This window comes from Chengkuizengella marina, from assembly GCF_009910845.1.
Classification (GTDB): Bacteria; Bacillota; Bacilli; order Paenibacillales; family KCTC-33759; genus Chengkuizengella; species Chengkuizengella marina.
The window spans coordinates 1-46909 of record NZ_SIJB01000040.1 but is presented as its reverse complement, the minus strand read 5'-3'; the positions used below and the strand labels follow the sequence as shown (position 1 = coordinate 46909).

Annotated in this window: 21 protein-coding genes; 12 read left to right on the top strand and 9 right to left on the bottom strand. The window is 34.2% G+C overall.

Annotated elements, in window-relative coordinates:
- The 8 genes from ERL59_RS17730 to ERL59_RS17695 form a co-directional block, all read left to right on the top strand.
- On the top strand, positions 1–1645 hold a 1645-nt coding region (locus ERL59_RS17730; protein WP_235929942.1), incomplete at its 5' end, for a condensation domain-containing protein.
- A gap of 70 nt (positions 1646–1715) precedes the next feature.
- Complete coding sequence (locus tag ERL59_RS17725) at positions 1716–5609, top strand: non-ribosomal peptide synthetase (RefSeq protein WP_160647579.1); 3894 nt, start codon at positions 1716–1718, stop codon at positions 5607–5609.
- A gap of 25 nt (positions 5610–5634) precedes the next feature.
- The gene (locus ERL59_RS17720) at positions 5635–10557 is read left to right on the top strand and encodes a non-ribosomal peptide synthetase (protein ID WP_160647578.1); all 4923 of its coding nucleotides are present in this window, start codon (positions 5635–5637) and stop codon (positions 10555–10557) included.
- 16 nt (positions 10558–10573) lie between these two features.
- Positions 10574–15181 carry a non-ribosomal peptide synthetase gene (locus tag ERL59_RS17715; RefSeq protein WP_160647577.1) on the top strand — a complete coding sequence of 1536 codons (4608 nt, stop codon included), beginning with the start codon at positions 10574–10576 and terminating at the stop codon, positions 15179–15181.
- Between the two features lie 15 nt (positions 15182–15196).
- The gene (locus ERL59_RS17710) at positions 15197–23659 is read left to right on the top strand and encodes a non-ribosomal peptide synthetase (protein ID WP_160647576.1); all 8463 of its coding nucleotides are present in this window, start codon (positions 15197–15199) and stop codon (positions 23657–23659) included.
- Positions 23660–23686: 27 nt separating this feature from the next.
- A complete protein-coding gene (locus tag ERL59_RS17705; RefSeq protein ID WP_160647575.1) occupies positions 23687–27616 on the top strand; it encodes an amino acid adenylation domain-containing protein in 3930 nt (1309 codons plus the stop codon).
- A 29-nt stretch (positions 27617–27645) separates the two neighbouring features.
- A complete protein-coding gene (locus ERL59_RS17700) occupies positions 27646–28914 on the top strand; it encodes a nuclear transport factor 2 family protein (RefSeq protein ID WP_160647574.1) in 1269 nt (422 codons plus the stop codon).
- A gap of 103 nt (positions 28915–29017) precedes the next feature.
- Positions 29018–29878 (top strand): dimethylarginine dimethylaminohydrolase family protein, encoded by an 861-nt coding sequence (locus ERL59_RS17695; protein ID WP_160647573.1) that lies wholly within the window; start codon positions 29018–29020, stop codon positions 29876–29878.
- A 297-nt stretch (positions 29879–30175) separates the two neighbouring features.
- Here the strand turns inward: ERL59_RS17695 and ERL59_RS17690 are convergent, their stop codons facing one another.
- The 9 genes from ERL59_RS17690 to ERL59_RS17650 all read right to left on the bottom strand — a co-directional run bounded on the left by ERL59_RS17690 (position 30176) and on the right by ERL59_RS17650 (position 39575).
- A complete protein-coding gene (locus ERL59_RS17690; protein WP_160647572.1) occupies positions 30176–32086 on the bottom strand; it encodes a glycosyl hydrolase family 18 protein in 1911 nt (636 codons plus the stop codon).
- A 118-nt stretch (positions 32087–32204) separates the two neighbouring features.
- On the bottom strand, positions 32205–33413 hold the full coding sequence (locus tag ERL59_RS17685) for an MFS transporter (protein WP_160647571.1): 1209 nt from the start codon (positions 33411–33413) through the stop codon (positions 32205–32207).
- 70 nt (positions 33414–33483) lie between these two features.
- Positions 33484–34731 carry an ATP-grasp domain-containing protein gene (locus ERL59_RS17680; RefSeq protein WP_160647570.1) on the bottom strand — a complete coding sequence of 416 codons (1248 nt, stop codon included), beginning with the start codon at positions 34729–34731 and terminating at the stop codon, positions 33484–33486.
- A gap of 50 nt (positions 34732–34781) precedes the next feature.
- Positions 34782–35966 carry an aminotransferase-like domain-containing protein gene (locus ERL59_RS17675; RefSeq protein WP_160647569.1) on the bottom strand — a complete coding sequence of 395 codons (1185 nt, stop codon included), beginning with the start codon at positions 35964–35966 and terminating at the stop codon, positions 34782–34784.
- Between the two features lie 30 nt (positions 35967–35996).
- Positions 35997–37526, bottom strand: a complete 1530-nt coding sequence (locus ERL59_RS17670; protein ID WP_160647568.1) for a pyridoxal phosphate-dependent decarboxylase family protein — start codon at positions 37524–37526, stop codon at positions 35997–35999.
- On the bottom strand, positions 37523–38326 hold the full coding sequence (locus ERL59_RS17665; protein WP_160647567.1) for an SDR family NAD(P)-dependent oxidoreductase: 804 nt from the start codon (positions 38324–38326) through the stop codon (positions 37523–37525). Before ERL59_RS17665 ends, ERL59_RS17670 begins: the two co-directional genes overlap by 4 nt.
- A gap of 21 nt (positions 38327–38347) precedes the next feature.
- On the bottom strand, positions 38348–38695 hold the full coding sequence (locus ERL59_RS17660) for a hypothetical protein (RefSeq protein ID WP_235929941.1): 348 nt from the start codon (positions 38693–38695) through the stop codon (positions 38348–38350).
- Between the two features lie 13 nt (positions 38696–38708).
- Positions 38709–39251 (bottom strand): hypothetical protein, encoded by a 543-nt coding sequence (locus ERL59_RS17655; RefSeq protein ID WP_160647566.1) that lies wholly within the window; start codon positions 39249–39251, stop codon positions 38709–38711.
- Between the two features lie 3 nt (positions 39252–39254).
- Positions 39255–39575: a hypothetical protein gene (locus ERL59_RS17650; protein WP_160647565.1), complete on the bottom strand. Its 321-nt coding sequence runs from the start codon at positions 39573–39575 to the stop codon at positions 39255–39257.
- A gap of 544 nt (positions 39576–40119) precedes the next feature.
- On the opposite strand from ERL59_RS17650, the gene mmgD reads away from it, so the two are divergent.
- The 4 genes from mmgD to ERL59_RS17630 form a co-directional block, all read left to right on the top strand.
- Positions 40120–41235, top strand: a complete 1116-nt coding sequence (mmgD, locus tag ERL59_RS17645) for a citrate synthase (protein ID WP_160647564.1) — start codon at positions 40120–40122, stop codon at positions 41233–41235.
- 96 nt (positions 41236–41331) lie between these two features.
- Positions 41332–42786, top strand: a complete 1455-nt coding sequence (locus ERL59_RS17640; protein ID WP_201763623.1) for a bifunctional 2-methylcitrate dehydratase/aconitate hydratase — start codon at positions 41332–41334, stop codon at positions 42784–42786.
- 132 nt (positions 42787–42918) lie between these two features.
- Entirely contained in the window at positions 42919–43353 is a 435-nt protein-coding gene (locus ERL59_RS17635) for a DUF6526 family protein (RefSeq protein ID WP_160647563.1), read from the top strand.
- A gap of 733 nt (positions 43354–44086) precedes the next feature.
- Positions 44087–46909, top strand: a 2823-nt coding sequence (locus ERL59_RS17630; RefSeq protein ID WP_160647562.1) for a glycoside hydrolase family 9 protein, incomplete at its 3' end; no start/stop codon positions are given.

Here is a 46909-nt window from a genome sequence, read left to right as displayed (position 1 = left end):
AAAGACGTTACCTAAACCAGACTTAGAGATAGATACAGATGTTGAGAATGAGCTGCCTAGGAATGAAATAGAGAAAAGACTTGCTGGAATTTGGTCTGAAGTACTAAAGGTTGAACAAATAGGCATTAATGATAATTTCTTTTATATAGGAGGTCATTCTCTTAAGGTTTCGACACTTTCATATAGAATACATAAAGAATTTAATACTGCTATGCCTATTTGGAAAATTTTTCAATTAAGTACATTGAAACAACAAGCAGAATACATTCAAGGAGCAAGTAAGAATATGTATTCAGATATTGAGAAAGCACCTAAAAGAGATTATTATCAAGCATCACCAACTCAAAAAAGACTATTCATTCTTAATCAGTTTGAAGAATCAGGCACAGAGTATAATATGCCTGTAATTATAAAATTAGATGGAGATTTAGACACTGGTAAGATAGAAGATATATTTAGGAAACTAATTAAAAGACATGAAGTAATCAGAACATCCTTTGAAATAATAGATGGACAAATTATACAAAAGATACATGAAGAAATAGATTTCACTATTGAATACATTAAAGGTGATAATAAGAATGAACAAAATATAATCGATAAGTTCATTAGACCTTTTGATTTGTCTAAGCCCCCCCTTTTGAGAGTAGCAATATTGGATTCAACTGAAGATAACAATATTTTAATGGTTGACATGCATCATATTATTTCTGATGATAGCTCAATGAAACTCTTGGTAGCTGAATTTATTCAGCTGTACAATGACGAAATACTTGAACCATTGCGTATCCAGTATAAGGATTATGCTGCTTGGCAAAATCAAATGATGTACTCGGAGAAGATGCATGCTGAGCGTGATTATTGGCTAGAGGTTCTTAATGGAGAGATCCAAGTAATAGACTTGCCTATAGACATGAAACGTCAATTGGTAAAGAGTTATACAGGAGAAACACTTTCATTTATGGTTAATCCAGAAATAGCTATTAGACTTGAAGAAATTGCTAGTAGAGAAGGAGCTACTGTATATATGTTATTCTTTGCTGCATTCACAGTGTTGCTCTCCAAATATTCAGGTCAAAATGATATTATCATTGGAACACCATTATCGGGCAGAACACATGATAATTTGGAAGGGATTATGGGTATGTTTGTCAATACTCTGCCTTTAAGAAGTTATCCGAATGATAAAAAGACATTTGTAGAGTATCTTCACGAGGTAAAAGTTGGTACAGTTAGTATGATTGAAAATCAAAATTATCCTTTAGATATTTTATTAGATGATTTAAAAATTAAGCGAGAAGCAGGGAGAAATCCATTATTTGACGTACTCTTTACTTGGCAGGAAGAACAGATTAACCAGTGGAAGATAGAAGGAGCGACTTATAGAGTCGAACCTTACTATAATAAGGTCGCTAAATTTGATCTAACCTTAAAAGGGTATAAAAGTGAGTCAGGTATTAAATGTGATTTTGAGTATAATACCCAACTTTTTAAAGTTGAAACTATTGAATTAATGTGTGAGAGGTTTTCAACATTGTTGGAAAGTATCTCTGCAAAGAGTACAGCACAGATTTATGATTTAGATTGGTTAACGAAATTTGAAAAGCAACTTGCTGTTGTTGAGGATATTAATTTTAATTTTTAAAGTGTGAAGTTGACAGAAAATATTTATCCGGGTGTAATGATATATGAGTAGTTTGTAAGGAGAGGTTGAGATGAACGAACACACTAAAGTAAAAATTATTGAGGAATATTGGCTAAATCGTCTTAATGGACGATTACCTAAAATAAATTTACCTATTTTTCAACAAACTAAATCTAGGAGTGAGAACCTACGGGGAAATGTTAAAATTGAACTGCCAGTTGAGATAAGGAATGTACTAAAAAAGGTTAGCAATGGGTCAGATATAGCTTTATTAATTTTGGTTCTTACTGGCTTGCAAGTTGGACTTCATCGATATACAGGATTAGAAGATTTGGTTATTGGGACTGTTCCACCGAAGAAAGCTTCTGAATCAAGTTCGGTCATTTTTTATCGTAATTTGTTAAGTAAGACTGAGAGCTTTAAGGAATTGGTATCAAATACAAAACAAATCTTGTTGGAAGGATTTGCGTATAGTCAGTACAACTTTGCTGAATTGTTTGCAAAATTACAGGAAAGAAATGCCCCTGAACCTTGCGAAATTTTAAATGTGGCTTTGATTTATAATCGTATACAGAGTCGTGTTCCTGAGCTGGAACAATTTGAGCTGTTGTTTATATTAAATGAAATTGATGAAATACTGCATCTTACAGTAGAGTATAACGCATTGAAATATGAAGAAGAATTGATTAATCTTTTTTGTAATAATTTATTGAAAATATTGAGTAGCATTCCTGATAATTTAGAAAAGTATATTGGACAAATTGATATTTTGAGTGAGGAAGAAAGAAAGGGAATTTTTCATTTAAATAAAACAGAAGGGACTTATCCGTTGAAAACCTTGCATGAGTTATTTGAAGATCAGGTTGAGAAAACGCCTGACCATATAGCATTGGTTTATCGCAAGCGGGAAATGACTTACCGGGAAATAGATGAACGATCTAGTAGGTTAGCAACCATACTAAATGAAAAGGGAGCACGTCCTGGAAAGATTGTAGGACTTTTGTCGAACATATGTCATGAGTTCGTAATAGGTATCTTAGCTGTTTTAAAAACTGGGGGAGCTTATATGCCGTTGAATCCAGAAGACCCTTCTGATCGCATTAATTATATGTTGACTAATAGTGGGGCAGAAATGATCTTATATGAGACAGCATTGAGGGATAAGGTTAATACAAATTCTCTTCTAGTAGAGCTTAAGGATTATCCTAATGCTTTGGAAGTAGAAGAAAATTTTGCAACTCTGGAGAATCTAGCTTATGTAATCTACACTTCAGGTTCGACTGGTCAACCCAAGGGTGTGATGATAGAGCATCGTAATGTTATTAATCAACTGATTGGATTGAAAAAAAGGTACATGTTATTAGATGATTCAAAACATATTTTACTTGCAGCGCCAACTTTTGACCCATCGATCCAGCAGATTTTTTGGCCACTATTAATGGGGGGGCAACTTCATTTGGTAGACAATACTGTGAAAAATAATCCACGGGAGCTATTGAAGTATATTGTGGCAGAAAAAATTGATGTGGTAAATACAGTACCTTCTTTGATGAATCTTATGCTAAACTATGCCGATGCTTATCCGGAAACCCAATTTAAAATGATTATTATTGCAGGTGAGGTCTTCTCTATTGAGCTTTATAAACGGATAAGAGAAAGTTTTAACGTAGACATGCTAATTAATATCTATGGACCTACAGAGGCAACGATAAATACAACGATTTATGAGTGTAATGAAGCTGAGATGAGGTCGAGTATTCCAATTGGTCTTCCTTTGATGAATTACAGTGTCTGGATTCTTGATGAAGAAGCAAATTTGCTCCCCTTAGGTGTACCGGGAGAAATATATATATCGGGCACTGGACTAGCTCGTGGTTATATTACTAATCCAGAGCTCACTAAAGAAAAATTTATTCATTGTCCTTTTAGAACAAGTGAGAGAATGTATCGTACTGGAGATATAGCACGTTATTTACCTGATGGAAATATTGAATTTGTAGGAAGAGTTGATCACCAGGTGAAAATTAACGGGATTCGAATTGAATTAGGTGAAATTTCAACAAATATAGTTTTACATCCTGCAGTGCAAGAGGCAGTTGTTTTAGATTGTAACGGTTCTTATTTGTGTGCTTTTATTATTTGTGATGAGGAAGTAGAAGGACTGAGGCTTAAAGAATTTTTAAGTCAGAGATTGCCTCTTCCTATGGTTCCTTCTACTTATATTAAAATTGATTCCATACCTTTAACTGCCAACGGTAAAATAGATAGAAAGGTTCTATTACAATTACAAGAAGTATCACGATTAAAAACACCTTATTTTGCTCCAGAGGATGAGATAGAGCGAGAGTTGATAATTATCTGGCAACAGATTTTAGAATTAGACCGTGTCGGTATACTGGATAATTTTTATGAGTTAGGTGGTAATTCTTTAAAGACAATTACAATGATTGCTGAGATTCATAAAAAATTTGAGGTTAAATTGGAAGTAGCTGAGATATTTGCTGCTTCAACAATTCGTGAGATTAAGAAGCTAGTTAGTTCTAAAAATAGGACTGAATTTCAAGGTATTCAACCTATTGATAGTCTGGAATATTATGAGATAACTCCTTCACAAAAGCGAATGTGGATTATGGATGAACTTAAAAGTCAAGGTGAAACTTATAATATTTTTGCAGCATATCATTTAGCTGGCCAATTGCAACTCCCCTTTTTTAAAAGATCGCTAAAGACTTTGCTGGTAAGACATGAGAGTTTTAGAACTACTTTTTTAAAGGTGGATGGGGAAGTTAAACAGAAAATTCATCAATCGATAGATGTTCCACTGGATTATTTAGATTTCCGAAATTATTCTGATGCAGAAACACGTGCTAGAGAAGTGGCTGAAAAAGAATCAGTAACAGTTTTTGATTTAGAAACTGGTCCTTTAATTCGCATTAAGCTTATTAGACTTGACGAAGAAAGACATGTCTTTTTACTTACCTTGCACCATATTATTGCAGATACATGGTCAATGAGGATTATTTTTAAAGAATTATTATCACTTTACGAAGCGTTTTCTACTGGAATAAAGAATCCTTTTACTGATTTGCGTTTGCAATATAAAGATTATGCAAATTGGCTCAATAATTATCATACAGGAGATCATTTACTTAAAAATGAATCTTACTGGTTAAAGAAACTTGGGGGAGATTTACCTGTAATTGATTTACCATCCGATCGCTCACGAAAAGAGATTAGAGGCACAAAAGCAAAGATGATATTCTTTACCTTGCAAGAGGAAATGGTGGAAAAGATTGATGAAATATCTCAAAAAAATAACCTGACATTATTTATGACATTATTCACGAGTTACGCTATTTGGCTCTATAAATATACGGATGAACGAGATATTATAGTGAATTGTCTTACTGCTGGAAGGAATCACAAAGATCTTGAGAGTATAGTTGGATTCTTTGTGAACACCTTACCTATAAGAGTGAAGGTTAATCATGAAGATACATTTATAGAATTACTTATTAAAGTGAAGAAGGATACGTTAGGTTCCTATGAACATCAGTTATATAATTTTGATCAGATTGTTGATAAATTAAAGGTCAAGAGGAATTTAAACCGCTCGCCGATTTCCGATATTGATTTTAGCGTAGGAGAAGAGATATATAGAAATGAAATGGATCAATTAACTGAGTTGCAGATTGACAATTTTCATGTGTACAGAAAGCAAGATCAAATTATTAATGTGGATATATCTTTTGAATTTATTCGTACAGAAAAAGAAATTAAAGCTTCTATTAAATATAATACTGACCTTTTTGATAAACCCCGTGTTGAACTAATGAAGAAACGGTATCTGAATCTTTTGGAAAATCTTCTCAATAAACCGGAAGTGAAAGTCGGTGAATTAGATTTTTTGATTGCTGAAGAGCATGAGTTAGAAAGAACAGTGAGTATTGATTTCGATCTTTAATTTACAGCGAGGAGGTATATCTAAATTGGAATGTACACAAATTGAAGAACAATTGATTGAACTAATAGAAGAAGTATTGAATATAGATGAGGTTGAAAAAGAAGATGATTTTTTTGATTTAGGAGGTGATTCCTATGACGCAACAATACTTCTTTCTGCAATACTTGAAAAGTTTGAAGTCGAAATAGAATTAAGTCACCTTTTTAATTATTCTGTTATTGAAGAACTGGCCTCCTTTATTTTAAAACATGCAGATAAGGTTAGTGGGGAGGCATATATACCAATTAAGCCGTTACAAGTTAGAAAAGCTTATGACTTATCCTCAGTGCAAAAAAGAATGTATGCATTAAACCAATTTGAACTAGATGTAGCCGGATATAATGTAAGTAGGGTGAAGCTGATTGAAGGTGAAATTGATTTACAGAGGTTTCAACATGCTCTGGAAGAATTGGTGAATCGTCACGAAATCCTAAGAACCTCCTTTGTCTTAGATGGTAATGAACCCAAGCAGAAAATTCATGACAATGTAGTAATTGAATTAGAATATCAGGAAGTGTCTGAAGAGGAAATCGTTCAATTTGCAGATCAGTTTATAAGACCATTTGATGTTTCCAAAATATCACTTTTAAGAGTTGCCTTATTGAAATGTACTGATGAAAGACATATTTTCATTATTGACATGCACCACATAATTTCTGATAAAACTTCCATAGATATTTTTATCCGGGATTTGATTTATCTATATTCTGGATTAGACTTACCAGAATTAATGGTGCAATATAAGGACTATGCATCTTGGCAAAATAAGCTTTATTCTTCTAATATCCATAAACAGCAGGAAGAATTCTGGATGGAAACCCTAAAAGCTCCATTAGCTGATCTAAAACTTCCTCTCGATCATTCTCGTCCAGTCTTACTTAACTTTCAAGGGGATCGGTTGGATTTCTCAATAGAAAAGGACATGACTAACAGGCTACGTCAAATTGCAAAAGAGGAAAATGCTACACTTTTTATGGTTCTCCTTTCTGCTTACATTTTGCTTTGGTATAAATACACAGGGCAAGAAGATATTGTTATCGGTTCACCTGCTTCAGGGAGATTGCATCCTGATGTACAGGAAATGATCGGAATCTTTATTAATACATTGCCTATTCGTACTTATCCTCAAGGAAAAAAGTCTTATAGAAACTTTTTAAATGAATGTAGAAAAATAAGTCTTAGTGCTTTTGCTAATCAACAGTATCCTTTTGAAAAGATAGTGGAAAAACTAGCTATTCAGCGTGAAATGGGTCGAAATCCTATATTTGACTTGTGTTTCAATATGATTGGAGAAGAGGACTATCAATTTTCGAACTGCTCATTGAGGATAAGACCATATAAATATTTAAGAAAACGTGCAACATTCGATCTAACTCTTGTGGCATGTGAAACAAAGGATACAGTGGAGTTTGAATTTGAATATCGTACAATGCTATTTCAAAAGAATTCAGTTAAAACTTTTGTCGAGGACTATTTGGGGATTTTAAGTCAAATCTGTCTAAAACCAGACAAGATTTTAAGTGATTTTAATATTGTAAATTCTTTAAATAGCAATAACAGTAAATATTTTAAACTTAAACATGAATGTCTAAGTACAGTTAATCTACAGAAAAGTTTGATAAACTATAAAGCTACTAAACTAGATACGTCTAAATCAGGTGTGATGCCATTTAGTAAGCCAGTTCAATATTTTTTTGAAGAACAAGCGGCAAAACATCCAGAGAGAGTGGCAGTAGTGGCTTATGGAAAAGATATTAAATATGGAGAACTAAATAAAAGGGCTAATCAACTGGCTAAACTTTTGAGGAAAAGAGGAGTCAGACCAGATCAAGTAGTTGGACTAATGATGGACCGTTCAATAGAAATGATTACTGGAATGCTTGCAATTCTAAAAGCGGGTGGTGCTTATCTCCCGATAGATCAAAATTCCCCTAAAAATCGTTTCTATGAAATGTTATATGATAGTAATGTTTATATTTTACTGACTAAAGAAAAAATACTAAAACAAAGGCCGTGGATTGTAGATATTGTTCAGACGATGAGTGAGCAGAGGAACTTAGAGGTTGTTAGGATAGATAAACTGATTGATGAACTTGTGGCTGAATCCAGTGTAAATATAGAATCGATCAGTAAAGCTGATCATCTCGCTTATGTAATCTATACTTCAGGTTCAACAGGAAATCCAAAAGGGGTAATGATTGAACATAGAAACTTAATAAATTTAATGAATGGACTTAAAGAAAAAGTGTACAGCCATCATTCAGCATATTTAAAAATTAGCCTTGTAGCCTCCTATGTTTTTGATGCTTCAGTACAACAAATATTTGCTGCACTGACACTTGGACACACTTTATACATTGTACCAGATGATGTTAAATTAGATCCGATAAAATTAGGGGGATTTTACCGTGAACATGATATTGAAATCTCTGATGGCACTCCAGCACATTTAAAGATTTTACTCAGTGCAGAATTGGAGAATGGGGTTAAGATACCAGTCAAACATTTTCTGATAGGTGGAGAGGCACTGCCTGCAAAGTTGGCAGAAAATTTTTTGAGGAAAGTGGTTGAGAATGGGGCGTTGATCACTAATGTATATGGTCCTGCTGAATGTTGTGTGGATGTTACCGCTTATACATTTGATGTAAATTTTAATAAGGTAAATGATTTAACTATTGTTCCTATTGGAGAACCGTTATTTAATATTCAAATCTATATCCTTGGCGAATCTGGTCAGATTTTACCAGTTGGAGTAACGGGTGAATTATATATCGGGGGAAAAGGTGTAGGTCGAGGATATATAAACGGAAAAAATTTAACTGATGAGAGGTTTGTATCTAATCCCTTTAAATTGGATGAGCGGATGTACCGAACAGGGGACTTGGCAAAATGGCTTCCAAATGGAAATATTGAGTTTCAAGGACGAATAGACCACCAGGTGAAAATCCGAGGGTATCGTATAGAACTGGGTGAAGTAGAAAATCAAATTTTACAACATCCTGCAGTGAGAGAAGTAGTGGTGATAGATTTTCTTGATGCGTCTAGTAATAAGAGTCTTGTAGCATATCTCGTCAGTGATCGAGAAATGCCATTGATGGAGTTTAGAGATTTCCTTGGTGTGGCATTACCTGAATATATGATTCCATCATATATTGTTTATATGGCATCTATTCCTTTAACGGTTAATGGAAAAGTTGACCGTCAAAGTTTACCAGACCCACAACAAAATATTAGGAGAATAATTGAATATTCTGCCCCGCGTAATGAAGTGGAAAAAATACTCGTTAAGACCTGGCAAGAAGTTTTGGGTGTTGAACAATTAGGTATCCATGATAATTTCTTTAACCTTGGTGGGGACTCTATTAAGGCAATTATAATTGCAGCTCATTTGCAAAAATATCAGATGAAAGTGAGTATGACCACATTTTTTCAAAATCCAACGATTGCTGAGATAAGCAGTTATGTGAAAGTGAACCGACGTAAGATTGACCAAAACATTGTTGATGGAGCTGTACCACTAACGCCCATTCAACATTGGTTCTTTGAACAGGATTTTGCCATGATGAATCACTGGAATCAAGCAGTATTGCTATTCTCACATGATGAGTTGGTTCCAGAATACATAGAAGAAGTATTTACTAGGATTCTTGAGCATCATGATGCCTTAAGGATGGTCTATTCCACAGAAAAAAAGCAAATACTACAGTGGAACCGTGGAGTTCAGAGTGAACTTTTCCAATTACATGTCTTTGATCTAAAGGAGGAGTTTAACGAAAAAGATGCTATGTCCTTGAAAGAGAAAGAACTCCATAGAAAAATTGACTTAGTGAATGGCCCTCTAGTGCAATTGGGGATTTATAAACTTAATGAAGGTCATTATTTGCAAATTATTATTCACCATCTAGTGGTAGACGGGATATCATGGAGAATTTTACTGGAAGATATTAAGAATGGTTATGTATCTCTTATGAATGGAGAAGAAATTATTTTTCCAGAAAAGACTGATTCTTTTCAAAAGTGGGTAAGTTGCTTAGATGAATATTCAAAGAGTAGAGAATTATTATTAGAGTTAGATTATTGGAAGAGGATTGAAGATAAAATACTGCCAGAAATACCGAAGGATGATCCAGAGCCCAAAATGTTTGAAACAAAGGAGACATCTTTAGACAATACATTTAATATGCTATCAATAGAATTTACATATGAATGTACGGATAATTTATTAAAAAAAGCCAATAAGGCTTATAATACCGAGATTAATGATTTGTTATTAGTGGCGTTGATATTGACAGTACATCAATGGGGTGGAATAGATAGGTTCGCACTTGATCTAGAAGGTCACGGACGTGAAGAAGTTATACAAGACATTGACATCTCTCGTACTGTTAGTTGGTTTACTTCTATGTATCCTATAGTACTAGAATATGCAAATGTAGAACTTCCTGAACAGATTAAGTTAACTAAAGAAAGATTAAGGGAGATTCCAAATAAGGGAATTGGATATGGTATTCTCAAATACTTAACTCCTACTAAATTAAAGATGAGTAATAAGTTTAAATTGGAACCTGAGTTCAGTTTTAATTATTTGGGTCAGTTTTCTACTGAAACAGATGCACAATTTCATTTAGTGCGAATGCCGTATCTTTCTAAAACAGATTTTAAAAATAGTCACGCTTTACATTTCTTTAGTTTTGTCGCAAATGGAAAGTTGCAGATGATATTGAATTATAACATTATTCAGTTTAAAGAGAGCACTGCTCAAAAAATATTAGAGTTTTATCAAGATAATCTATTGCAAGTCATTAATCATTGTCTTGGTAGAGAAGAGTCAGAACTGACCCCTTCAGATTTGACTTATTCAGATTTGTCCATGGAAGAATTGGACGAGTTATCTGACCTAATCAACTAACAAGGAGGACGGAGTAATGCAAAAGAATAAAATCAAAGATGTTTATCCATTGACACCTATAGAGGAAGGGATTTTATTTCACTCTATTCTTTCTGATGAGTCGAGGAACTATTTTGGTCAAATTATACTTGAGTTAAATGGTCGGTTAGAACACGAGAAAATAGAGAGAAGTTTCAACCTGCTTTTCGAGCGGTATGATGTTTTGAGGGCCATCTATGTATACGATAAAGTGAAGCATCCACTTAAAGTCATTCCAACAGAGCGCTATTCCAAGGTTGAATTTTTTGATTTGACCGATCTAGATGGAGAGACACAGGAAGCAAAAATAGAGAAGTACAGACTAAAGGACAACTCTCGTGGTTTTGATCTAGCAAAAGACCCATTGATACGCCTTGCTGTTTTTCAATTAACAAAGGAGCAAGCAAAAGGGATTTTCACCATGCATCACATCTTAGTTGATGGATGGAGTACAGGGATTTTGCTCAATGAATTACAGCAGATTTATCACAGTCTATTAAATGATCTACCTTTGAAATTAAATCAAGTTTCTCCTTATAGTAATTACATCAAGTGGTTAGATAAAAGAAATAAAAAAGAAGCAAGCAATTACTGGAAGAAGTATTTGGACGGTTATGAAAGTTTAGCCCAAGTCCCACCGTCTTATGAAGGTAACTCTGAAGATTATAAACATGGGGAATATTGGTTTCACTTAGGTAAGGAAATAAGCACTACACTAAAATCACTTGCAAACCAAATGCAAGTTACTTTGAATAGTCTTTGTCAAACTGCTTGGGGTATTTTGCTCCAACGATATAACAATACTGAGGATATCGTTTTTGGAGCAGTAACAACTGTGCGGCCATCGGATGTATTAGGAATCACACAGATGCCTGGAGTATTTATCAATACTATACCCGTGAGGATAAACAATAGTGCATCTAAATCCTTTACTACACTTGTGAAAGATGTACAAATGGATCTAAAGGAAGCCGAACAGTTCGCTTATTATTCATTAGCGGATATTCAGTCTGGTTCTGAATTAAAACAAAACCTCTTTGACCATATTATGGTCTTCGAAAACTATCCGATTCAATCTGTTATAGAGTCAATTGGTGAACCTTTTTCACTAAAAAAGGTTAAAACGTATGAACGGACTAACTATCGCTTTAATATTGAGTTTTATCCAGATGAAGATTTGAGGGTGAAAATACTCTACAATACTGAGCTATATGATCATAAATTTATCGAAAGTATAGCTGGGCATGTAAAGAAGTTAATGGCGAGTATAATTGATAACCCAGACATTCCGGTGAATGCCTTTGATTTCATACCCAAAGAAGAACTAGAACAAATTCTCTATGGACTTGGTGGGCCGACGAAAGATTTTCCACAGGAAATGACTGTTTATCACTATCTTGAAAAAGAGGCATTAAAAAATCCTCAAAAGCAGGCTTTAATATATAATGACGAGACTTTGAGTTATAGTGAACTGAATGCCAGAGTGAATAAATTTGCTCGATTCGTTTTGAAATACTTGCTTCAAATGGGGAGATCACAGTTAAACATTGACTTGGACAAGCAGGTACAATCTGCTGTGCGGACAGAACCGTTAATAGCAATCATGCTCGAACGTTCCCCGATGATGGTGGAAGCGATTCTTGCGACTTGGAAAACAGGAGGAGCATATATTCCAATTGACAGGGAGTATCCAGTCCAACGGGTGTTAGATATTCTAACTGATTCAGGAGTAAAAGTTCTTATTACTAAATCATCTTTTGTTAATGAAGAATTACGATCAGCTTTTTTGGGTGAAATTATAGAAATAGACAATATAGAGGGAACTATTAAGGATGCAAATTCGGAAAATCTTGATTTAGTATACAATCCTAATGGGTTGGCATATGTCATTTACACATCTGGCTCTACAGGAAAACCAAAAGGGGCTATGGTGGAGCACCTAGGGATGATGAACCATATGCATGCAAAAGTGAATGATTTAGAAATGACTAAAAATAGTGTAGTTGCTCAAAATGCTTCACATTGTTTTGATATTTCTGTATGGCAGTTCTTTAGCTCTATGCTGACGGGTGGTAAGGTAATTATTTATCCCAAAGAAATCACCCAAGATCTGGAGATATTTATTGAAAAAATAGAAAAAGATAGAATAACTGTTTTAGAGGTGGTTCCTTCATTTATGTCTGTAATGATAGAACATCTGAAACAGAGAATAGAAGGAAATACCTTTGCTCAGATGCGTTATCTCTTAGTTACTGGTGAAGTGATTAAGCCTAATTTAGTGAATAGATGGTTTCAACTATTTCCTGAAGTTTCTGTCCTTAATGCATATGGACCAACAGAAGCTTCAGACGATATTACCCATTTTAAAATGGAGTTTGACCCTAAATGTAATACAGTACCAATTGGTAGACCATTACCAAATTTCAATATTTATATTACCACTCCCGATATGAAACTTTGCCCAATTGGAGTTAAAGGAGAAATCTGTGTTTCTGGTTTAGGTGTTGGACGTGGCTATTTGAATAATCCAGATAAGACCCAGAATGTTTTTATGGAAGATCCATTTTTAAATGAAAAAGGGCGAAGACTTTACAAAACTGGTGATTTAGGTAGATATTTACCTAATGGCAATATTGAATTTTTCGGACGTAAAGATTATCAAGTGAAAATTCGTGGTTTTCGTATTGAACTTGGGGAAATAGAAAGTCAATTGGTCAGAGATTCTGCGATAAAAGAGGCAGTAGTTATTGATCGTGATGACCATGAAGGTAATAAATATCTTGTGGCTTACTATGTCACTGATCAAGAGCTTTCTATAGAGCATATCAAAAAAAATAGTTTAAGTGATCTACCAAGTTATATGATTCCTTCTCATTTTGTACGATTATTGAATATACCTTTGAACAGCAATGGAAAGATTGATCGAAAAGCATTACCTGAACCAAAGACCAGTGAGATGGTAGTGCATGATTCTTTTGCTGGCCCAACAAATGAATGGGAAGAGGACATGTCGGCCATTTGGTCTGAAGTTCTAGGTCTATCTGAAGTTAGTATCTTTGACGATTTTTTTGAACTGGGAGGTCACTCTTTAAAAGCAACACAGGTTGTTTCAAGGGCACGAAAGAAATGGGATATTGAATTGAAGCTGAAGGATTTATTTAACAATCCTACTATTGCTATGTTTTCAAAGCTTATGCAATTCCAGACTTCAACTTTTGATGAAATTATTAGCTTGCCAGAGCGTGAATATTATGAAACATCATATTCACAGAAACGGATTTGGATGCATGGACAGCTTGATGAAGATGTGACCATTTACAATATTGTGTTAGGTTATTTACTGGAAGGAAGCCTTAACATTGATGCACTGAATGAAGCACTTTGTACTGTGGTAGAACGTCACGAAATATTGCGAGCTAATTTTAAAACTTACGATGGTGACTTGAAATTTGTGATTAATCCCAGCCATTCATTTAACTTACAGTGTGAGGACTTACAAAATGAAGATGATTGGGAATTGGTTGTTCAGAGAGAAGCACAGAAGGAACTTAGACGCGTTTTTGATCTTGAAAAGGGTCCATTATTTGTAGTTAAGCTTTTAAAAATTTCTGATAATAAAGCAGTTATTAAGATCATTACTCATCATATCATTTTTGATGGCTGGTCTGCAGGTATTTTAATTAAAGAAATGTTAGCTATATATAGATCTATATTAAATGGTGAGAAGATTGCCCTCTCTGTACTGCCCATAAATTACCGTGATTACGCAGCTTGGTATACCGGGTTATTATCTAGTGATCAGATGAATCGAGAGCGCTCTTTTTGGCTCAATTCATTTAAAGATGGGATTCCACAGCTGAATTTAATGACAGATAAACCGCGTCCATTACAAAAGACTTTTAACGCTCGAAAACTTCGTTATCTTATTTCAGATGAAGTAATAACAGAAGTTAAGGCTCTAAGTCAGAAACTTGGCGTCACTTTATTTATGACTTTGTTAGGTGCAGTACAAGTTCTACTTGCAAAATATACAAAAGAGACAGAAGTAGTTATTGGAACTGACATTGCTGGACGGAATCGTGAAGAGTTGGAAGGTTTGATTGGTTTATTTATTAATACACTCGCTTTACCATTGAAAATAGAACCTGAAGATAGATTTATTGATCTAGTTCCTCGAGTAAAACAAGTTCTTTTAGGAGCATATGAACATCAAAATTATCCATTTGACCAGTTGGTAACTGACTTAAAAATTAAACGTGATCCAGCTCGTTCTCCGCTATTTGATGTGATGGTTTCTATGGATAATCTTCCAAATCATCCGTATAATGCAGGTGGAATTAAAATAAGCGAGTACCCGATTCAGATTGAGCGATCTTATTTTGAATTGTTGTTTATTTTTAAAGAGGGAACCAATGGGTTCACAGGAAGCATTTCATATAATACTGACCTGTATCGTTCTGCAACGATTGAACTAATGCAGCTTCGTTTTCAGGCTTTGTTGAAAGATATTGCTGCTTCTCCTGAAAAGAAAATTGAAGAACTAAATTATTTAACTGAAGAGGAAAGAAGTATATCTAGTACAGCAGATGTAGAATTTGATTTTTAATGGAGGATATATTGGATGATAAATAATACTCAAAATAATATACTTGAACAAATCAGTGAAGAGTACTGGTTACAGAAATTTTCGGATGATATACCTATAACCTCACTTTTAAAGTTTAATCAGGATAAACAAACTCTAGGAGGGAGGAAAAGTTTAACTATTCCTTTGCCAGATAAAGTATATGAGCCACTGATGAAGATTTGTAAAAACTCAGATTTGGGTTTTTACATCTTTCTTTTGACTGCATTAAACGGAGTGCTTTCTAAATATGGTAAGGAAGAGACTCTAGTCGGAAGTACTGGTTTCAAAGGGGAGAAAAACTTTACATCTAATAACTTACTATTTTTACGTAATACAATTTTCTCAAATCAAAGTTTCAAAGAAGTGTTAGGAACTGTAAAAAAAACGGTGTTAGATGCTATGAAGTATCAAATATATCCAACGGAAAATCTAGAGGAGAAATTGAGCCAGCGTGGTCTATATGTGGATGATCTATTCCATATAGCCTTTATTTCAGAGAATATTCATGAACGGTCTGAAGTTCTTAACCGTTTTGATATAGTAATTACTTATATAGACAAACCTAGTCGGGCTCTGGCTGTTAATTTTGTAGGAGATATTTACGAAGAGGTATTAATTACTCAATTTATTCAACATTTTATAAACTATTTACAATTAATACCCGAACACTTTAACTATCCATTGAATGATATAAACATTCTTACGGACGAAGATATGGATCTTATTATCCATCGATTTAATGGAACGAATCGTGACTTTCCAAGCGATACTGTCTTTCAGCAGTTATTTGAAAACCAGGTAGAAAAGACACCCTCTGCAATAGCGGTAGAGTATGAAGGGAAAAAGTTATCTTACGATGCTCTTAACAAAGAAGCTAACAAGCTTGCACATCTATTGAGGGAAAAAGCAGTAACTCGTGATCATGTTGTGGGTATCCTCTTTGAGCGTTCACACGACATGCTAATCGCAATACTTGCTGTCTTCAAAGCAGGTGGTGCATATATTCCGATTGATACTAACTATCCTAATGAACGAATTAAAACAGTTCTTGATGAATCTAGAACCCAATTTCTTCTTACAAATACGAGTGCCATAGAGGACATTAACAATTTTTATGCAGAAATAGCATCTGGAACAACTTTGGAATATATTGTTAGCATGGATAACTTAGAGTCTCTTGATACTTCTAATCAGATTTTCCGTACACATAGAATAGCTGCCTGTTTAATAGAAGGAAAAGATATTAATATTTCAAAAGATATGGTTTTCTGTTACGGGGAATTAGTTTTAAAAGGAGAAGAACTGATTCAAAGAGCAGGAAAACTTGCTCGTTTTTTAAAGAACATTTGTCCGAACACTTTAATCGGGCTTATGATAGAAAACCCAGTCTTTCAGATTATTGCATGTATTGCTTTGAAAGAAGCAAGATTGACTTTTCATGTTCATAATCCACTGTGTACATCTGAGGAGTTGATAAATACTCTTCATGATACATCGATTAAGCTTATTTTAAGCGAGAGTACTTTCTTGGATAAAGTTGACAGAGTACTCTGGGAATCTGAGACTATGGAGAGTTATATATTACTAGATGATTATATATTTACATCTGATCATACGGAATCACAATATAAAGAAATATGGAATCTAGTTGCTGAAGATTCTACTGAAGAGATTAATGATTATGGTTGGTCTAATAGTTATACAGATGAGAAGTTTAGCCATGAGGAAATGAATGAATACATTGAAAATTTTAAGTTTAAACTTCAACCTTATTTGAAGAGAGATACTAAGGTGTTTGAAATTGGATGTGGGCACGGACTTGTGCTTTTTAACATCGCTTCACAAGTAAAATATTATTTAGCTACAGATTTGTCAGAGGTAATTATAGAAAAGAATCGTCAAAGAGCAAGGCGTGAGGGATTGCATAATATCGACTTTCAAGCTATGTCTGCTGCAGGAATTAATCAAGCTAAGGAGACAGGTTTCGATCTCATCATTTGCAGTAGTGTAGTTCACTATTTTCCCAATACTCTTTATTTAGAGAAAGTAATTAAAAGTGCGATTGACCTTTTGAGCGATGAGGGAATTATTTATCTTGATGATGTGATGAATCTGACGAAGAAGGCTGAACTTATTGAGTCTGTTAAAAGTTATAAAAAGCAACATCCAGATGCCCCAGTGAAGCTCGACTGGGATAGTGACTTATTTGTGTCTAAAGAGTTTTTCCATTTATTACAGCACAAATATTCTGAAATTATTTCTTTTGAAGTCAGTAATAAATTTGGGGAAATAGATAATGAGTTAACCCGTTTTAGATTCGATGTGATAATAAAGGTTAAGAAAAATACTGTTGTTTCTACTTCCCAAGGTATTGATTTAAAGGGAGAAACGAATTTCGAGCATGTTATTCCTGCTGTTTATAGTAAAAATCGCTGGACAATACAAGATACATCCAAAACGTCACCAATATCAATAGAATGTTTTAGCTCAAGTATGCCTAGTGTAAATATTGGACAGGTACTTGATTTAAGTATAATGGATAAGTATAGTATGGAAAATCCAGAAATAATAAATAAACCATCAGATTTGAGTTATGTCATCTACACATCAGGCTCCACAGGAAAACCTAAAGGGGCGATGGTTGAGCATATAGGAATGATTAACCATTTGTATGCTAAAATCCATGAGACAAGTTTAAATGATGCGGATGTAGTAGTACAAAATGCTTCACATTGCTTTGATATATCTGTCTGGCAGTTTCTCTCCGCTTTAGTAGTAGGGGCAAAAACAGTGATTTACTCGAATGAGTTGATGTTAAATCCTGATCAGTTAATTAAACAAGTTCAAAAAGATCAAGTTACTATTCTTGAAGTAGTACCTACATACCTTGGAATACTTTTAGATATATTGGAGTATACGTCTGAAAAAAATCGAGAACTAATGAACCTGCAATATTTATTTGTTACTGGAGAAGTAGTTAAAAACTCGTTAGTACAACGCTGGTTTATCATGTATTCAGCAATAAAGATGGTTAATGCCTATGGTCCGACTGAAGCTTCTGATGATATTACACACTATGTGATGGAGCAGGCACCAGAGGAAGAGAGAATATCAATTGGCTACCCATTGCAAAATTTTAACATTTATATTGTTGATGCTAATCTCAAGTTATGTCCAGTTGGAGTGAAGGGCGAGTTGTGTGTGTCGGGCATAGGTGTTGGACGAGGATACTTAAATGATCCTGAAAAGACAGCTAAAGTATTTCTAGAAGATCCTTTTTGTGAAGAAAAAGGTGTTCGAATGTATAAAACTGGGGATCTAGCATGTTTCTTACCAGATGGAAGGTTGGAATTTTTTGGGCGTAAGGACTATCAAGTGAAAATTCGCGGATTCCGCATAGAATTAGGTGAGATTGAAAATAAACTAGCCCAATATGAGAATATTAAAGAGGCTGTAGTCATTGATAAGGAAAATGAAGATGGAAGCAAATATCTTATTGGTTATTATGTTGCGATAGGTGAGCCATCTATTTCCGAACTAAGAGATCATCTTACAATGAATTTGCCTGATTATATGGTCCCAGAATATTTTGTGCAATTAGAACAAATTCCATTAACGCCTAATGGGAAAATGGATCGTAAAGCATTACCAGACCCTAACATAAATGTAACTAGCAGAGTAGAATATGTAGCACATACTAATAAAATTGAAGAAAGCTTAGTTCAAATATGGATGGAAGTATTATCTGTTGAGAAAATTGGAATAAACGATAATTTTTTTGAAATTGGTGGACATTCACTTAGAGCAACAATGCTAGTTGGAAAGATACACAAGACATTTAACATTGATATACCTCTAAGAGAAGTATTCAGATTAACAACAGTTAAAGAGCAGGCAGAGTATTTATTAGGGGCGAAAGAGAGTATGTACAGTTCTATAGAAAAAGCACCTATACAAGAGTACTATGAAGCATCGTCAGCACAGAAAAGAACGTATATATTAAATCAAATTGATAGTGCACAGACAGCTTACAACTTACCATCTACAGTGATATTAGAAGGAAACGTTGATATTTATAAAATAGAAGAAACGTTGAGAAAAATTATAAGGAGGCATGAGAATCTACGTACTTCATTTGAAATGATTGAAGGAAGCATTGTGCAGAAAGTAGGGGAAGAAGTTGCATTTAGTGTTAAATATGAAGAAATTGAAACTAAATCAACCTATGAACAGGATAAAAAAATAAATGATCTAATCAATCAATTTATAAAACCTTTTGATTTATCTATTGCCCCTCTTTTAAGGGTTAATATTGTAAAAATGAATACCGGAAAGTATCTCATGATGTTCGATATGCATCATATTATTTCTGATGGAATATCAACGGGTATATTGATAGATGAGTTTGTTATGTTATATGCAGGTAAAGAACTACCAGAATTAATAATACAGTACAAGGACTATGCAGTATGGCAAAATGAACTTATAAGAAGTGGGGGATTAAAGGAACAAGAAAAATACTGGATGGAAGTATTTAAAGGGGAAATTCCAGTTCTTAATTTGCCATTAGATTATAGAAGACCTGTAGTACAAAATTTTGTAGGTAAAAAAACAGGATTTACAATAGATGTTAAATTGAAACAAAAACTGATGGATTTAGCAAAAATAGAAGGAGTGACAATGTATATGCTGTTGCTTGCAGGATATACAACATTGTTACATAAGTATACAGGTCAAGAGGATATCATAGTAGGCTCACCTATCGCAGGCAGAAGACATGATGATTTGAACAATATTATAGGTATGTTTGTAAATACATTGGCTATGAGGAATAATCCATCAGGGGAGCAGACTTTCAGAGAGTACTTAAGTAAAGTTAAAGATAATGCTCTAAAGGCATTTGAAAATCAAGATTATCAATTTGAAGAATTAGTTGAGAAGGTTGATGCTAATCGGGATATGAGTAGAAATGCATTGTTTGATACAATGTTAGCGTTCCAGAATACAGAAATTGCTGAGTTGGATATTGAAGGACTAAAGTTGTCACCGTATATAAGTGAGCATAACATATCAAAGTTTGATATAAGTATATACGTGGCAGAGTCAATGGATGGATTGGAAATTGTGATAGAGTATAGTACTGCTTTGTTTAAAGGTGAGACTATAGAACGTATGAAAGGACATCTAGTTAATGTTCTTAGAGAAGTAGTAGAAAATCCTGACACAAAGCTAAATAAAATAGAGATCATGACACCAGAGGAGAAAAATAGTGCGTTAAATGAACTCAATGATACCTATGTAGAGTATCCAAAGGATAAGACAATACATGAGTTATTTGAAGAACGAGTAGAGAAAGTACCGGAAAATATAGCAGTAGTATTAGAAGACAATCACCTTACATATAGTGAACTAAACGAGAGAGCGAACAGTTTAGTACGGGTACTAAGGAATAAAGGAGTAGTCCCAGATGAAATCGTAGGGATTATGGTGGAGAATTCAATAGAGTTGATAGTGGGGATTTTAGGCATATTGAAAGCAGGAGGAGCGTACTTACCTATAGACCCTTCACTTCCCCAAGAGAGAATTGAATATATGTTGAATGACAGTAACATGAAGATATTATTATCCCAAAGTGAGTTTTTAGAAAGCATTGACTTCCAAAGAGAAGTTATAAATCTTGAAAATGAAGAGTTGTACAAGTGTGAAAATAGTAATTTACAAAAGCAAGTAAACTCAGAAAACCTAGCTTATGTAACTTATACTCCTGATACAACAGGTAAACCTAAAGGTGTAATGGTTATGAATAAAGGACTGGTTAATTATATTACATGGGCAAACAAGGTTTATGTAAGGGGAGACAACATTGATTTTGCATTATATTCTTCTCTATCATTTGATCTAACAATTACATCCATATTTACACCTCTAGTTTCGGGTAATCGAATTGTGATTTATAAACAAGATGATAACGAAACAGTAATAAGAAAAGTATTTAATGAAAAGAGAGTGCAATTAGTAAAACTTACACCAGCTCACCTGGAGATTATCAAAGATATGGATCATAGTAATTCTAGTATAACTAGACTGATTGTAGGCGGAGAGGAACTAAAAACTAGTCTAGCAAATAGTATACATCTAAATTTTAAAGGTAATGTAGAGATTTATAATGAGTATGGTCCAACAGAGACGGTAGTTGGATGCATGATTTATAAATATAATTTTGAGAAAGACAATGATAAAACTATACCAATAGGAAAGCCCGCTGATAATATAAATATATATATTTTAGATGATAATATGAAAGTTTTGCCGATTGGAGTTTGTGGTGAAATATTTATCGGTGGAGAAGGAGTAGCAAAAGGATATTTAAATAGATTAGAACTCACAGAAGAAAAGTTTGTAGATAATCCATTTATGAATGGGACTAAGTTGTACAAAACAGGAGATTTAGCAAAGCGGTTATCAGATGGAAATATAGAATATATGGGAAGGATAGACCATCAGGTTAAAGTAAAAGGATATCGAGTAGAACTTGGTGAGATAGAAAGCAATCTGTTAAATTATGGAGTTATACAAGAAGCATTAGTTATAACGAGGGAAGATAAAACTGAAAGTAAGTACATTTGTGCCTATATAGTGGCAGAGAGTGATCTGAATGTATCTGAAATAAGAGAATTTTTATCAAAACAGCTACCTGATTATATGATACCTTCCTATTTTATCCAACTCGAAAAGATGCCACTAAATCCAAATGGAAAAATAGATAGAAATGGATTACCTAAACCTGCTGGAGAAACAAACAAAGGTGAGTACGTATCCCCTAATAATGAGGTACAAGAAAGATTGATAGAAGTATGGAAAGAAGTACTTGGAGTTTCCAGAATAGGAATAAAAGATAATTTCTTTGCACTAGGTGGTAACTCGATTAAAGCGATTCAAATTGTAACCAGGGCTAATCAAGAGAATATTATTATCTCTGTAAAAGATGTTCTTAGTTACCCAACTGTGGAGAGTATCATAGAAAATGTGGATTATATTAGAGAAAAAAATCAAGTTTCACAAAGTGAAGTAGTTGGAGAAATCTCATTGACTCCTATACAAAAATGGTTTTTTGAACAAAATTTTGAAAAGCCACATTACTGGAATCAGCAAAACTTTTTCACTATAAAAGACGATGTTGATTTGAACCTTTTAGAAAAGTCAATACAAAAAATTATTGAGCATCATGATGCATTACGAATTAACCTCAATTTTGTAAATGGAGAAGTTATAGCAAGGAATCGTGGTATCGACGAAGTAAAATTTAAGTTAGAAAAGTTCGACTTATCAACTCTCGATGGAAAAAAACAACTAACTGCACTTAAAGAGATTAGTGAAGATTTAAAGGATTCACTTGAACTAGAAAAAGATTTGTTTTTTAAAGTAGTGATCTTTGACTTGGGTAGCAGTGGTAAACGTTTGTTAATGAGTTCTCATCATTTGGTTATAGATGTAATATCTTGGCAGATACTCCTGAAGGATTTGCAATCTCTCTACTTCTCGAATCTTAATGGGGAACTACCAGCTAAAACTGTTTCTTTTAAAGAGTGGAGTGAGAAACTTCAGAACTATGCTAGAAGTAAATTGTTTGAAACCCATTACTGGCATAAAATAGATATTGCAGCTATTAACTCACTTTCAAGAGAATCTGTATATAAATTAAGCAGAGAAGATTATAAGAAGTTTAAAATAGAGCTTTCTGTAGAGTCTACACGAAAATTATTGACAGAAGTTAATTTTGCGTATAATACAGAGATAAATGACATTTTATTATCTGTACTTCTTTTGGCTTACACTGATGTTAGTGATAATAAAAATTTACTTCTTGAAATGGAAGGACATGGAAGAGAAGAATTTGAGCGAGATCTGGATGTATCGAGGACAATTGGTTGGTTTACTAATATTTACCCAGTCTTTTTTGAAAAGCAGCCTACTTTAGGAGAAACTATTAAATATGTTAAGGAAAGCTTGAGAACAATTCCTAATAAGGGTTTAAACTTTGGAATAGGCAGACACATTTTACAAGATCAATACTTAGAACAAATAAACCCTGAGATTTCCTTTAATTATATGGGGGAATTGGATGGTGTGTTACGTGAGAAGGGAGAAGTACTTTTAAGCAGTGCTGAGGAAGATTCCGGTGGAAGTGTGCATCCAGAGAATCATAGTACTCATCTCCTAGATTTGAGCGGCTTCATTATGGATAACAAGTTGCAGATGATAGTCCATTACAATTCACGTTACGTAAATGATGAAATGATGCAAAAATTTGCTGAATGTTATCCTCAGAGATTTGAGGATATTATCGACCATTGTATTGGACAAAAGCAGCAGACATTAACAGCTTCGGATTTCGGAGCGCAGGATAAACTGGATCAAGAGGGTTTTGACCTTTTGGCTCAAATATACGGAAAATAATTGACAGAAAAAATTGGAGGGAGCCATATGAATGATATAGTCAGAATATCCAACCTGACTCCAATGCAAGAAGGGATGTTATTTCATAGTTTATATGATCAGGAGGGGACAAACTATCGCGAGCAATTTGCCTTTTTCATAGAAGGTAATGTAGATACTGATGTGTTAAAACAATCGTGGCAGAAAGTTATTAATCGACACGAAGTTTTTAGGACAGATTTTCGTTGGAAAGAATCAAAGGTTCCTATTCAGATTGTTCTCTTAGAAAAGCCAATGGAGGTATATGAGGAAGATATTACAGGTTTAGAAGAGGAAGCAAAAGAGTCCTATATTGAGAAGTTCAAACAGATTGATTTGAAAAAGCCAATGGATTTTGAGCAAGGGAAACTAAATCGTATTTCTATTATTAAGATTGCACAAGAAAGGTATTTTATCTGTTGGACGTTCCACCACATCCTCTTGGATGGGTGGAGTGTTCCCATCGTTATTAGCGATTTTATTAAGAGTTTTTTGATTATGAGGAACGGAGAGCCGTTACCTGAAAAGCCAAATGCCCAGTTTGGTGATTATATAGAATGGCTTAAACAGCAGGATCAAGAGACAGGTCTTAATTTTTGGAGAGAATATCTTAGAGAATTCAAAGAACCTACTTTAATTACAGGGGAAATGGGTATAAAGAATGGAACCATTCGAAAACCTGAAGTTGTTATAGAGCATTTAAGTGAAGCAACGACCAAAGAGTTAAATTTATTTTGCAAACAAAATCAAATCACACCAAATATCATTATACAATCAGCCTTTGGAGTTTTATTACAAAGATATAACAATACAGAAACTAGTTGTTTTGGTATGACTGTCTCAGGGCGTCCGGCTTCGTTAAAAAATATTGAAGAAGCGGTAGGAATTTTCATTAACACTGTTCCAGTGGTCATTAAGGCAGAAGTTGGAATGAGTGTGTTGGAACTTTTAAAGAAAACCGCTGACAATATGGTTAAAATAAGTGATTTTGAATTTATATCGTTGGCTGATATCAAAGAAGTAAGTAAAATCAAAAACTCAGAGGATCTCTTTGATTCTTTAATTTTATACCAGAATTACCCTGCTGGGGAAGAAGTAGATCAGACTCAGCTGGGAATAGAGGTGAAATTTGATTCTTCCTATGAGTTGACTAATTATGATGTAACTCTTGTAGTTGGCAATAGAGAAAAGATGCAATTTGAATTGGTATATAATTCTGATAGAATCTCTAGATTAGAAGCAGAAACAATGCTGATTCAGTTACGGATAATTATTATTAGTATGCTTTCTAATCCAGATATAAATGTACAGGAACTTGAGTTGATAGAAGATAGAGAAAAGGCCAATTTATTGACATTGGCAAGTGGTAAGGAGGTACCTTTACAGCTAGAGCGTACTATTTCTGAATTATTTCAGGAACAAGTAGAGAAAAATCCTGAAGCTATTGCAGTTTCTTTTGCTGGTCGTACCATGACTTATAGTGAACTTAATATAAAAGCAAATCAGCTGGCGCACCTGCTGCGGGAAAAAGGTGTTAAACGCAATATCATTGTGCCAGTTCTCTGTGAACGTTCACCTGAAATGATAATTAGCATTTTAGCTGTGTTAAAAGCTGGTGGAGCTTATGTCCCATTGGATATAGATTATCCAGCTGAACGGATTAAATTTATTTTAAAAGAGTGCGATGCAAAGTTATTTATTTCCACACTACCAAAGAAAGAAGTACAAAGTTTACGACCAGAATCAGAAGTGATTTACCCTGAAAATTGGAGAAGTGACCATAGTGGCCAAAACTCTAGTGAAAATCTGGTGAATGTTAATTGTTCTTCCGATTTGTGTTACGTCATTTTCACCTCTGGTTCTACTGGAAATCCCAAAGGTGTAATGATTGAACATGCAAGTGTTTTAAATTTCATCAATGCTATGAACCGAAATGGGTTGGTTTCTGTAGATGATTGTATCTTGAATATCACAACGATAAGTTTTGATATCGCATTTCTTGAAACTATATTGCCTTTGACAATTGGAGCACGGGTTTTGTTGATGGATCGTGAAGAACTGTATAGCTCTGAAAGATTAGTTAGTTCCATTAAAAGCCAAGGTGTAACTGTTCTACAGACAACTCCGTCGGTTTATTTAACGTTATTTAAAAATGTTCAAGCAAGTGAACTTAAAAATGTACAGAAAGTTCTTGTAGGTGGTGAAGTATTTCCCGAGAGCCTTTATCATCAATTAAAGCAAATCAAATCAGCAAAAATTTTTAACATGTATGGTCCAACGGAGACTACAATCTGGTCAACATACAAAATTCTTTCCAATGATGGATTAATAGATTTGGGTCATCCTATTGACAATACTCAAGTATATGTTTTAGATGAGAAAAATGAACTATTGCCAGTAGGTATACCTGGAGAAGTTTGTATTGCAGGGAGAGGGCTTGCAAGAGGATATCTAAACAATAGAGAATTAACGGAAAGTAGATTTATCGTTGATCCATTTAATCCGAGTGCAAGGATGTATAAGACAGGGGACCTGGCTCGCCGCTTGTCAGATGGTAGGTTAGAGTTTTTAGGGAGGATGGACGATCAAGTAAAAATTCGTGGTTTTCGAATAGAACCTGCGGAGATTGAAAATAGTCTGAGAAGTCATCCTGCAGTAAATGAGGTCGTGGTTATGGGTTTGGAAGAGGATAGTGAAAGCCAATTCCTAACCGCTTACTTGGTTGCTAACAATGAACTATCTAATGAAGAGCTACGTACTTTTTTAATGAAAAGGTTGCCTGAATATATGATTCCAGGATACTTTATACAAATTGAGAAGGTTCCCTTGACTCCCAATGGGAAAATTGATCGTCATGCCTTACCGAAGCCTAATAAGAATAGTAAACAAGTAGTTTATATTGCTCCTCGCTCTCTAGAAGAAGAACAAATGGCAGCTATTTGGAAAGAGGTTCTAAAGGTGGAACGTATAGGGATCAATGATGATTTCTTTGATCTTGGAGGTCATTCGTTAAAGGCAATCCAACTTATAGCTCAAATGAACCGAGCATTGAAGACAGATTTTACTTTAAATGAAATTTTTCAATATCCTACAATAATGAGTTTGATGGATAGTAAAGCTCAAAATAATTTTAAAAGTGCCATATGTTTAAATAAGTCAAATAACCCAAAAAACATTTTTTGTATTCATGGTGGAGGTGGAGCGGTATCAAACTATAAAGTTCTGGCGGAAAATTTATCTCACTATAATTTTTATGCTTTACAGGCCAGTGGACTAGTAGATGAAAAATACCTTCATAAATCAGTTGAGGAGATGGTTAGAGGATATTTAAAAGAAATCCGTTATCTTCAAAAAACTGGACCTTATGTTTTGATGGGATATAGTTTTGGCTCATATATCGCTTATGAAATGGCCTATGAACTTTATTTACAAGGAGAAAAGGTAGAAAAACTTATTCTTATTGATAGCCCTCCTTTTGACAAAGAAATTTTAATTAATCCAGAGACAATGCTTCATGAGATGATGTTAGAAATGGTTAGGGATTCAGGTATTTTGGGAAATGAATTTGAGAAAATGTCTGTTGATGAAATTTTACAAAATATCTATACAAATAAACAGTATAGAAATCTTGAACCATTTAAGTCAGTACCTTTTACAGAGGTTAATAAGATTAAATCAGTTATTAAAGCAAATCTTATTATTAGTCAGGGATTGCAATTGAGATCGAATGAGAACCTATTAACTTCGGATATATATTATATTAAAGCTCATAGAACTAACTCTAGAGGAGATTGGCAGCAATGGACAACAGGAAAGGTTAATAACTTTGAAGTAGTTGGTGACCATAGCTCAATATTGCAATTGCCGGATGTAAGAGCAGTAGCACAATTGATTGATGAGCTAATAAAAGGGTCCATCATAAAGAAACCTGTGGTGTAAAAAAAGTTAAGAGAGGGGGAATCTGAAGCATGAATAAATTTGGAGTTCAATATTTAGATAAAAAGATGAGAATGCATTTAAGAGAAAAAGACATACTTCACGATTCAACTGAGCAGCATCAAGAAACTAGAGAAATTCTTCGACAATTTCAGGATGGATATACTGAACGGGATATAGATAATGTAGATTCTTTTGTTGAAAAGCTGTTTTTTACTGGAGAGGACATATGTGTTCTTGGTACTGGAACTGGAGAATTGTTTTTAGGTAGTGAACAAGTAAAAACATTGGTTAAAGATGATTGGGAAAATTGGGGTAATGTCAATATCGACTGTGAAAACGCTAGTATTTCCGTTGAAGATGAGGTTGCTTGGTTTGCAACTACAGGTTCTGTCAAATTCACTTTTGAAGATACGCTTGAAAGGTATGATAGATATCTTAATTTTATCCAAAAGAAGGTTGAGGAGACTGGAATTACATCCAGACAGAAAATTTCTTTTATCAATTGGGTATTGTCTCTAACATATCACCAGAGGATGGAGAAAAAGAGAGAATATTTATGGCCACTACGTCTAACTGGGGTTCTTATAAAAGATGCTAATAAGTGGAAAATTGTTCATCTTCAATTTTCCATCCCAAAAGGTAACTTCCCTGATGAACGTTTCGAGAATTCCAAAAAACATCTGGAGAGTTACAATAAGCAGAATGCAATGCTTGATAAATATAGGAATAACCAAATGACAAAGGAACTTGTAACACTACTGAAGAGTTTAGAGACAAAACTCATAGGGAATAAGGATATTTCAAAAGAAGAGGTGAACAAGTTTTTTGCAGAAGGTAGCCACCCATATATGATTGGACCGAATGATCAGTGGTGTAATGGAATAGAGGAGTTGAGGAAATATTTTGTTCAAAACAGTGACTTAAACCTTACTCTAGATCTGGAACATTCAATAGCCTCGAAATCAGGAAAAATCATCTGGGTTACTGTTACTGGTATATTAAAAAAAAATTTGACTGATAATGAACTGGCTGAACGTACTCTGGAGGAATTGGAAAATCTATTTCAGGCTGATCTTTCTTCAAAAGAAAAAATATTTGCTGCACACAGAAGTAGTGCATATATGTTAAAGGAGAGTGCTACAGGTGTAGATTATACCTGTCCACTTAGACTGACTGCAGTAATATTAAACCGAAGTGAGGGACCTGTCTTTCATAATATACATTTTTCATTTCCACATTATTGGCTACTAGAGGGAAAAGTAGATAATGTGTTCGATTATGAGAAAGAGTTTAAATAAAGTAACGATAAGTAAACACAAATAGGGTTATCTCCCTTTTCAAAGCTAATAGAGTCATTGCGAGGAGCATTTCATTAAAATCAGAATAAGGTGGGCCACTAATATGTTATTAGATAATTTGAAAAATAATGTAAAAATAAAATGTGAAAGTGAGTATGGACAGTTATGTCGAGTTGTTATGTGTCCACCTACATTTTTACAAATAAAGGATATTATAAATGATGTACAAAAACACTATTATAAAAAGAATATTGACATTGAAAAAGCATTGGGGCAATTTAATGAACTATTTGATTTTATGAAAAGAAAAGGAATAGAGATAGATTTACTTCCATCAGATTCTTCTTTACCAGAACAAGTTTTTACAAGGGACATAGGTGCAGTGATTAATAACTCTTTTATTAAGAGTAATATGAGCACCTCTGTTAGATGTGGAGAAGAAAGAATATTAAAAGAATGGCTTGATAATATGAAAATTCCACATAATACACTTGATAGTGAAAATATTGAAGGTGGAGATATTATTATTGATCATAAAGATTTATGGGTTGGAATTGGTAATCGTACTTCTCCTAATGCAGTGCAAATATTAGAAAACCAGTTTCCTTCTCATCATATACATCCGATTAATATTACTGATCCTTATTTACATTTAGACTGTATATTTAATGTGATTGCTCCTAATATTGCTCTAGTCCTTCCAAAAGCTATAGAGAGTAAAAATTTACAATTTTTGAGTACGAAATATAAATTAATTGATGTTTCAGAAGAAGAACATTTTCATATGGGAATTAATGTACTATCTATAGGAAATAGAGAGATTTTGAGTCTACCTCAAAACACAAAAGTAAATGAAAAAATGAGGGAATCTGGATTGCAGGTGTATGAAATTGATATTTCAGAAATCATTAAATCTGGCGGTTCATTTCGATGTATTACACTTCCACTTAATAGAGAAGATTAGAGATGACATAATAATTTAATTTTAAAAAAACAAAACTCTTCTAAAAGAGAGAAAATTATTAAAGGTTGGATAATAGAACAGTCTCAGTCCTCCCATACTTAGTAAACGTGAGAAAAGGTACAAAATTTTGAAAAGAATAAGGACTAATCCAGTTGCTATTCTTCCATTGCAAAGTAAGAATACAGTTAATTCATATCACTGTGTTTGATGGAAGATTATAGAGATGGATAAGTCCTTATTAAATTTGGCTTTATTTGAAATCTTCATATATTTTAATGGTTCTATCAGATAAGAAATCTATTTCCCCTGTACTATCGTATTCCAGAAACTAGCCGGTTCTTGCCCTAATCTCCAAGCTGCAACTCCACCTAGAGAGTACTTTTTAGCTAATTCTAATCTTGCTTCTACTGTTTGTTCATCCTCTAACCAGAACACATACGTAAAACCATCTTTTTTATATTCAATTTTATATTGATTAAATCTCTCATCCCAAGTTGAAGTATATTCGTTTTCATTTAATAGATCTTCTACACCAAATGAATAGATGGCTCGATTTCCTACAAGAGTACCATTGCTGTCAAATTTCCACTCACGGATATAAAAAGGTAATCCTAAAATTAACTGTTCTCTGGACATACCATAAGACAAAAATTCTTGGATACCTTCCTCTGCCCATTGAAGACCAGAAACAGAACCAGCTACATCACTTCCAGACCAGTGTTGGTCGTATGCCATAATCACAATATAATCTACGATTTTTGCTAATGCCTCATGGTCGTAAGCAGTTTTATGGTTCCAAGCTAAACTGCCTCTTGGCAAATCAATAGAAATTGTCAGGTTTTTCTTGTGCGCTGCTTCAGTTAGTTTTTGAATGAAGGAAGTATAGGCTGCACGATCACTACCATACAGGGCTTCAAAATCGATATTAAGCCCATCTACTCCAATTTCAGCACTCTTTGTTATTAGTTCGTTGATAAAATGAGTTTGAGCAGTTTCATCTGCTAAAAATGCGGATGTCAAATTACCATCAAATTGATTGTGAACTAGTGGATGTACCTCAATGCCCTTTTTGTGTAACATTTTTACGGTTTCTGCATCAGAAGTATCCTCAATTTCACCATTTTTACTTTTTAATTTAAACCATGTTGGAGAATCAATATCCAATCCCACGGCTTGATTTACATGATCTAAAATAGTAGACTGATTAGCTGTTCCATTCCAACCCCATACTTTCAGTCGAGAACTGTTGTCCCATAGCACTTTTTTGCTACGATCAATAATTTTGGTTTTTTCTTTTGTTAAAGCAAATTGAACAGCTTCCTGAATGGTATTGAATTTGTTTAAGCTGCTATTTTGTTGTAGAACTTCATAATTAGGTTCATTAAACCAAAGCTCATTCCCTTCATGTTCAATGGAAGTGCGTACAAAGTATTTAGCATAAGAAATAGCTTCATCTAAATGATAGAAAGCATTGATTTCCCTGCCGCTTTGATTAACGACAAAGGTTTTTTTATTGGAATACACTTCTTTATTGGTCTTTGTGTTTATGATTAAGGAATCTTCTATCTTTAAAGCTTCGTTCATTGCATCTTCCAGATATGACATTTTGATAGGAGCCTCAAGAGATGGTGCATTGATCTCATAGATAGGACTTTGTAATCGTAAAGTTTCTTTTTTCTCGTCTGAAAAATCATCCCAAACCCATTCGTTAGTAGTGAGATCTATAATATGCACATTTCCCCATTTATAGGTTTCTTTTTTTGCATCTTCTAGTGTTTCGAAGGTCCATTCAGGTAATGTTTTATTATCTCCTTGAATAAGCATGTAATTTGCAAAGTTATTCCATACAATTCCTGATTCCTGAAGGTTCTTGATGATCGCCTGTTTATGTTTTTTAGCTTCTGTTAGTGCTTCTTCATAAGTATTATATTTTTTTTGAAGGGGTATCCCTTTTACAATGACTTCATATTGGGGGAAATTGCTATAAACCCATTCACGTGTAGTAATGTCTTCTACATAACTATTGGAAAAACTATTAGCATACATTTTAGCTTGATTCAGGTTAGAAAACTCTTTAAGCTGGTTGTCGTTTTGATAGACTCGGTATTTCGTAGTTAAATCTTGTGCAATGACGGTGGTTAAGGGGGAAATCTGTAAAATGAATACGGTCATAAGTAATAAAGTTAAGCTTCTTTTCATATAAATCATCTATCATTCCTCTTTCTGCTAGATTCTATTAATTTAGACGAATGATAAGAGAAAGAGTTGCGTAAAAATTTGTAGTTTTTATTTTTATTAATAGAGTGAAAATAGATAGAATCAGATTTTATTTGGCTTTGATGTATTGTTTTCCAATAAACGCTGTTACAATAGAGACAATTAGTAGAAGACTTAATATGGATACGGCAGGAATTGCTCCTATTTTGGGAATCATTACCGTAAAAACTCCTAATAAGGTAATCTGCAATGCAAGACCTATTGATCGAAATAAACTTTCAACACGTCCCATCTTATCGTTAGGAATAATTTCCATCATCAGTATATTTCGAGTTATCCTTGTAATAGCATGTCCTAAACCAAATGTGATAGAGATTAACAAGAACAATATAATAACAGGAAAAATAGCGGTAAGGATCATAGATATGGTGAACATAAATATTCCTGCAAGTAAGATTTTTATATTGCCAAACTTATGAATAAGTAGAGTTATGATCATCCCAGCTAGAAGTGATCCAATCCCATATAACATTTCATGAATACCATATATTTTACCATCTGCCTGCAAGGTTGCTTCAATATAAATTGGAAATACATAATTTGTAACCATAATAACAATATAAGGGGTAAATGCAGAAAATAATAACAAAAATAAAAGTGGACGCTCTTTTAAGTAAACGTATCCTTCACGCATTCTTTGCCAGAAGGAAGTGTCTATCATTTCATGTTTGAGTTGTTCTTTTTGAATGTAAGGTATCGTTGACAAAATCACAAAAGCAATCACGTAAGTGATCGCATCGATGATTAATATCCATTGAAGTTCAATTTTTTCAATTAATATACTGGCAATGCCTCCTGCAATAACAGCAGATAATTGTCCTTGAATTTCCATTAACCCGTTTAAGGTTTTATATTGACTGTGGTCAAATATTTCTTGATTCATGGCAAACATCGTAGGATAAAATAATGAATCATATAACATGCCGATGGAAAATAAAACAACAAGATGCCAAGTATTATAATTTCCATTTATAAAACCTATCAAAACGAATAAACTGATAATGATAAATCCAATCATTTCAGAGTATAATAATAATTTTTTGCGTGAGTGTTGATCTACTAGATTTCCAATAAATGGAGCTATTAAAAATAAAATGATGGTTAATAACAGGGTAACATATCCCAAAGTACTTGCTCCATTTTCTCTGGTCACAATCATCCAGGGAATTGCAATCATAGTGATACCAGAACCAATAGATGAAAAAATATTTGCCGCTAATATTTTAATAAAACGTTTATCTCTAACAATTAGACTCATTATGAAATTGATTCGCCTTTCAGTTAAGTAGGCTCCATAGGAGCTTTTTCATTATGTTATAAATATATGATTAGGTAATGGAAAAAACGGAATGATTAGATTCTAAATTTCTTATTTTATAGTAATCTTCTTCAATTTGTTTAGAATTAGCACTAGTTAAATAAATAAATCCTGGATGATCAATGGCTTCCTTTGTGATAGAAATATGCTCTCCTATCTTCTTTTTCATTTCGATATCTGTAAAGGATGGCAAGTTTTTAATATCATTTAATCCAGGATAGCTATGTATAGTGCCATTTTCATTGGATATTAAATTTACTATTGTTAAAAAATGATTTAGTTTGTAAGGTTTATCCATAAGGCTTTTTATTTTTTCAGGTTTAACATAACAATCAGCAGTTAATGAAGCATGACTATAATTCAAAGCACTCATCATAATATCTTCTTTATATGCCATTCCCATTATTCTTGCACCTGTCTCTATTAATACAGGGCCTTCTTTAGTTAACATCACTTCAGTATGAGAGGGTCCATGTACAATTCCTAGTGCAGTAAGCACATGTTTCACATAAGGAATGAGCTGATCTTGAACTACTCCTTCAGATTCTAAAAGTTCCGATTTGTCATAAATCGTATATTTCCCATCAATTAGAATCATACTTTCTTGCCAAATATCACTTATGTAATGCTGGCCATTAAGGCTAATTGCGTTAATAATGTATTGAGTTCCTTCTAAGTATGTTTGAGCAAGTACTTCATCATTTTTAAATCCTAATATATTCGTTTTATTGTATATATTATGGAAAGCTAAGTAAACTTCCTCTTCTGAGTTACAAAACCTCACGCCATCAGAACTAGCACTATTGATAGGTTTTATTACAATAGGCCACTTGTTTATATTTCTGATCCATTTTAGTATTTCACTATATTGATTGGTTTTAAAATGGTCTACAGTTTTAATACCTTGAGATTTTACTGCCTCAGTCATCAAGAACTTATCTCTTCTAGATTTACTAAGTACTTCTACATTTCTTATTAAATCTAAATGATAAGATAACAAATCTGAGAGTTCTACTCCTTCTTCTGCTCCAGGCAGTACAAACTCAGGATGATAGGGTTTTAATTTTAAAATTAGTTTTTCTAAATCTCCATCATAAATAAAACTCTCTTCAAACTGATATTTATGTATATGAGAGGCATTGACATCCAGTTCATCCATTGTACTTCGTACATGAATCACTTTGTATCCGTATTTGTCAAAGTGATAAGGAAGCTGGCTTCCACTTGAATAAGCGTCAACGATTACACAGCTTTTCATATGTCATCTCCATTTCTTCTAAGATTAAAGGGATGCTAATTAAAACAATTCTATACTTCTAATAAACTAGCAATGAACATAATTCCCTTTGAAATTTGTTCTTCATCTGCATAACTGAAAGAAAGTCGCAAAAATTCTGATCCATCACAGGGATCGATAAAAAAATGCTTTCCAGGAATGAAACTAACCCCTATAGCTAGAGCTTTTTTCAGTAGTTTATCAGTATCTATAGTAGGCAGATGTACCCAAATAAAAAATCCACCACTAGGTTCAGTCCAATGGATAGTTGTAGGCATGTATTTTGAAAGGGCCTCTTTTATAAATAAAAGTCGCTTGCTGTAATCGGATCTAACTTGTTGAACATGTGTAGAAAAATCACAATGTTTTAAATAGTACGCGGTGACTGCCCAGGAGAAAGCATGATCTGCATCCTTCTTAAAATGAGACATTGCTTCAACCATTTTTTTTGGTGCTACTGCCCATCCAATTCGTAAACCTGGTGCTATTACCTTAGACATGGATGATAAATAAATAACTCTATCAAATTTATCAAAAGATTTAATAGGTGGAAGCTCTCCTTTAGATGCAAGTTGACCATAAGCATCATCTTCTACAATCAGAAAATCATACTCTTCGGCAAGTTTTAATAACTGAGTTCGTCTGCTCAAATCCATTGAAATACCAGTTGGATTGTGGAAGGTTGGCACCGTATAAATCAGTTTTGGAAGTTGAATTCTATTTTTTTGCCTATACGCCAAGTCCTCAGCTAGAAAATCAACATCTAGACCCTTTTGATCCATTGGGTAACTTATAAAGTTGGACGTATAGTTTCGAAAAATTTCTATCGCTTCCATATACGTTGGGGATTCCAAGGCAACTAAATCACTTTCATGCAACAATACTTTAGCTGTAAGATCTAGTGCTTGGGTACTCCCAGCGGTGACGATCATTTTTTGATTATCTAAATGAATCCCACGAATGTAACTATTTTCCTTCAATAATATTTTCAAATTCTTTTTTGATGGACTTCCTTCATACTGAAAAGGCAGATCTCTTTCTTTGTTTGATAGATTTAATGCAGCCTTCATTAAATCCTCAATCGGAATTGCGTTTGGATGAGGATATCCAGCATGCAGATTAATATTTTGTGAAAAAGGCTTAGGCGCCCATTGGCCTGGTGGTCCAACTTCGAGCGCCTTGTGAATAAGAGGTGGAAAAAAACGTTCAAAATTCATTTAAACACCCTGCAATTCAATAGTTTATGTTTATTTTAACATGATAGGAGAGGGGGAATCCTGATTTACCTCTTTGGCTATTTTTTGTATTGTATCCCATAATGTTTTTATATCATCTAAATTTTGTTTTATATTCCCTATTGAAATTCTAATAACATATCCTTCTCGTATTACCGCGTGTGATAGGTAAACGAGTCCCGATTGATTTAGTTTTTGCATAATTTGAGCATTTAGCTTATCTAAATATTTCTTGGATTCCTCATTTTCATCTAACTTCAACTCTGTCCAAATATTTTGTAAATGTTCAGGAACATAACGAATGCATAAAAGTGGAAAATGTGAAGTTGTTACACATTCAAAATCAGGGTGTAAGTTAACTTCTTTTTCTAACCATTCAGCAAGTTGGATGCTTCTTCTCATTCTACTAGTCAAACCCTCTAATCCAAAACTACGGATGATCCACCATAGCTTTAATGATCGGAAGCTGCGCCCTAGTTGTAACGAGAAATCCATATAATCGATGCTGCCATCTTCATTTTCCGTTTGTAAATATTCTGGAACTAAACGAAAACTATTGGAAAGTGCTCCCTGTCTACGACAAAACATAGCTGTAACTTCAAGTGGAGTATAGAGACATTTATGTGGATTGACCACAATAGAGTCACCAAGCTGTAAATCCTCAGACTTATTCTTAATTTCTGGAACTACATTCCAAAAACCCCCATAAGCTGCATCAATATGCAGCCAAATTCCATGCTTTTTGCAAATATCTGAAATAGAAGACAGTGGATCTACTGATCCTGTAGCCGTAGTTCCCACTGTTGCAACTACTGCCATAGGTCGAAATCCTTTTTCTAGATCGGATAAAATCACTTTTTCTAATTCCTCAGGAATCATTTGGTAATATTCATCTGTAGGAATTCGAACTGCATGATCTGTTCCTATTCCTAGAGCTATAGCAGCTTTATCCACTGAACTATGTGCTTGATCGGAAGTATAAATTCTTAAAGTTGGTAGCACTCTTCCAGTAAGGCCTTTGGTGCGAACCTCCAAATCAGTTAAGGCATCTCGTGCTGCGACAAGCGCGTAAAAAGTTGCTAAAGAAGCATTATTTATTAAAACACCATCTGAAGAAGGATCATAACCTACCATTTCTGTAATCCATCTAAGTACTATTTTTTCGAGAGCAGATGCAGCTGGAGAAGCCTTCCAAACCATAGCATTTACATTTAATGAAGATATGAGAAGATCAGCCAAAATACCTGGGAAACTTGCTGTAATACTAAAATAAGCATGAAATGATGGATGATTCCAATGTGTTAAATGAGGAATGATTTTTTCCCATGTTTCATCCAATGTTAAATCAAACGATTCTGCTTTGTTGGGTATAGGTCCATCTAACATATTTAATAATTCTTTTGGGGTTATGTCTGTACTGACAGGGGTTTCACGTATGTTTTCAAAATACTCTCGAATTAATTGAATCAGTTTTTGTCCTTGTTCTTCGAACTCATGTGGAGCCCAATCTCCCAAATTCAAATTTTCGTTATCCGGTTTCATTTTATACCATCCTCTACAAATAATTCATGGACAATATGATCATGATCAGTTGGTCGATCTTCCCAGTCCCAAGCACCAGAAACACTCAAATTAGCTCCAGATATATAAGAAGCACGTTCGGAAACTAAAAAGGCAACTGAATCAGCGATCTCTTCTGGTGTTCCCAATCTCTTCATAGGAACACGTTGACGCATCCATTCCACTTGTTCAGGTGACTGATATCCATTTTCAATGAGCCCTGGTGAAATACAATTCACTGTAATTCCGTAGGAGGCTTCTTCAACTGCTAAAGAACGAGAAAAAATGATAACACCTGTTTTGGCAATGGAATAAGCAGCAACATTAGGTGCACCACGAACGATATAGTTTGGACTTAGACCTATATTTATAATACGCCCCATCCGACGTTTGCGCATTCCAGGTATAACGGCTTTACACATATAAAAAACACTGTGTAAGTTGCTTTTAAATACTTCATCCCACTCGTTTACAGCAATTTTAGAAATCGGTTTTAGATGAAATTCACCAACATTATTAACAAGTATATCTATGGATCCTAGTTGATTTGTAACTTGAACAACAAGTTTATCAACGTCATCAGGATTCGTTACATCCGCTTGAAAAATCATTGCTCTTCTACCTAGCGAATCAATTTGATTCATTACTTCAATTGCTTTTTCTTTTTGTCCACGATACACAATAGCCACATCCGAACCCTGCTTAGCAAGTTCTAAAGCAATGGCCTTTCCAATACCTCTAGAGCTACCTGTAACCAATGCAACCATATTAGTTAAACTCATATCAAACACCTTTCTATTATCTTATTTGATGTGACTATGACTATGACTATCATGGTCATGTTCTACTTCTACTTCTAATTCATGAAAGTAAATAATGTTTCGTGGTTTTAAGCAATATTTGGCATAAAATGCTGTTAATAGAGATTCCTCTTTATCTCTGAGATCAACATGGAGTTCTTGACTTTTCCAAGGGTATTGCATGATAACTTCATTTGGCTTCTCTGAATTCTGATAAAATGAAGCATGACCGCACCAGCCTGGATGTTCATGAGCACCTGGACCTACTAAATCATCCATTTCCTGCATTAGTTCCAAGGCTTGCTTTTCAAGACCATTTTTTAAATACCAAGTTTCCATTACTGTAATCATTTAAAATTCCCCCTTATTTATTTGTTTTGCGTTTTTCTTTATAAAAATTTTGCATGAGAGAGACCCCATCATCAACAAAATGCTGACATACCAATCCATGGTGCTCACGATTATGAGCTTGAGTATCCATAAATTGATTCCAAGATTTCGTAATCAATGAAGGCCATTGATGTTTATCTCCTAATTTCTGTACCATTAGATCACGCAGTTTGCGAAATTTGTTCAGCATTAATTTATGATCAATGTTTAATACCCCGCTGAAACCATCACTAAGAAACGGAGGCATCATCGAGGGTCTGATTAATTCCTCATAAGATTTGGGCGAGAAGTCCGACGTATACTTCATAGTAGCAGTGGAAGCTTTCATTAGATTAGAAAGTCTATCAAGTGATTTAGTTAGCAAATTCCATTCTCTTTGATTCAAAGCTTGAATACTCGAATCCAGTAATGTATTCATAGTAATGATAATAATTTGAAACGATTGGTGTCCTTGTTTCCAGCGCAATACTGCTTGCTGGTAAGCTGTTGAAATAGTGTCTACCGAGTTTGTTTGCATAACTTAACTCTCCCTTTGTTCACTTTGAGAAATATCCACCCATTTTTCCAATGTAACTTGGAATACATTTAACCAACCCTTAAGAATTTCATATTTCTCTATTGCCTCCAAGCTAGTACCATCTAGGTCATGTAATTGGTCTTCATATAAAAGAATACAATTTTTAGACCAGTCAATCAGATCAGGATTGTTTCTTTTTAATCGAAAATAAAGATCATATTCTTCTTCAGAGGACCTTCCTGAAAATAAATCTGGTACTTTTGAATTTTTTGGAATGGATAGAGGTTTTATTAAACCATAGTCCAGATCTAGTTCACTACTCATCTCAAAACACCTCCTTATATAATTCTTGAAGGCAATTAAATAAACTATAAATTTCTAGAAATTACATAAGATTATATTCTAGAAAATAAATCAAATACCTTCAAATAAATGGATATTACTTGCTGATTGAATCACCATTCATAGTTATCATTTCTTACAACAGAATGCTTCACAACACTTAAAAAAGGAGTAGATCACCAATTCTGTTAAGTAAAAAAATTAAAACCTGAGACTGGAAATGATTCCCTATGTATATTACATCATTCACTTTACATAATAGATCTAATTAATAAAAACACTGTTTATGTTCATATTTAATTAAAAATTGGGAAATAATCTATTTTTCTCCTATATTCCAGATATTTTCATAAAACAATATACATATATGTATATTTTATGTAAGCGGGGATTGCCAATCAGGTCTCTATCTAGAACTGACCTAAATATTCATTTAGTCAAAAAAGTGATATTATTATATAATAAACATATATTGAAAGTGCTTTCTTATTTATTATTTTGATATAAAAAAAGAGGAGGAATATGTATGCAGACTGAAAAACAATACATACCAGGTTTAGAAGGGGTGATTGCTTGTGAGACGAATATCTCCTATCTAGATGTGGAAAATGAGGAAATTGTGATTCGCGGTTATGATTTGATTGAGCTAGCAAAAAATGTGAAGTATGTAGATATCATCACTCTTCTATTAGATGGTTATCTACCAGAAAATGAACAGCGAAAGGAACTAGAGTCACAACTTCAAAAAGAGTATCAACTACCAGAAAATATTTTATCTATTCTGAAACTATTACCTTCTAAAACTCACTCCATGGATGCTTTACGTACAGGGATTTCTGCTTTAGCTGGTTATGAAGACGATCTTGAAGATCGATCACAAAATTCAACCCGTGATAAAGCGATTCGATTGTTAGCAAAAGTCCCTAATATCGTTGCTAATAGTTACCACGCAAAAGTAAATCAGCCCTTTATTGAACCTAGACAAGATCTATCATACAGTGCTAACTTTTTGTATATGATTACTGGTAAAACACCTTCTGAAAGTGAAGTTGAAGCTTTTGATCAGTTATTGATGGTGTATAGTGAACATGAAATGCCGAATTCCACTTTTGCAGCTAGAGTCATTACATCAACACAAGCAGATATATATGGTGCGTTAACGGGAGCTGTAGCTTCACTAAAAGGAACCCTTCATGGTGGAGCAAATGAAGCAGTCATGAAAATGTTGTTAGAAGCAGAAACAAAAGATAAAATTGAACCGATGATTTTAGAGAAGCTAGCAAATAAAGAGCGCATTATGGGATTTGGACACAGAGTTTATATGAGGAAAATGGACCCACGCGCATTATTAATGAAGGAAGCATTATTGAAACTCGTTGAAGAAAAAGGGAACCGAGAATTATATGATATGTGTGTCATCGGTGAAGAAGTAATGAAACGAGAAAAAGGTCTGTATCCAAATTTAGATTATTATGCTGCACCTGTATATTACTTATTAGACATTCCGATTGATCTTTATACACCCATCTTTTTATCTTCTCGTATCGTTGGCATTAGTGCACATGTAGATGAACAAAATCAAAATAACCGATTGTTTAGGCCTAGAGTAAATTACTTAGGACCTCGTAATCTTCATCCATAAGTACAAGGCGGAAGTTTATTAAAATAGATTTATCCTTATCTCTCTTATGATAAGATAATAATATATTAAATAACATAATTGAAAGGAAATCATAGTATGAGTCAAATTTCATCTGAAAGTACAGATACACAAAGCTTTGATCAGTTAATTAAAGAAATAGCAGAATATGCCGTAAATTACAAAGTAAATAGCACTGAAGCCTACGATACCGCAAAATACGTTTTAATTGATTCATTAGGGTGTGCAATGCTTGCTTTGCGATTTCCAGAATGTACAAAACATCTTGGTCCCATCGTTCAAGGAACAAATGTTGAAAATGGTGTTCGTGTTCCCGGCACACAATTTGTGTTAGATCCTGTTCAAGGTGCTTTTAATATAGGAACTATGATTCGCTGGCTGGATTATAACGATACTTGGTTGGCGCAGGAGTGGGGACATCCATCAGATAATTTGGGTGCTATATTAGCTGTAGCCGATTATATGAGTCGTCAGAGAATAATCGAAGGCAAAGAAAAACTATTGATGAAGGATGTGCTAACCGCCTCGATTAAAGCACATGAAATTCAAGGTGTGCTAGCGTTAGATAATAGTTTAAACAGAGTTGGGCTTGATCATGTCTTGTTTGTAAAGGTTGCTTCTACCGCTGTTGCCGCGGCAATGTTAGGTGGTACATTAGAGGAAGTGATGAATGCGGTTTCAAATGCTTGGATTGATAATGCCAGTCTTAGAACCTATCGACATTTTCCAAATACAGGATCAAGAAAATCGTGGGCTGCAGGGGATGCAACAAGCCGTGCTGTATGGTTATCATTGATCGCTAAAAAAGGAGAAATGGGTTATGCGACTGCATTGACAGCTGAGAAATGGGGTTTTCAGGATGTTTTATTTAAAGGTGAGCAATTAACACTTGCCCGTCCTTTTGATTCCTATGTGATGGAACAAGTGTTATTTAAGGTTTCATTCCCTGCTGAGTTTCATGCACAAACGGCTGTAGAATGTGCAGTGAAACTCCATCATGAAATTAAGGATCGTTTACGTTTAGAAGATATTGATAAAATCACAATCAATACACATGAAGCTGCGAGTCGAATCATTGATAAAAAAGGTCCGTTGAAAAACCCGGCAGATCGTGACCACTGTTTGCAATATATGACTGCAATTGGTTTAATTTATGGAGATTTAATCGCAGAGCATTATGAAGAAGAATTCGCTGTAGACCCTAGGATTGATGCCTTACGTGAGAAAATGATTGTCGAGGAAAATAAACAATATAGTATGGATTATTTAGATGCAGATAAACGTTCCATTGCCAATGCTATACAAATTCACTTTAAAGATGGCAGCAAAACAGATAAAGTGGAGATTGAGTATCCAATTGGTCATCGAAAAAGAAGAGCTGAGGCTAAGCCAAAACTATTAGAGAAGTTCGAAAATAATTTAGCTACTAGATTTCCAGCGAAAAAAGTAGAAAAAATAGTTGAACTTAGTATGGATCAGAAAAGGTTGGAAGAAACGGCTGTACATGATTTTATGAATTTATTAGTCATTTAAATTTAATATTATATAAAATATCCTTCGATTCTTACATGTAATCGGAGGATATTTTTAAATTGAAGATAAGAAACAAGAAGCATATAATATTTAGCACTTTCATAGAAATTTAGATATAGGAGGAGATAAAAAATGAATGAGCAAAACTATCGAAATCATGCTCGGTTGCATCCAATGTATCATTATATTGGTGCGCCCTTAGTACTATTGGTTTTTATTGGTACAATCATTTATTTAGTTTTATCTATTTCATCAGGAGAAAATATTTCAATTGCTCTTCTGTGGGTAGGGGGTTCTGTTGGTCTTTTTATAGTTTTTGGACTTGTTAGGGTATATTCCATCAAGGTACAAGATCGTGTAATTCGTTCAGAAGAGAATTTGCGTCATTATGTTCTTACTGGGCGTTTGTTAGATCCAAGTTTAACAGTGGATCAAATTATTGGTTTGCGATTTGCAAGTGATGAAGAGTTTCCAGCATTATGTGAAAAGGCAAGTAAAGAAAACTTAGATAAGAAACAAATTAAAAAAGCAGTGAAAAATTGGCGTGGGGACTATTATCGTGTGTAATTGAAAAAAGAAGGTAAACAGAATGAATCAAGTAGGTTTCATATAAATGTGAATTTAATTCAAAATAATGAAGGTATACTCAAATGGATAAAACTAAAAAAGCGCTCAAAGTAGCGCTTTTTTAGTTTACTACCAAGTAAGACATTGTAAGTAGCAGAATCTATTTAGTTTTTGTAAGATAATAGTTAAGAAAATCAAAGTATTTTTAGTTGACATTAAAAGTATAGTCTATTATTGTTTAATTAAATAGAATATTTAGTTAATTTTTTCCACAGATTCTATTATTTCTGTTTAAATTTACAGAAGTTTCTACGTTTTTTTCTACAATCTGCTATTTTACTCATATTAGTAGGGATACTACTTATAATAAATGATTTTAAATGATGATACCAATTAAGAAAATTCACTATCATCTATAATCTACAAGCTAGTATTCTATCCTCTACTAAAAGTTGATAACTTCACTTACAAACTTTCACATTAAATTCAGTTGTTTCTTTGTTTTATCACTTTCCACATACAGATTGTTTTGTTGAATCTAATTTTGATTGTAAAATACGTTCTTAGGATATAATCTCTATTTTCAAGTGAATAATCGATTTAGTAATAGATTATATTGTCTCTTTTCTAGGTAATTTCAGTCATAATTTAGAAGTTTACTTTAAAAAGGAGGTGTATTTGGGAGCGGTCTCATGTGGTTTTAGGAAAATTTTATAATCAGGAGGAAGGTGCAATGAAAATCTTTCGAAGTATGACGCTTATTTTTCTGTCACTACTGGTATTGTTTTCTGGTATGTTTGAAAGTTTTCAAAAAGGCAACGAAGTGGACGCTGCACCAAGTACGTATAATTACGCAGAAGCACTTCAGAAGTCTATTTATTTTTATGAAGCACAACGCTCTGGTGAATTACCTGATAATAACAGAGTAGAGTGGCGTGGTGATTCAGGCTTAAATGATGGTGCAGATGTAGGTTTGGATTTAACTGGAGGATGGTATGACGCTGGGGATCACGTAAAGTTTGGATTTCCTATGGCAGCAACTACAACAATGTTGGCTTGGTCAGTTTACGAATATAAGGATGGTTACATACAGGCGGGCCAATATGAAGAAATATTGGATAACATAAAGTGGGCTACAGATTACTTTATTAAAGCTCACACTGGACCTAATGAATTGTATGGTCAAATAGGAACTGGTGGAGTGGATCATGCATGGTGGGGACCTGCAGAAGTTATGCAAATGGCTCGTCCATCCTACAAAATTGATGCAAGCTGTCCAGGTTCTGATTTAGCAGGGGAAACTGCTGCTGCTCTAGCGGCTTCATCCATCATTTTCAAAGAAACAGATCCGACTTATGCGTCTACTTTATTACAACATGCAATCCAGTTATATGATTTTGCAGATCAATATCGAGGAAAATATTCCGATTGCATTACAGATGCTGCTTCATTCTATAACTCTTGGAGTGGATATGAAGATGAAATTACTTGGGGAGCGGTTTGGTTGTATTTAGCAACGAATGATGAAACTTATTTAAATAAAGCCATTGCTTCTACAGCAGATTGGGGTACAGAAGGTCAAACACCATATTGGGGTTATTTATGGACACAAGCTTGGGATGATAAACATTATGGAGCGCAAATTTTATTGGCTAGAATTACTGGAGATAGTCAGTTTATCACTTCAACAGAACGAAATTTAGATTATTGGACAACTGGAACTGAAGATACAGGACAAAGGATTACTTATACACCTGGTGGTTTAGCTTGGTTAGATACTTGGGGTGTTTTAAGATATGCTGCAAACGCTTCCTTTTTAGCATTTGTTTATTCAGACTGGTTAGAAGCAAGTGATCCAGCCAAAGCACAAAAATATCGTGATTTTGCAGTAGATCAGATCCTATATATGCTTGGTGATAATCCTCATAACCGCAGTTATGTAATCGGTTACAGTAATAATCCGCCAGAACATCCTCATCATCGTACTTCTCATGGATCTTGGGCAGATAGCCAATCTGTTCCTGAATATCATCGTCATATTTTATATGGTGCATTAGTTGGTGGTCCCGATCTAAATGATAATTACACAGATGACATTGGAGATTACGTTAGTAATGAGGTTGCTACAGATTATAATGCTGGTTTTACTGGTTCTTTAGCAAAGATGAATTTAATGTATGGTGCCGGTCAGCAACCACTTCCAAATTTCCCTCAGCCAGAAGTGCGTGAAGATGAAATGTTTGTAGAAGCATCAGTAAATAGTTCAGGAGCAACTTATACAGAAATTAAGGCTTTGTTAAATAATCGTGCAGGTTGGCCTGCAAGAATGGGAGATAAATTATCCTTCAAGTATTTTGTGGATCTTTCCGAAGTGTATGATGCGGGTTATACAGTAAATGATCTAACCACGTCAACAGCTTACAATCAAGGCTCATCAGTATCAGGTTTTATCCCTTATGACATCGATAACAATGTATATTATGTTCTAGTAGATTTTACGGGTGTTGACATTTATCCAGGTGGACAGTCGGCTTATAAAAAAGAAGTGCAGTTTAGAATGGCAGCCCCATCAGGAACAACGTTCTGGGACCCAAGTAATGATTATTCATATCAAGAGTTAACTTCAGGTTCTTCAGTGATAAAAACACCATATATCCCTGTATTTGATGATGGATTGAAGGTATTTGGTGACGAACCTGGACCAGCACTTCCTCCAAGTACACCTACAAATGTTACTGTAAATGAAGGGAATGAACAGATCACTTTAAGTTGGAATCATGCAAGCGGAGCAAATAGTTACAATATTAAAAGATCTGAATTCAGTGGAGGTCCTTATTTAATTATTGATTCAACTTTAAATAATAATTATACAGATACAGGTTTATCAAATGGGGAAACGTATTTCTATGTGGTCAGTGCATCTAACAATTCTGGGGATAGCCCAGATTCATCTGAAGTAAATGGAACACCATTTTTACCTCAACCTGGAACATTTACTCTATCAGCTATTACAGGTGATGGACAGGTAGATCTAAGTTGGAGCTTATCTAGTAATGCTGACGATTATGATGTTATAAGGGCAGAAGTAAGCGGAGGACCATATACCACAATTGCAGATGGTATTTTATTAAGAAATTATACAGATACTTCCGTTTCCAATGGAACGACTTATTATTACCAAGTAGCAGCAAATAATGGAGCGGGAACAGCTACCTCGAATGAAGTTCAAGCTCTTCCACAATTACAGCAGCCAGGCAGCTTTACTTTGTCTGCAACAGCAGGTGATGGGCAAGTAGAGTTAAGTTGGACTGCTTCTTCCTATGCAAACAGTTATGAGGTATTACGATCAACATCTATGAATGGACCGTTTGATAGTTTACAATCAGATCTTTCAACTACTTCTTTTACAGATACAACAGCTATTAACGGTACAACTTATTATTATCAAGTAGTGGCATCAAATAGTGCTGGAGATAAGGAGTCTAATGTCGTAGATGCGACTCCAAACGTGCCGGTAGTTGGAGATTTAGTCTTACAATACAAAGCAGCGGATACC

Coding starts and splice junctions, on each gene's coding strand:
- ERL59_RS17725 (WP_160647579.1), top strand. CDS start 1,716: ATGAACGAACACACTAAAGTAAAAATTATTGAGGAATATTGGCTAAAT.
- ERL59_RS17715 (WP_160647577.1), top strand. CDS start 10,574: ATGCAAAAGAATAAAATCAAAGATGTTTATCCATTGACACCTATAGAG.
- ERL59_RS17710 (WP_160647576.1), top strand. CDS start 15,197: ATGATAAATAATACTCAAAATAATATACTTGAACAAATCAGTGAAGAG.
- ERL59_RS17705 (WP_160647575.1), top strand. CDS start 23,687: ATGAATGATATAGTCAGAATATCCAACCTGACTCCAATGCAAGAAGGG.
- ERL59_RS17700 (WP_160647574.1), top strand. CDS start 27,646: ATGAATAAATTTGGAGTTCAATATTTAGATAAAAAGATGAGAATGCAT.
- ERL59_RS17695 (WP_160647573.1), top strand. CDS start 29,018: ATGTTATTAGATAATTTGAAAAATAATGTAAAAATAAAATGTGAAAGT.
- ERL59_RS17690 (WP_160647572.1), bottom strand. CDS start 32,086: ATGATTTATATGAAAAGAAGCTTAACTTTATTACTTATGACCGTATTC.
- ERL59_RS17685 (WP_160647571.1), bottom strand. CDS start 33,413: ATGAGTCTAATTGTTAGAGATAAACGTTTTATTAAAATATTAGCGGCA.
- ERL59_RS17680 (WP_160647570.1), bottom strand. CDS start 34,731: ATGAAAAGCTGTGTAATCGTTGACGCTTATTCAAGTGGAAGCCAGCTT.
- ERL59_RS17675 (WP_160647569.1), bottom strand. CDS start 35,966: ATGAATTTTGAACGTTTTTTTCCACCTCTTATTCACAAGGCGCTCGAA.
- ERL59_RS17670 (WP_160647568.1), bottom strand. CDS start 37,526: ATGAAACCGGATAACGAAAATTTGAATTTGGGAGATTGGGCTCCACAT.
- ERL59_RS17665 (WP_160647567.1), bottom strand. CDS start 38,326: ATGAGTTTAACTAATATGGTTGCATTGGTTACAGGTAGCTCTAGAGGT.
- ERL59_RS17660 (WP_235929941.1), bottom strand. CDS start 38,695: ATGATTACAGTAATGGAAACTTGGTATTTAAAAAATGGTCTTGAAAAG.
- ERL59_RS17655 (WP_160647566.1), bottom strand. CDS start 39,251: ATGCAAACAAACTCGGTAGACACTATTTCAACAGCTTACCAGCAAGCA.
- ERL59_RS17650 (WP_160647565.1), bottom strand. CDS start 39,575: ATGAGTAGTGAACTAGATCTGGACTATGGTTTAATAAAACCTCTATCC.
- mmgD (WP_160647564.1), top strand. CDS start 40,120: ATGCAGACTGAAAAACAATACATACCAGGTTTAGAAGGGGTGATTGCT.
- ERL59_RS17640 (WP_201763623.1), top strand. CDS start 41,332: ATGAGTCAAATTTCATCTGAAAGTACAGATACACAAAGCTTTGATCAG.
- ERL59_RS17635 (WP_160647563.1), top strand. CDS start 42,919: ATGAATGAGCAAAACTATCGAAATCATGCTCGGTTGCATCCAATGTAT.